The sequence below is a fragment of the Lentzea albida genome, from assembly GCF_900111005.1.
Classification (GTDB): domain Bacteria; phylum Actinomycetota; class Actinomycetes; order Mycobacteriales; family Pseudonocardiaceae; genus Lentzea; species Lentzea albida.
On the sequence record NZ_FOFV01000020.1, the window covers coordinates 57,672 to 114,084 of the forward strand.

56 protein-coding genes and 1 riboswitch (2 of these 57 only partly in view) are annotated in these 56,413 nt (G+C 69.4%); of the genes, 23 read left to right on the plus strand and 33 right to left on the minus strand.

What is annotated here, in order from left to right:
* The 4 genes in view from BMY74_RS36370 to BMY74_RS36385 are tightly spaced (at most 8 nt apart) and all read right to left on the minus strand, a layout consistent with a single transcriptional unit that may run on beyond the window.
* Positions 1–656, minus strand: the 5' portion of a protein-coding gene (locus BMY74_RS36370; RefSeq protein ID WP_089924052.1) for a 5-dehydro-4-deoxyglucarate dehydratase. It extends 247 nt beyond the left edge of the window; 656 of the gene's 903 nt are visible here — the first part of the coding sequence; its start codon is at positions 654–656; its stop codon lies beyond the left edge, outside the window.
* A gap of 8 nt (positions 657–664) precedes the next feature.
* The gene (locus tag BMY74_RS36375; protein ID WP_089924055.1) at positions 665–1,543 is read right to left on the minus strand and encodes a carbohydrate ABC transporter permease; all 879 of its coding nucleotides are present in this window, start codon (positions 1,541–1,543) and stop codon (positions 665–667) included.
* Positions 1,540–2,511, minus strand: coding sequence for a carbohydrate ABC transporter permease (locus tag BMY74_RS36380; protein ID WP_218159859.1), 972 nt, complete (start codon positions 2,509–2,511; stop codon positions 1,540–1,542). Before BMY74_RS36380 ends, BMY74_RS36375 begins: the two co-directional genes overlap by 4 nt.
* Positions 2,508–3,827: an ABC transporter substrate-binding protein gene (locus tag BMY74_RS36385; RefSeq protein ID WP_089924059.1), complete on the minus strand. Its 1,320-nt coding sequence runs from the start codon at positions 3,825–3,827 to the stop codon at positions 2,508–2,510. The genes BMY74_RS36380 and BMY74_RS36385 overlap by 4 nt, the downstream gene beginning before the upstream one ends.
* A 124-nt stretch (positions 3,828–3,951) precedes the next feature.
* Between BMY74_RS36385 and BMY74_RS36390 the strand changes: the two genes are divergently transcribed.
* Genes BMY74_RS36390 through BMY74_RS36400 form a run of 3 tightly spaced genes read left to right on the plus strand, consistent with a single transcriptional unit; the run spans position 3,952 to position 7,106 of the window.
* On the plus strand, positions 3,952–4,740 hold the full coding sequence (locus BMY74_RS36390) for an IclR family transcriptional regulator (protein WP_245786551.1): 789 nt from the start codon (positions 3,952–3,954) through the stop codon (positions 4,738–4,740).
* A gap of 42 nt (positions 4,741–4,782) precedes the next feature.
* The gene (locus BMY74_RS36395; protein WP_089924062.1) at positions 4,783–5,607 is read left to right on the plus strand and encodes an NAD-dependent epimerase/dehydratase family protein; all 825 of its coding nucleotides are present in this window, start codon (positions 4,783–4,785) and stop codon (positions 5,605–5,607) included.
* The gene (locus BMY74_RS36400; RefSeq protein WP_089924066.1) at positions 5,604–7,106 is read left to right on the plus strand and encodes an aldehyde dehydrogenase (NADP(+)); all 1,503 of its coding nucleotides are present in this window, start codon (positions 5,604–5,606) and stop codon (positions 7,104–7,106) included. Before BMY74_RS36395 ends, BMY74_RS36400 begins: the two co-directional genes overlap by 4 nt.
* 178 nt (positions 7,107–7,284) lie before the next feature.
* Here BMY74_RS36400 and cpt read toward each other — a convergent pair whose 3' ends face one another.
* Together cpt and BMY74_RS36410 are read right to left on the minus strand one after the other, a co-directional pair.
* The gene (gene cpt, locus BMY74_RS36405) at positions 7,285–7,830 is read right to left on the minus strand and encodes a chloramphenicol phosphotransferase CPT (protein ID WP_245786552.1); all 546 of its coding nucleotides are present in this window, start codon (positions 7,828–7,830) and stop codon (positions 7,285–7,287) included.
* Positions 7,820–9,148, minus strand: a complete 1,329-nt coding sequence (locus tag BMY74_RS36410) for a flavin-containing monooxygenase (RefSeq protein ID WP_089924072.1) — start codon at positions 9,146–9,148, stop codon at positions 7,820–7,822. The genes cpt and BMY74_RS36410 overlap by 11 nt, the downstream gene beginning before the upstream one ends.
* Before the next feature lie 144 nt (positions 9,149–9,292).
* On the opposite strand from BMY74_RS36410, the gene BMY74_RS36415 reads away from it, so the two are divergent.
* The 4 genes from BMY74_RS36415 to BMY74_RS36430 all read left to right on the plus strand — a co-directional run bounded on the left by BMY74_RS36415 (position 9,293) and on the right by BMY74_RS36430 (position 12,406).
* On the plus strand, positions 9,293–9,964 hold the full coding sequence (locus BMY74_RS36415) for a hypothetical protein (protein ID WP_177230093.1): 672 nt from the start codon (positions 9,293–9,295) through the stop codon (positions 9,962–9,964).
* Positions 9,965–9,974: 10 nt separating this feature from the next.
* A complete protein-coding gene (locus tag BMY74_RS36420) occupies positions 9,975–11,153 on the plus strand; it encodes an RtcB family protein (protein ID WP_089924390.1) in 1,179 nt (392 codons plus the stop codon).
* Positions 11,154–11,223: 70 nt separating this feature from the next.
* A complete protein-coding gene (locus BMY74_RS36425) occupies positions 11,224–11,808 on the plus strand; it encodes a hypothetical protein (RefSeq protein WP_089924076.1) in 585 nt (194 codons plus the stop codon).
* Positions 11,801–12,406, plus strand: a complete 606-nt coding sequence (locus BMY74_RS36430; protein WP_089924079.1) for a hypothetical protein — start codon at positions 11,801–11,803, stop codon at positions 12,404–12,406. Before BMY74_RS36425 ends, BMY74_RS36430 begins: the two co-directional genes overlap by 8 nt.
* A gap of 74 nt (positions 12,407–12,480) precedes the next feature.
* On the opposite strand, the gene BMY74_RS36435 is transcribed toward BMY74_RS36430, so the two are convergent.
* The 5 genes from BMY74_RS36435 to BMY74_RS36455 form a co-directional block, all read right to left on the minus strand.
* Positions 12,481–12,822: a hypothetical protein gene (locus BMY74_RS36435; protein WP_089924082.1), complete on the minus strand. Its 342-nt coding sequence runs from the start codon at positions 12,820–12,822 to the stop codon at positions 12,481–12,483.
* A 302-nt stretch (positions 12,823–13,124) separates the two neighbouring features.
* The gene (locus BMY74_RS36440; protein WP_089924085.1) at positions 13,125–13,892 is read right to left on the minus strand and encodes a GntR family transcriptional regulator; all 768 of its coding nucleotides are present in this window, start codon (positions 13,890–13,892) and stop codon (positions 13,125–13,127) included.
* 31 nt (positions 13,893–13,923) lie between these two features.
* Positions 13,924–14,757, minus strand: a complete 834-nt coding sequence (locus BMY74_RS36445) for a glutamate ABC transporter substrate-binding protein (RefSeq protein WP_177230094.1) — start codon at positions 14,755–14,757, stop codon at positions 13,924–13,926.
* 179 nt (positions 14,758–14,936) lie between these two features.
* On the minus strand, positions 14,937–17,630 hold the full coding sequence (locus tag BMY74_RS36450; RefSeq protein ID WP_089924088.1) for a bifunctional acetate--CoA ligase family protein/GNAT family N-acetyltransferase: 2,694 nt from the start codon (positions 17,628–17,630) through the stop codon (positions 14,937–14,939).
* 5 nt (positions 17,631–17,635) lie between these two features.
* The gene (locus BMY74_RS36455; protein ID WP_089924091.1) at positions 17,636–18,808 is read right to left on the minus strand and encodes an acetoin utilization protein AcuC; all 1,173 of its coding nucleotides are present in this window, start codon (positions 18,806–18,808) and stop codon (positions 17,636–17,638) included.
* A 74-nt stretch (positions 18,809–18,882) separates the two neighbouring features.
* On the opposite strand from BMY74_RS36455, the gene BMY74_RS36460 reads away from it, so the two are divergent.
* Positions 18,883–19,488: a hypothetical protein gene (locus tag BMY74_RS36460; RefSeq protein WP_089924094.1), complete on the plus strand. Its 606-nt coding sequence runs from the start codon at positions 18,883–18,885 to the stop codon at positions 19,486–19,488.
* A 34-nt stretch (positions 19,489–19,522) separates the two neighbouring features.
* Here the strand turns inward: BMY74_RS36460 and BMY74_RS36465 are convergent, their stop codons facing one another.
* Complete coding sequence (locus BMY74_RS36465; protein ID WP_089924097.1) at positions 19,523–20,386, minus strand: sulfurtransferase; 864 nt, start codon at positions 20,384–20,386, stop codon at positions 19,523–19,525.
* Positions 20,387–20,464: 78 nt separating this feature from the next.
* On the opposite strand from BMY74_RS36465, the gene BMY74_RS36470 reads away from it, so the two are divergent.
* The 4 genes from BMY74_RS36470 to BMY74_RS36485 are packed head-to-tail and all read left to right on the plus strand — an operon-like array spanning position 20,465 to position 25,341.
* Positions 20,465–21,160 (plus strand): iron-dependent transcriptional repressor DtxR, encoded by a 696-nt coding sequence (locus BMY74_RS36470; protein WP_089924101.1) that lies wholly within the window; start codon positions 20,465–20,467, stop codon positions 21,158–21,160.
* Positions 21,157–22,332: a galactokinase gene (gene galK / locus BMY74_RS36475; protein ID WP_089924105.1), complete on the plus strand. Its 1,176-nt coding sequence runs from the start codon at positions 21,157–21,159 to the stop codon at positions 22,330–22,332. Before BMY74_RS36470 ends, galK begins: the two co-directional genes overlap by 4 nt.
* A 36-nt stretch (positions 22,333–22,368) precedes the next feature.
* Positions 22,369–23,331: a UDP-glucose 4-epimerase GalE gene (gene galE, locus BMY74_RS36480; protein ID WP_089924398.1), complete on the plus strand. Its 963-nt coding sequence runs from the start codon at positions 22,369–22,371 to the stop codon at positions 23,329–23,331.
* Between the two features lie 6 nt (positions 23,332–23,337).
* Positions 23,338–25,341, plus strand: a complete 2,004-nt coding sequence (locus BMY74_RS36485) for a S9 family peptidase (protein ID WP_089924110.1) — start codon at positions 23,338–23,340, stop codon at positions 25,339–25,341.
* Here the strand turns inward: BMY74_RS36485 and BMY74_RS36490 are convergent.
* Both BMY74_RS36490 and BMY74_RS36495 read right to left on the minus strand, forming a co-directional pair.
* Positions 25,311–26,351: a DUF4192 domain-containing protein gene (locus tag BMY74_RS36490; RefSeq protein ID WP_089924114.1), complete on the minus strand. Its 1,041-nt coding sequence runs from the start codon at positions 26,349–26,351 to the stop codon at positions 25,311–25,313. The genes BMY74_RS36485 and BMY74_RS36490 overlap by 31 nt on opposite strands.
* Before the next feature lie 172 nt (positions 26,352–26,523).
* Positions 26,524–28,323, minus strand: coding sequence for a Xaa-Pro dipeptidyl-peptidase (locus BMY74_RS36495; RefSeq protein ID WP_089924117.1), 1,800 nt, complete (start codon positions 28,321–28,323; stop codon positions 26,524–26,526).
* A 107-nt stretch (positions 28,324–28,430) separates the two neighbouring features.
* Here BMY74_RS36495 and add point away from each other — a divergent pair, with 107 nt between their 5' ends.
* Both add and cutA read left to right on the plus strand, forming a co-directional pair.
* Positions 28,431–29,432: an adenosine deaminase gene (gene add, locus BMY74_RS36500; protein WP_245786553.1), complete on the plus strand. Its 1,002-nt coding sequence runs from the start codon at positions 28,431–28,433 to the stop codon at positions 29,430–29,432.
* Positions 29,429–29,743, plus strand: a complete 315-nt coding sequence (gene cutA, locus BMY74_RS36505; RefSeq protein ID WP_245786554.1) for a divalent-cation tolerance protein CutA — start codon at positions 29,429–29,431, stop codon at positions 29,741–29,743. Before add ends, cutA begins: the two co-directional genes overlap by 4 nt.
* Here the strand turns inward: cutA and BMY74_RS36510 are convergent.
* Positions 29,726–31,750, minus strand: a complete 2,025-nt coding sequence (locus BMY74_RS36510; protein WP_342718387.1) for a helicase domain-containing protein — start codon at positions 31,748–31,750, stop codon at positions 29,726–29,728. The two genes, cutA and BMY74_RS36510, sit on opposite strands and share 18 nt — an antisense overlap.
* A gap of 347 nt (positions 31,751–32,097) precedes the next feature.
* On the opposite strand from BMY74_RS36510, the gene BMY74_RS36515 reads away from it, so the two are divergent.
* Genes BMY74_RS36515 through lspA form a run of 3 tightly spaced genes read left to right on the plus strand, consistent with a single transcriptional unit; the run spans position 32,098 to position 34,403 of the window.
* Positions 32,098–33,396 carry a 6-phospho-beta-glucosidase gene (locus tag BMY74_RS36515; protein WP_089924124.1) on the plus strand — a complete coding sequence of 433 codons (1,299 nt, stop codon included), beginning with the start codon at positions 32,098–32,100 and terminating at the stop codon, positions 33,394–33,396.
* A 4-nt stretch (positions 33,397–33,400) separates the two neighbouring features.
* Positions 33,401–33,868 (plus strand): YybH family protein, encoded by a 468-nt coding sequence (locus tag BMY74_RS36520; protein ID WP_177230096.1) that lies wholly within the window; start codon positions 33,401–33,403, stop codon positions 33,866–33,868.
* A 49-nt stretch (positions 33,869–33,917) separates the two neighbouring features.
* A complete protein-coding gene (lspA, locus tag BMY74_RS36525) occupies positions 33,918–34,403 on the plus strand; it encodes a signal peptidase II (RefSeq protein WP_089924132.1) in 486 nt (161 codons plus the stop codon).
* Here lspA and BMY74_RS36530 read toward each other — a convergent pair.
* From BMY74_RS36530 to BMY74_RS36540, 3 genes are read right to left on the minus strand one after another with little or no spacing between them, the layout of a single operon-like run.
* Complete coding sequence (locus BMY74_RS36530) at positions 34,375–35,040, minus strand: endonuclease V (protein ID WP_245786555.1); 666 nt, start codon at positions 35,038–35,040, stop codon at positions 34,375–34,377. The genes lspA and BMY74_RS36530 overlap by 29 nt on opposite strands.
* The gene (locus BMY74_RS36535) at positions 35,018–35,983 is read right to left on the minus strand and encodes a DUF3500 domain-containing protein (protein ID WP_089924134.1); all 966 of its coding nucleotides are present in this window, start codon (positions 35,981–35,983) and stop codon (positions 35,018–35,020) included. Before BMY74_RS36535 ends, BMY74_RS36530 begins: the two co-directional genes overlap by 23 nt.
* Positions 35,984–36,038: 55 nt before the next feature.
* The gene (locus BMY74_RS36540) at positions 36,039–36,458 is read right to left on the minus strand and encodes a hypothetical protein (protein WP_218159860.1); all 420 of its coding nucleotides are present in this window, start codon (positions 36,456–36,458) and stop codon (positions 36,039–36,041) included.
* 80 nt (positions 36,459–36,538) lie between these two features.
* On the opposite strand from BMY74_RS36540, the gene BMY74_RS36545 reads away from it, so the two are divergent.
* Entirely contained in the window at positions 36,539–36,886 is a 348-nt protein-coding gene (locus BMY74_RS36545; RefSeq protein ID WP_089924137.1) for an ArsR/SmtB family transcription factor, read from the plus strand.
* Positions 36,879–37,415, plus strand: coding sequence for an SRPBCC domain-containing protein (locus tag BMY74_RS36550; RefSeq protein WP_177230097.1), 537 nt, complete (start codon positions 36,879–36,881; stop codon positions 37,413–37,415). Before BMY74_RS36545 ends, BMY74_RS36550 begins: the two co-directional genes overlap by 8 nt.
* Positions 37,416–37,459: 44 nt before the next feature.
* Here BMY74_RS36550 and BMY74_RS36555 read toward each other — a convergent pair whose 3' ends face one another.
* The 4 genes from BMY74_RS36555 to BMY74_RS36565 all read right to left on the minus strand — a co-directional run bounded on the left by BMY74_RS36555 (position 37,460) and on the right by BMY74_RS36565 (position 40,327).
* On the minus strand, positions 37,460–38,401 hold the full coding sequence (locus BMY74_RS36555) for an MBL fold metallo-hydrolase (RefSeq protein WP_245786556.1): 942 nt from the start codon (positions 38,399–38,401) through the stop codon (positions 37,460–37,462).
* Between the two features lie 17 nt (positions 38,402–38,418).
* Positions 38,419–38,847 (minus strand): CBS domain-containing protein, encoded by a 429-nt coding sequence (locus BMY74_RS36560; RefSeq protein ID WP_089924144.1) that lies wholly within the window; start codon positions 38,845–38,847, stop codon positions 38,419–38,421.
* 144 nt (positions 38,848–38,991) lie between these two features.
* Positions 38,992–39,153 (minus strand): hypothetical protein, encoded by a 162-nt coding sequence (locus tag BMY74_RS45435; protein WP_177230098.1) that lies wholly within the window; start codon positions 39,151–39,153, stop codon positions 38,992–38,994.
* 211 nt (positions 39,154–39,364) lie between these two features.
* Entirely contained in the window at positions 39,365–40,327 is a 963-nt protein-coding gene (locus BMY74_RS36565) for a DUF6923 family protein (protein ID WP_143091851.1), read from the minus strand.
* Positions 40,328–40,642: 315 nt separating this feature from the next.
* Between BMY74_RS36565 and BMY74_RS36570 the strand changes: the two genes are divergently transcribed.
* A complete protein-coding gene (locus BMY74_RS36570; RefSeq protein WP_089924151.1) occupies positions 40,643–41,401 on the plus strand; it encodes a bestrophin-like domain in 759 nt (252 codons plus the stop codon).
* Here the strand turns inward: BMY74_RS36570 and BMY74_RS36575 are convergent.
* The 4 genes from BMY74_RS36575 to BMY74_RS36590 form a co-directional block, all read right to left on the minus strand.
* Positions 41,398–42,096: an EcsC family protein gene (locus BMY74_RS36575; RefSeq protein WP_245786557.1), complete on the minus strand. Its 699-nt coding sequence runs from the start codon at positions 42,094–42,096 to the stop codon at positions 41,398–41,400. The genes BMY74_RS36570 and BMY74_RS36575 overlap by 4 nt on opposite strands.
* Positions 42,065–42,892, minus strand: coding sequence for a bifunctional 5,10-methylenetetrahydrofolate dehydrogenase/5,10-methenyltetrahydrofolate cyclohydrolase (locus BMY74_RS36580; RefSeq protein WP_089924419.1), 828 nt, complete (start codon positions 42,890–42,892; stop codon positions 42,065–42,067). Before BMY74_RS36580 ends, BMY74_RS36575 begins: the two co-directional genes overlap by 32 nt.
* Positions 42,893–42,914: 22 nt before the next feature.
* Positions 42,915–43,002, minus strand: a riboswitch (ZMP/ZTP riboswitch).
* Positions 42,989–45,478 carry a PEP/pyruvate-binding domain-containing protein gene (locus tag BMY74_RS36585; protein ID WP_089924158.1) on the minus strand — a complete coding sequence of 830 codons (2,490 nt, stop codon included), beginning with the start codon at positions 45,476–45,478 and terminating at the stop codon, positions 42,989–42,991. (Overlaps the previous riboswitch by 14 nt.)
* A gap of 87 nt (positions 45,479–45,565) precedes the next feature.
* Positions 45,566–46,462 carry an ADP-ribosylglycohydrolase family protein gene (locus tag BMY74_RS36590; protein WP_089924423.1) on the minus strand — a complete coding sequence of 299 codons (897 nt, stop codon included), beginning with the start codon at positions 46,460–46,462 and terminating at the stop codon, positions 45,566–45,568.
* Between the two features lie 37 nt (positions 46,463–46,499).
* On the opposite strand from BMY74_RS36590, the gene BMY74_RS36595 reads away from it, so the two are divergent.
* Positions 46,500–47,288: a LysR family transcriptional regulator gene (locus tag BMY74_RS36595; RefSeq protein ID WP_089924161.1), complete on the plus strand. Its 789-nt coding sequence runs from the start codon at positions 46,500–46,502 to the stop codon at positions 47,286–47,288.
* On the opposite strand, the gene BMY74_RS36600 is transcribed toward BMY74_RS36595, so the two are convergent.
* Positions 47,263–47,814 (minus strand): hypothetical protein, encoded by a 552-nt coding sequence (locus BMY74_RS36600; protein WP_089924164.1) that lies wholly within the window; start codon positions 47,812–47,814, stop codon positions 47,263–47,265. The genes BMY74_RS36595 and BMY74_RS36600 overlap by 26 nt on opposite strands.
* 97 nt (positions 47,815–47,911) lie before the next feature.
* Between BMY74_RS36600 and BMY74_RS36605 the strand changes: the two genes are divergently transcribed.
* A complete protein-coding gene (locus tag BMY74_RS36605; RefSeq protein WP_089924168.1) occupies positions 47,912–48,433 on the plus strand; it encodes an HNH endonuclease in 522 nt (173 codons plus the stop codon).
* Between the two features lie 101 nt (positions 48,434–48,534).
* Here the strand turns inward: BMY74_RS36605 and BMY74_RS36610 are convergent, their stop codons facing one another.
* The 3 genes from BMY74_RS36610 to BMY74_RS36620 all read right to left on the minus strand — a co-directional run bounded on the left by BMY74_RS36610 (position 48,535) and on the right by BMY74_RS36620 (position 52,471).
* Positions 48,535–51,375, minus strand: a complete 2,841-nt coding sequence (locus BMY74_RS36610) for a vitamin B12-dependent ribonucleotide reductase (RefSeq protein ID WP_089924174.1) — start codon at positions 51,373–51,375, stop codon at positions 48,535–48,537.
* Positions 51,376–51,445: 70 nt separating this feature from the next.
* Complete coding sequence (gene nrdR / locus BMY74_RS36615) at positions 51,446–51,916, minus strand: transcriptional regulator NrdR (RefSeq protein WP_089924179.1); 471 nt, start codon at positions 51,914–51,916, stop codon at positions 51,446–51,448.
* Positions 51,917–52,177: 261 nt separating this feature from the next.
* On the minus strand, positions 52,178–52,471 hold the full coding sequence (locus BMY74_RS36620; protein WP_089924185.1) for a hypothetical protein: 294 nt from the start codon (positions 52,469–52,471) through the stop codon (positions 52,178–52,180).
* Positions 52,472–52,694: 223 nt separating this feature from the next.
* Between BMY74_RS36620 and lexA the strand changes: the two genes are divergently transcribed.
* Positions 52,695–53,372, plus strand: a complete 678-nt coding sequence (lexA, locus tag BMY74_RS36625; protein WP_177230106.1) for a transcriptional repressor LexA — start codon at positions 52,695–52,697, stop codon at positions 53,370–53,372.
* Between the two features lie 110 nt (positions 53,373–53,482).
* Here lexA and BMY74_RS36630 read toward each other — a convergent pair whose 3' ends face one another.
* The 3 genes in view from BMY74_RS36630 to BMY74_RS36640 are tightly spaced (at most 38 nt apart) and all read right to left on the minus strand, a layout consistent with a single transcriptional unit that may run on beyond the window.
* A complete protein-coding gene (locus BMY74_RS36630; protein ID WP_089924192.1) occupies positions 53,483–54,397 on the minus strand; it encodes an NHL repeat-containing protein in 915 nt (304 codons plus the stop codon).
* Between the two features lie 38 nt (positions 54,398–54,435).
* The gene (gene hflX, locus BMY74_RS36635) at positions 54,436–55,896 is read right to left on the minus strand and encodes a GTPase HflX (RefSeq protein WP_089924195.1); all 1,461 of its coding nucleotides are present in this window, start codon (positions 55,894–55,896) and stop codon (positions 54,436–54,438) included.
* A gap of 27 nt (positions 55,897–55,923) precedes the next feature.
* On the minus strand, positions 55,924–56,413 hold the 3' portion of the coding sequence (locus tag BMY74_RS36640) for an ArsR/SmtB family transcription factor (protein ID WP_281245032.1). The gene runs 11 nt beyond the window's last position; only the last 490 of its 501 coding nucleotides appear in the window; its start codon lies off the right edge, out of view — the gene reads right to left on this strand; its stop codon occupies positions 55,924–55,926.

A 56,413-nucleotide genomic window follows, 5' to 3' on the forward strand; every position in this document is an offset into this window, starting at 1 on the left:
ATCGAGATCTCGGGCGCGAAGCAGAACACCGCCGACGAGTAGAGCTCGACCCCGATGGCCCGGTACGCGAGCTGCGTCATCTCCGCGGTCGGCAGGCCGTTGAAGAACTGGAAGGGCTTGTCAACGTTGGCACGCACCGACAGCACGACCCGCTGCATCTGGTCGAGGTCGCCGAGGCCGTCCTTGAAGCCGACGACGTTCGGGATCCGGGCGACCTCGACGGCCGTCTCGGGCGTGAACACCGCGTTGTTGCGCTGGTACACGATGATCGGCAGTTCGGTGACGGCGGCGGTCTCGGCCACGTACCGCACGAGACCGGCGGCCGGGTTGCTCACGAGGTACGGCGGCAGCAGCAGGATGCCCTGCGCGCCGGCGCGTTCCGCCGCCTTCACGAACTGCTTGGTGGCCACGATCGAGCCGCCCGCGCCGGCGAACACCGGCACCTTGCCCGCCGTCGCCTCGACCGCGACGGCGACCGCGCGTTCGAACTCCTCCAGCCCCAGCGCGTGGAACTCGCCGGTGCCGCAGGCGGCGAACACGGCGCCCGGCCCGGCGGAGACACCGTGCTTGACGTGCTCGGCGAGCACGTCGTAGGCGATGTTCCCCTCGCCGTCGAACGGGGTCACCGGGAAGAACAGCACACCATCGAGTTGCATAACCAGACTCATCCCTTGATCGCTCCGGTGGTGATCCCACGCAGGAAGGACTTCTGCAGCGACAGGTACACGACCAGGCTCGGCACCAGCGCCAGCAACGCACCGGCCAGCACGATGCCCGTTCCGACCTGGTCGTCGGAGCGGAGCGCGAGCAGTGCGACCGTGAGCGTGTAATCGGAGGGGTCGGCGGCGACGATCAGGGGAAGCAGGTACTGCTCCCAAATCATGTTGAAGCCGAACACGGCGATGACGCCGAGCGCGGGTTTGCACAGCGGGAGGATGATCTGCGCGAAGAGGCGCAGCTCCCCTGCACCGTCCACTTTGGCCGCCTCCTCCAGCTCCGCAGGGATCTCCCGCATGAACTCCGTCATGACGAAGATGGAGAAACCCCACGCCCCCAGCGGGAGGATGACGCCGAGCAGGGTGCCCTTGAGGCTCACGTGCACCAGCGGCAGGTCTCCGATCACCAGCGACAGCGGGATCGCGATGACCTCCTCCGGCAACATCATCGTGGCGAGGATGACCAGCAGTGCGATGGCCTGACCGCGGAACTTCTTGCGCGCCAACGCGTAGGCGGCGAACACGCTCACCGACAGCTGCAACAGCAGCGCGCCACCGGCGATGACCAGCGAGTTCGTCAGGTAGTGCCAGATCCTGTTCTCCGCCGCGACCTGGAAGTTGATCAGCGACGGGCTGTCCGGGACCACCGACAGCTTGGTCGGGTCCGGGTTGTGGTCGAACGCGCCGGAGAAGATGACCAGCAGGGGGCCGCAGAAAAGGATTACAGCGACGGCGCTGAAGACGAACCGGATGCCCTTGCTGACCCACGCGTCCGGGCGGGTGGACCAGCCGATGGCGCTGTCGAAGCGACTCGAGTTGACGCTCATCGCGCCTCCTTCCACCGGCGGTACCACTGCACGCTGACCGTCAGGACCAAGGTAACCAGGAACAACAGCACCGAACCAGCCGAGGCGAGCCCGGCTTCGGACTGTTCGAACGCCGTGGTGTAGACGCGGGTCATCCAGACGTCGGTCGATCCCGCGGGCCCACCGCCGGTGAGCACGTACACCTCGGTGAAGACGCGCAGGCCGCGGATCGCCGCCAGGGTCAGCAGGATCGTGATGACCGGGCGCAAAGCGGGCAGTGTGACGTTCCAGATCCGTTGGGGCGTCGAGGCACCGTCGATCGCGGCGGCCTCGTACTGCTGGCGGTCGATGCCGGCGAGCCCGGCGAGGATCAGCACCATGTCGTACGGGGCGTGCTTCCAGATGCCCACGAACATGACCGACACCAGCGAGGTGTCCGTGCTGTGGATGTACTCCCAGGGCCCGAGACCGACCCACGAGATCAGCTCGTTGAGGAAGCCCTCGGGCGCCGGGTAGAAGAACAGCCGCCAGATCTCACCGATGACCGCGGTGGCCGCCACGACGGGCAGGAACACCGCGGACCGGACGAACCACAGCGACTTGGTGTGGCCCTCCAGCAGCAACGCCAGGAAGAACCCGATCACCATCGCGCCGACCGTCTGACCGCCGGCCAGCACGAGCGTGTGCCAGCTGGCGGTCAGGAACTTCTCGTCCTGCAGGATCGTCGCGTAGTTCCGGAACCCGACGAAGACGTCGCCGAGGAAGGGCCGGACCTCGAACAGCGAGAGCCGGATGCCCTCGGCCATCGGGATGAACTTGAAGACCAGGAAGATCAGCGCGGCGGGGAGCAGGAACAACCACGGGATGAAGGTGGCTCCCGTGAGGCGGCGCCGGCGGCGCCGCCTCACGGGGTGGGTGTCGACGGCACCGCCGCCACTAGCCGTCGAGCCCACGTCTCGGGTGTCGCCGAAGGACTGAACTGCCGTCACTTCGACGCCTTCTGGTTGTCGAGCTCCTTCTTCAGCGCGTCCGCCAGCGACTTCAGCTCGGCCGAGGAGTCGGCGGGGCACTTGGCGAAGATGGAGTTCAGGGTCTCCGAGGTCTTCTGCCGGAACGGCGCGAAGTTCGGGACGCTCGGGAACGGCCGCGCCTCGCTGGAGTACACGCCCGCGACGGTCGCCCAGCGCGGGTCGTTGTACGTCGCGTTGACGTCGACGGTCTTGTTGACGGGCAGGCGGACCACGGGCTGCGGGTCGCCCTTCATGCCGGCCTGCTGCGCTTCGGGCGTGATCAGGTACTCGGCGAGCTTCTTCTGCTCGGCGGTCTTCGCGGAACCCGCCATCTGGTAGATGTTCTCGCCCTCACCGAGCACCGTGGCACCGGCCGGTCCCTTCGGGGACGCGACGACCTCGTACCTGTCCTTGCCGAGCGACTTGTCGAAGCGGCCGATCATGTACGGGCCGGTGAGGTAGATGCCGCTCTTGCCCGACTCGAACAGCGGATGCGCGTCGTTCGTGCCCAGGGTCAGCGAACCGGGCTGGATGACCTTGTCGTCGCAGAAGAGCTTGCGCAGCCGTTCGACGGCCTTGGTCGACTCGGGCGAGTCGATGCCGACGCGGAACTTGCCGCCGCCCTCGTCCTTGAGGATGTCGCCGCCGCCCTGCCAGATGTAGCTAGACGCCCACCACGCGAGGTAGCCGCGGTCGGTCGTGCCGGGCACGAGCATGCCGTAGGTGTCGTTCTGTCCGTTGCCGTCGGGGTCGTCGCGGGTGAACGCCTTCGCGAGGTCGTCGAGCTCCTCCCACGTGGTGGGGATCGGCTTGCCGAGCTTCTCGCGCCAGTCCTTGCGGATCAGCGTGACCATCGCCTGGGTGGAGTACGGGATGGCGTAGTACTTGCCGTCCGCGCCCTTCCCGTTGTTCCAGGCGCGGTCGACGATGTCGCCGGCGCCCGCCACGTCGTCCTTGGCGACCTCGGTCGTCCAGCCCTGCTTGACGAAGTTGCCGAGCGAGCCGGTGTCGGTGATGACGACGTCCGGGAGGTCCTTGGACGCGGCGCGCTGCTGCACCTGCTTGTCGAAGTCGTTGAAGATCGGCTTGTAGTCGACCTGCACACCGGTCTTCTCGGTGAAGGACTTGAAGATCTTCTCGTAGACCTTCGCGGTCGCCTCCGTCGAGCGGGTCCACACCTCGAGGGGCTTGTTCGGGTCCTTGTTCGACGCGGCGGTGCTGCCACCGCTGCCGCATCCCGCGAGCAGCGCGGCCACGCCGAGCGTGGCGAGTGTGGTGGCAGTTCTACGGCGCATCGTCGGAGCCCTTCGTGTTCAGATACGTGAACCTGGGTCGTACTTGTGAACCTGGTGCAGGACTGTAAGAATCAGCACAGCAACGTGTCAAGGGCAAGTTGCTTAACTGTTTCGAGGAGGTCAGGTGGCGTCGCCGATCGACAAGGGCACAGCGCGTCCCGGGGCGGTGAAGTCCGCCGACCGCACGGTGGAGCTGCTCGAAGTGCTGTCCGCGTCAGACCGCAGGCTGACGCTCACCGAGCTGCACCGCGAGCTCAGCTACCCCAAGTCCAGCCTGTACATGCTGTTGCAGACGCTGGTGGCGCGCGGCTGGGTGGAGGTCGACTCGGACAGGGGCACCTACGGCATCGGCGTGCGCGCACTGCTCGTCGGTACGTCCTATTTGGACCACGACCCCGTTGTGCGGGCGGCGATCCGCGTGATGGAACAGGTTCGCCAGGACATCAACGAGACGGTCCACCTCGCCCGCCTGGACGGTGCGGACGTCGTCTACCTGGCGAGCCGCGAGTCCGAGCACCACCTGCGCGTCGTCTCGCGCGTCGGCCGCCGGCTGCCCGCGCACTCGACGTCCCTGGGCAAGGCCGTGCTCTCGACGCGCACGCCCGAGGAGGTCGACCAGATCCTCCCCGACGAACTGGCGCCGCTGACGCCCAACACCGTGACGGAGAGGGCCGCGCTGCACGAGCAGCTCGCCGGGTTCCGCAACGCGGGTTTCGCCCACGAGCGCGAGGAGAACACGCCCGGCCTGGGCTGTTTCGCGGTGGCACTGCCCTACCGCAACCCCGTGCTGGACGCGATGAGCTGCTCGGTGCCGCTGGGCAGGCTCACCCCGGAGCACGAGCGGCAGGTCATCTCGGCCCTGCTCGACGCCGCCCGCACGATCACCGAACTCCTCCGCCAGTTCGGTCGCTGATTTCCTGCCGATCCACCTGATCAAGACGGAGGGCTCCAACCCGTGACCGCACGCATCCTGATCACCGGCGCCGGCGGAGGGGTGGGCACGCTCATGCGCCCCCGCCTCGCCGCGGAGGGCCGCGTCCTGCGGCTGCTGGACATCGCGGAGCTGCCCGCGGCCGCCGACGGCGAGAACGTCGAGCTCGTCGAGGCGTCGGTGACCGACATGGCCGCCATGGAGGCGGCGCTGGAGGGCGTCGACGCGGTGATCCACCTCGGCGGCCACAGCCTCGAGGAGTCGTGGGACAAGATCCTGCGCGTCAACATCGACGGCACCCACACGGTCCTGGAAGCCGCACGGCGTGCCGGCGTCCGCCGGGTGGTCCTGGCGAGCTCCAACCACGCCGTGGGCTACGTCGAACAGGCCGACGGCGAGGCAGGCGACTACCTCTTCCCCCGCCCGGACACCTACTACGGCGTGTCCAAGGTGGCGATGGAGGCACTGGGGTCGCTGTACGCCGACCGCTACGGCCTGGACGTGATCGCGATCCGCATCGGCTCGTGCTTCGAGAAGCCGCGCGACGTGCGGATGCTGTCGACGTGGATGTCTCCGGACGACGCCGCGCGCCTGTTCGAGGCGTGCCTTTCCGCCCCCTCACCGGGTTTCCGCGTCGTGTGGGGCATCTCGGCCAACAAGCGCGCCTGGTTCTCGCTGGACGAGGCCCGCTCCCTGGGGTACGAACCGCAGGACGACTCCGAGGTGTACGCGGCCGAGGTTCTGGAGAAGCACGGGGAGCCGGATCCCTCGTCGCCCGCGGTGAAGTACCTGGGCGGCGTCTGGTGCGGCCCCGATTTCGACACGGCAGTCAAGGAGGCAGGGCGTTGAGCCACGGCGTGCAGGGATACAACCCGCGCACCGGTGAGCCGTACGGCGAACCGGTTGCGAAGACCCCCGACGGCGAGGTGGACCGCATCGCCTCGGCCGCGGCCACCGCGTTCCCGGCCTGGTCGGCCGTCGCGGCGGCGGACCGCGCCGTGGTGCTGGAGAAGGTCGCGGACGCGCTCGACGCCGAGTCGGCGTTGCTGATCGAGACGGCCGACAGCGAAACAGCTCTGGGCGTGCCGCGGCTGACGACCGAACTGAAGCGCACGACGAACCAGTTGCGGCTGTTCTCCGAGGTGCTGCGCGAGGGCAGCTACGTCGAGGCCACTTTGGACTCGGCGAACCCGGACATCATCCCGCCGCGGCCGGTGCTCCGTCGCGTTCTCCGTCCACTGGGGACGGTGGCGGTGTTCTCCGCGTCGAACTTCCCGTTCGCGTTCTCGGTGGCGGGCGGTGACACGGCCTCCGCGCTCGCGTCCGGCTGTTCCGTTGTGGTGAAGGCACATTCGGCGCACCCGTCGACGTCGCGCGAGACCGCGCGGGTCGTGGTCGACGCGCTGCGCGAGGCCGGTGCGCCCGAGGGCGTGTTCGGGATCGTGTACGGCACCGAGGCCGGTGTCGCGCTGGTGAAGCACCCGGCGGTGCGCGCGGTCGGCTTCACCGGCTCGACCGGCGGCGGCCGGGCGTTGTTCGACCTGGCGCAGGGCAGGCCGGACCCGATCCCGTTCTACGGCGAGCTGGGCAGCGTGAACCCGACGGTGATCCTGCCGGGCGCGGCCACGCCGGAGATCGCGGCCGGGTTCGCGCAGTCGCTGGTGATGGGCGTCGGGCAGTTCTGCACGAACCCCGGCCTGGTGTTCGCGCCGGAGTCGATCGTGCCCGCGCTGGGCGAGGCGGTCGCCGCGTCGTCCGGTGGCGCGATGCTGAACGAGCGCATGTGCGACTCCTACAAGTCGGGCACGGACGCGCTGGCCGCCTCGGACCTGGTCTCCGTGGTGTCGACCGGCACGCGGCCGGACGAGGCGTGGGCGGTGGCGCCGCTGCTGTTCAGCACGTCGGTGAAGGTGTTCGAGGAGAACCTCGAGAAGCTGACCGAGGAGCACTTCGGCCCGGCGGCGCTGGTCGTGACGTACTCGTCGCCGGACGAGCTGCACCCGGTGCTCGCGAAGCTGCCGGGCACGCTGACCGGCACGGTGCACGCCGCCGAGTCGGACCACGCCGAGGCCGGTGAGGTCGCCGAGGTCCTGCGCCGCGTGGCGGGCCGGATCATCTTCAACGCCTGGCCGACCGGTGTCGCGGTGGCGTGGGGCCAGCACCACGGCGGCCCGTGGCCCGCGACGACGAACCCGCTGCACACGTCGGTGGGCGCCACGTCGATCCGCCGCTGGATCGCCCCGGTGACGTACCAGTCGTGGCCGGACGCGCTGCTGCCCGCGGAGCTGCAGGACGCGAACCCGCTCGGCATCCCCCGCCGGGTGGACGGTGTGCTCGGCGTCCACTGAGTGGTGTCCCGCGAACGGGGCCGCTGACACGATGGTCAGCGGCTCCGTTCTCGTCGGGAGGACGTGCCGTGGTCGGTCGCCGGGCGTACGACTTCATGTACCGCACCTTCGCGCCGTGGAAGAGCGGGACCGGAACCCGTGCGCGGCAGCGGTTCGCGTGCTTCCTGATGACGCGCCGCTAGACCTTCGCGGCGATCACGCGCGCGCACTCGACCGCCTCGGCCTTCGCGGTGTCGACCTCGATGTCGTAGGTCATCCCCCGGTGCACGAGCTCGGCCTGCGCCTCGGCCATCCCGGCGACTCGGTCACCGCGGGCGAGCTCACGGCCGGCGGCGACCCCGGCGTCGCACCGCACCCCGACCCACAGCACTTCCAGCCCGTCCAACGCGGACTCCCACCGCCGCCGCGACTCGGCACCGCCGAGGAACACGTCGTCCACGATCACCCGCGCCCCGGCCCGCACCATCGCGGCGACGCCCGTCATCCACGCGTCCTCCAGCACCCGGAACTCGGCGCCGACGCTGACCTCGCCGCTGCCGTCGTCGTCCGGGAACCCGATGCCCTCCGACCCGAGCCGCAGCCGCGCGGGCATCACGTCGATCAGCGTGTCCACGCCGATCGCGAGCCACGCCTGCGGCAGCGCGGCCTGCAGGCAGCGCGCGATCCCGGACTTGCCGGAGCTGGACCCGCCGTTGAGAACGATCACCTGAGCACTAGACGACACGGTCCGACCGTACCCACGTCCGCCGTTCCCGGAGCAACTCACGCTGGTAGCCGAGGAAGTCGACCTCCAGCGTGTGCCGCTTCGACTTCACGTACTTGCGCCGCAGCCTCTCCCGGTAGGTGGTGATCTCGGCCTTCATCTCCGGTACCGGTGGCAGGGCGCCGCGGCCGGAGACCAGGTCGGCGACCCACTCGGCCTGGGCCTCGGCCAGCGGCATGATCGCCCCCAGCGGCTGGATCAGCCCGAGGAAGTACAGGCCGGGGTGCGCGGGGTCGACGACCCGCCGGTACAGCGACACCTCGTTGTCCGGCGACGAGACGGCCGTGAACTCCGTTGGATCCAGGAACGGGAATTCCACCCTGTAACCGGTGCAATAGACGATCACGTCGACGTCTTCCCGCGACCCGTCGGCGAACACGACGCCGGACCCGTCGAGCCGTTCGACGTTCGGCTTCACGGTGATGTCGCCGTGCCCGAGCCTGGTCAGCAGGTCGTCGGACACCGTCGGGTGCGCTCCGAGGATGCCGTGCGACGGCTCGGGCAGCCCGTAGTCGGAGACCTTGCCGCGCGCCAGCCGCAGCATCAGCCCCAGCGACAGCGCCTGCAGCCAGCCGGGGGCGAACCGGGCGAGCGGCGAGGTCGTCAGGTGGTCGGTCGGCATGCCGAAGAGGTACTTGGGCATGATGTGCGCTCCCCGGCGCATCGCGAGGAACGTCCGCGCGGAGACGCGGGAGGACTCGACCGCGATGTCGCACGCCGAGTTGCCGATGCCGAGCACGAGCACCTTCTTGCCCGCGAACCGTTCCGGCGTCTTGTAGAAGTGCGCGTGCATCTCCTCGCCGTCGAACGAGCCGGGGAAGGCCGGTTCGGGCATCCGCGGCGACCAGTGGTGCCCGTTCGCGACGATCACCGAACGGTAGGTGAGCGCGGTCTCGGCCCCGGTGTCGCGGTCGCGCGTCGTCACCAGGTAGCCGCCCGGCGCGACGGCCACCGACGTCACCTCGGTCCGGAAGCGGATGCGGTCGCGGAACCCGTGGTGCTTCACGAAGTCGTCGAAGTACTCGGCGATCTGGAAGTGCGAGGGGTACGCGGGCAGGTGCGAGGGCATCGGGAAGGACTTGAACTCCATCATCTGCCGCGAGGTGTTGATGTGGAGCGACCGGTACGCCGACGACATCCCGTTGTCGTTGAGGTAGCGCCAGTTGCCGCCGATCTCCGACCCGGTCTCGTAGCAGTCGAACTCGATGCCGCGGGCGCCGAGCACCTGACATGCGGCGATGCCGGACGATCCCGCCCCGATGACGCACACGCGATCCATGCGACCGAAGTATTTTCACGTTCGCGGCGGCTGTCAATGACCCGGACGCGGATAGACGGGAAGACCGGGGCATGTCGACCGCTCGCGTCGTCCGCCGAGTGGGACGGGGTGCGCTCGACGGGCTCGCGCAATACGTTGTGCGCCATGCGAAATCTTCTCGTGGCAGTCACGTCGGTACTGGCGTTCGCGGTCTCCACGGGCACGGCGGCGGGCGCGCCGCTGCCGTCCCCGGAGATCTTCGCGACGAACAACACCGCGATCATCACCGATCCCGCCGATCCGAGGCTCCAGGACCGACTGGTGCGGTTCGACCGTGAAGTCCGCGGGATCGTGCTCGCGAACGGCGGCCACACCACGCGGTCGACGTTGCTCGACGGCGTGTTCTGGTCGAGCGACCTGCAGCAGACGACGTTCGAGCGTTCGCGCAAGTTCGACGTCACCCTCGGCGAGGAGAGCCTGCGCCACACGGCTTCGGCGATCGCCAAGCAGTTCCGGCAGGAGTCGGTGCTCACGTTCCGGTTCCTGCCCGCGAACTCGCCCTCGGTCGACGCCGTCCAGGTCGAGGTCGACGGCCTCACCGCGCAGCAGGTCCGCACCGGTCTGCTCAACGACGCCGTCGCGCGCGAGAAGCTCGGCGGTGGCAGCGTCACCCTGCAGGGCAAGGCGATCCTCATCGCCTCCGTCGACGACCTGCCTGTCGTGCGGGCGTTCGTCACGAACATCGGCGGAGACCTCCGCAAGGCGAAGTTCCGCAAGGGCACGTGGGAGTTCGTCGGCGCGGAAACTCTTTTGTGGAACGGGCGAACCGCCGCCTAACCTCGTGGACATGGCAGCAACCCTGGTCCGCGGCCAGAACGTGGACATTCGCATGTGGACTCGACCGGACGAGGTCGAGGAGTTCGCCATGCGGCAGCTGCAGAACATCTCCTCGCTGCCGTGGGCTTTCAAGCACGTGGCCGTGATGCCCGACGTGCACTACGGCAAGGGCGCCACGGTGGGTTCGGTGATCGCGTTGCGCGACGCCGTCTCCCCCGCGGCCGTCGGCGTGGACATCGGCTGCGGCATGACCGCCGTGCGCACCTCGCTCACGGCGAGCGACCTGCCGGAGACGTTGCGTGGTCTGCGGTCCCGCATGGAGGCCGTGGTCCCCGTCGGTTTCGGCCAGCACAAGGCGACCGCGTTCACCGAGAGGGACGCGTCCGACTGGGGCACGTTCTGGAGGGGGTTCGACGACCTCACGCCCGCCGTGAAGGCGCGCGCCGACAAGGCGATGCACCAGATGGGCACGCTCGGGGGCGGCAACCACTTCCTCGAGATCTGCCTGGACGGCGACCAGCGGGTGTGGGTCATGCTGCACTCGGGTTCGCGCGGCATCGGCAACGAACTGGCGCAGCACCACATCGCGGTGGCGCGCACGCTCGCGCACAACTCCGAGCTGCCGGACCCGGACCTCGCCGTGTTCCTCGCGGGCACGCCCGAGATGGCGGCGTACCGGCACGACCTGTACTGGGCGCAGGACTACGCGCGCCGCAACCGCTCGGTCATGCTGCGCCTGGTGTGCGACGTGCTGCGCGCCGAGTTCCCGCAGGTAGTTTTCGAGGAGCCGATCTCCGCTCACCATAATTACGTCTCCGAGGAGAACCACTTCGGCGAGGACGTGCTGGTGACCCGCAAGGGCGCCATCCGCGCACGCCGTGGCGAGCTCGGCATCATCCCGGGGTCGATGGGCACCGGTTCGTACATCGTGCGCGGGCTCGGCAACCCCGACTCGTTCGAGTCGGCGTCGCACGGCGCCGGCCGCAGGATGTCCCGCAACAAGGCCCGCAAGACGTTCACGACGAAGGATCTCGCCGACCAGACAAGTGGTGTCGAGTGCCGCAAGGACTCCGGCGTCGTGGACGAGATCCCGGGCGCCTACAAGGACATCGACACCGTGATGGCGAACCAGTCCGACCTGGTCGAGGTGGTCGCGAAGCTCAAGCAGGTGGTTTGTATCAAGGGTTGATGTTTCCCTTGTGAGTGAACGGGAAAGCCTCCGGACAGCCAGATTTTCTGCCTGTCTTGGAGGTTTTTCCATGTCAACGGGCGCCATCATCGGCGTGGTGGTCGCGGTTCTCGTGGTGCTGGTGGTCCTCGCGTTCGTGCTGAGGCCCGCCATGCAGCGCAAGAAGTTGCGCGACCGCTTCGGCCCTGAGTACGACCGCGTGGTCGAGCACAGCGACAACAGATCGGCCGCGGAGAAGGAACTCGCCGAGCGGGAGCACCGCCACAGCGAGTTCGACCTGAAGCCGCTTTCCCCCACGGCACAGGAGAGTTACCGCCGGCACTGGGCGACCGTGCAGGCGAAGTTCGTCGACTCGCCGGAGAGTTCCATCGCCGACGCCGACCGCCTCGTGACCGATCTGATGGCCGAGCGCGGGTACCCCACCGAGGGGTATGAGGCGCAGCTGAGCGTCCTGTCCGTCGAGCACGCGCGGACGCTGGAGCACTACCGCAAGGCGCACGACATCTCGGAGCGCCAGGAGATCGGCGAGGCGAGCACCGAGGACCTGCGCACCGCGATGGTGCACTACCGCGAGCTGTTCACCGATCTGCTGGAACACGGCGCAGCGCCGCGCAAGGACCGGGAAGCCGTGCGGAAGGAGAAGACCGATGTCTGAGACCCCCACCCACGCCGCCGGCGTCCCCACCCCGGCCCGGCCGCAGCAGACCGAGCGCGCACCGCAGACGGAACGCGTGCCGCAGCAACGGCCTGACGCACAGCGCACTGACGCACAGCGGACCGAGGGCCAGCAGGCGGACGCCCACCGGGCGGAGGCGCAGCGGACCGACGTCCAGGCGACGCAGGCCCAGCGCGGTGACGGCCAGCGCACCGACGGTCAGCACACCGGTGGTCAGCGCGTTGAAACCCAGCAGCGCAACGACCACGAGCGCGGGGAGCAGCACCGCGCCGAGCAGTACCGCGCCGACCAGCGTCACGCGGACCAGCGGCACACCGAGCCGCAGCGCACGGACCAGCGTCCGGTCGGCAAGCTCGAAGACGAGTGGCAGGCGGTGCAGTACGAGTTCGTCGACGACCCGAAGGCGGCCGTCAGCAAGGCGGACGCGCTCGTGACGCGCGCACTCGAGGAGCTCACCTCCCGGCACCGCTCCCTCACGAAGCAGCTCGAGGGAAACAGTGATCCACAGACCGAGGACCTGCGACTGGCACTCCACCGCTATCGGGAACTGTTCAAGTCGCTGGTCGCCGTCAAATAAGTGCTGGAAGCCCCGGCGCCGTGGCCGTGACAGGTGGCGGCGCCGGCAGGCATGTCCGGACCAGACCCATCCCCTCAGCTGGGCAGCTCGCGGATCTCCATCTCGAGCACGTCGATCTCATCGCTGATCGCCTCGTCGAGCATGTCGTCCAGCAGCTTGCGGCACTCCGCCGATCCGCATCGCGGCAGTCCCGCGCCGAACCTCGGCACCTGCTCCCACCACACCGCGGGGTTGTTCCAGAACGAGCCGGAGCCCTGGTCGACGCCTTCGAGGCTGCGCAGCCTCTGGTCGACCTCCGGAAGGGCTCGCACGAACTCGATGAACAACGCGAGTGCGTCGGGGTTGCTGACCGGGACCGCGCCGTAGCCGCGCAGACAGTCCTCGAGTTCTGCGAGGAACTCCGCCTTGAAGGACACGGCACACCCCCGCTCCTCCGCACCGTTGCGGACACCTGAAGTTCTTCCCACCAACAGTACCTCCGCGACTTGAGCGGGGAACGAGTGCGAACGGGTCGTATCTTCCTGTGCCCGCACGGGATCGCGGTGACCCGCAGTCACTTCGAACGTCCGGAGGGGCCGCATTTCGCCACGATGCGTCCGGTCGTCAGCCGCCCGGACGCGCCCGGGAAGTAACACAAAGTGCGCGGCCCGCCTCGAGCCGTCTCCGTTGGGACCCAAAGGAGTGCGGTCGCGCTTGGTCCACTGTGGACTGTCGGTGTTCAGCGGTCGGCGTGCAGCCTCGCGACGAAGCTGAACCGATCGCCCCGGTACAGCGATCGGGCGCGTTCGATCGGGTGGCCCTCGACGTCGTAGGAGACGCGGTGCAGCAACAACATGGGCAGCGCCGGGTTCGTGCCGATCAGCAGCGCCTCGCGGGGCGTGGCGAGCACCGTCTCGACTCGTTCCTCGGCCTCGGCGAAACGCACCCCGAGCCGTTCGGTGAGGCACGCGTAGAGCGACCCGGCGGGGTCGAGCTTCTCCAGCAGGCCGGGGAAACGAGCGAGGCTCAGGTAGGTGGATTCGAGGCCGATGCGTTCGTCGTCGGCGAGCAGGACGCGTTCGAGGTGCACGACCGGGTCGCCGGGCTCGATCATCAGATCGCGGGCGAGGCCCTCGTCGGCACCGAGCTCCTCGACCGTGATGACGGTGCGGTTCGGCTCGACGCCCTGGCGGCGCATGCCCTCGGTGTAGCTGACCAGGGACAACGGCTGGACGAGTTTGGGCGGCGCGACGAACGTGCCGCTGCCCTGGCGGCGGATGAGCTTGCCCTCGAGCACGAGTTCGCTGACGGCCTGGCGGAGCGTGACGCGCGAGACGGAGAACCGTTCGGCGAGCTCGCGTTCGGACGGCAGGACGGTGCCTTCGCCGAGGTTCTCGACGAGGTCGAACAACTCGGCCTTGACCGCGTAGTAACGCGGGACTCGGCCGTGTTCTGGGATGCCCGCGCGAACAGGACGATCAGCGCGGTGCGGCGGGACGCGGTTCACGTGGCGTGAGCATACGTTACGCGCCGTGTGATCACGGGGCCAGCAGCGGCGGGTCCGGGATCTTGTAGCCGGAAGATCCGATGTTGGCCTCGAGCGACTTGCGCCAGGCACCCGTGTCGATCATCTTCTGCAAAGCGGCCTGGACCTTCGCCTTGCTGGCCGGGTCGTCGCGGTGCAGGCCGACGCCGTACTCCTCCTTGCTGAACGGGTCGCCGACGACCCGCAGGAGCTCGGGGTTCTGGGCGGCGTAGCCAGCGAGCAGCACGTCGTCGGTGGTGACGGCGTCGACGTTCTCCGCGAGCAGCGCGGTGACGCAGTCGCTGAACTTCGCGTACTCGACCATCTTCACGTCCTTCGCGAACTGGTCGCGGACGTACTCGGCAGAGGTCGACCCGGCCGTGGAGCACAGGCGCAGGCTCGAGTTCAGCGACTTCGGGCCGTCGATGCGGTTCTCGTTCATGCGCACGAGCAGGTCCTGGCCCGCGACGAAGTACGGGCCGACGAAGTCGACGATCTGCTTGCGCTTGTCCGTGATCGAGTAGGTGGAGACGACCATGTCGGCCTCACCGCTGGTCAGGAGCGTCTCGCGGTTGCCCGGCTGCGCTTCCTTCCAGGTGATGTTCTGCTCCGAGACGCCCAGCTCGTTCGCGATGTACTTGGCGACGTCGACGTCGAACCCGCGGTAGCTGCCGTCGAGCCTGCGCACCGACAGTCCCGGCTGGTCGTACGACACGGCGATGACCATGCGGTCGTCCGAGCTGACCTTGGCGGCCATCCCGGAGCCGCCACCGCCCGCGCACGAGGCGAGCAGGAGCACGGCAGCACCCATGGTCGCCAGCAGGCGGAGAAGTGCTCTCGGCGTCATTCGTCCCTCTACAGCTTCAACTTCAGCGATATTCCACGGGCATGCGCCTGCGCACCTGGGTCGGTGCTGCTCGGCGATGCGGGAAACCTAAGCGGCGGCGGGACGCATGTCCATACCTTGGTACGAATGGAAACAACGGAATCGGTGCCGTAACAGTTCAGTCCAGCGCCGGCCGGTGGTCAGCGCAGCCGGCGCGGACCCGCGTCGTGCAGGGACGGAGGAGGGCCGATGACGATGCGGGCGCTGCTCACGAAAGCCCCTGCGGCAGAAGCAAGAACGGGTTCGAGCTTCAGCGACCGCACCTCCGGCAGGTCCTCCGCCAGTGCCGCCAAACGGAGTACCAGATCCTGAAGTGCTTTCAGGTCCGCGGGTTCGTCGCCGCGGTACCCGGTGAGCAGGGGCGCTGCTTTCGGCGCGGCAACGAGTTCCGCCGCGTCGGTGTCGGTGAGGGGTACCGCCCGGTAGGCCCGGTCGCCGAGCAGATCGCTGACCAGTCCCGACAGTCCGAACCAGACCAGCGTGCCGAAGCTCGGGTCGTCCTGCAGGCCGAGGACGCAGCTCACTCCCTTGGGCGCCATGCGTTGCACGTAGACGTCCGGCTTCCCGGAGAGCGTGGCGAGGTCGTGGTAGGCGGCTTCGACGGACTCCCGCTGGGCGACGTCGAGCCGGACGCCGACGAGGTCGGTGCGGTGCCGCAGCCGTTCGCTGGTCGCCTTCATCGCGACGGGGTACCCGAGTTCTTCCGCCGCCGCGGCGGCTTCCTCCGCGCTGTGGGCGATGCGGAACGGTACGACGTCGATGCCGTAGCACTCCAGCAGTTCCACGGCCTGCAGGTCGTCGAGGCGAAGCTCGGCCTCCGGACTGTCCACAATGGACCTAGCGCGGTCGAGGTCGATGCCTTCGGGGCGCACGAAGGTGCCCTGCGGCGCGGCGCGCCAGCGGGCGTAGCGGACGGCGCGGGCGAGGGCGAGCACAGCCCGTTCGGGACTGGAATAGCTGGGAATCGAGCCCCTGCCGGGCATCTTGAGCTCGTCCGGGATGCCCTCGACCGCGAGGAACGTGCTGACGATCGGTTTCGTGCGGTGCGCGGCTTCCTTGAGCGCGCGGGCGTAGGCGGCGCCGGGGACCGCGATCGGGGGCACGAACACGACGACGAGCGCGTCGGTGTCGGAGCGGTCCAGGGCCTCTTCGACGGCCTTCGCGAACTCCTCCGGCGTGGCCTGTGCGCCGACGTCGACGGGGTCGCCCGCGAGGTCCAGGCCCTGGGCCAGCAGCGTGTCGGCGGCGAGCAGGCCGATGGCGGTGGAGTTGCCGACGACGGCGACGCGCTTGCCGCCGGGCAGCGGCTGGTGGGCCAGCAGGAGCGCGGTGTCGAAGAGCTGGGCCAGCGAGTCGACCCTGATCACGCCGGCCTGCTCGAACAGGGCCTGGACGCTCGCCTCGTCGACGTTGGCGGCGGTCGCGGCGAGGCCGGGGACGACGGCGTGCCGGCCGGACTTCACCGCGACGATGGGCTTCGTGCGGCCGAGCCGGCGGGCGAGCCTCGCGAACTTGCGCGGGTTGCCGAACGACTCGAGGTAGAGCAGCACGACGTCGGTCGACGGGTCGGTCTCCCAGTACTGCAGCAGGTCGTTGCCGGAGACGTCGGCGCGGTTGCCCGCCGAGACGAACGTGGACAGGCCGAGGCCCCAGCCCGCGGCGTTGGCGAGGATGGCCGTGCCGAGGGCGCCGGACTGGCAGAAGAAGCCCGCGCGGCCGCGTGACGGCAGTTTGGGGGCGAGGCTCGCGTTGAGGCGGACCTTCGGGTCGAGGTTGAGCACACCCAGGGCGTTCGGGCCGACGACGCGCATGCCGTGCGCTCTCGCCTCCGCCGCCAGCCGCCGTTCGGCCGACAGACCGTCCGGTCCCGTCTCGCCGTAGCCCGAACTGACGACGACGAGCGCCTTCACGCCTTTGGCGAGACAGCCGTCCATGACCTCGTCGACGCTGGCCGCGGGCACGGCGACGATGGCGAGGTCGACGTCGTCGGGGATGTCGAGCACGGTCGGGTAGGCCCGGACTCCCCTGACGGCGCGGTGCTCGGCGTTGACCGGGTAGACGGGCCCGTTGAAGTCGGCTTCGAGCAGGTTCTTGAGGACCGCGTGCCCGATCTTGGTCGGGTCGGTGGACGCGCCGATGACGGCGACGCTGCGCGGGTGCAGCAGGTTGTGCACGCTGCGGGCCTCGGCGGCCTGCTCACGGGCCCTGGCGACGGCGACGGACTCGTCGGTGGGGTCGATCGCGAACTCGAGGTGCAGCACGCCCTCCTCGAACGCCCTGCTGACCTGGTAGCCGGCGTCGCGGAACACCCGGACCATCTGCCCGTTCTCGGCGAGCACCTCGGCCTCGAACCGCGCGAGCCCGACCTCCCTGGCCGCCGCGGCGAGGTGTTCGAGCAGGATGCTGCCCAGCCCGCGCCCCTGGTGCCCGTCCTCGACGACGAACGCGACCTCGGCGCTGTTCCCGTCCTTGGTCCCGTCCTTGGCCCCGTCCCTGGCGACCCCGCCGTTCTGGTGGCCGTGCAGCCGGTCGAACCGGCCGACGGCGACGATGTCGTCGCCGAGCAGCGCGATGAGCGCCACCCGGTCGTGGTGGTCGACGGTGCTGAACCGCTCCAGGTCGCGCTGCGGGATCCGCGGGTACGGCCCGAAGTAGCGGAAATACCGCGTCCGCTCCGACAGCCGCCCGTGGAACTCCCGCAGCTTCTCGGCGTCGTCGGGCGTGATGGGCCGCAGGTGGACGGTTCCGCCGTCGCTGAGGACGACGTCCGCCTCCCACCGCCGCGGGAAGTCGAACGGATCTCTCGCGCTCGGGTCTGCAACGCTGTCCGGCACCGGTGTCAGTCCCTGGGGTCGTCGGGATCAAGTCCGTGCAAGGGGAACACAGCCCGGCGCGTCTCGCGGATCGCCTTGTCCACCGGCTCCTCCACGTCCCCGCCCCACGGCTGGTGCCCAGCGTCGCACCCATCGGTCATCGACGCAGGCAAAGGCCACTCAGGTGCGATGCGCGTCGCATGGGCCACCCAGTCCGCCGGCAACGGCCGGTTCGGGTCGACGTCGCGGTCCAGCACGGTCGCCAGCAGGTGCGTCCACGACCGCGGCACGACCCTGAGCAGCTCGTACCCACCGCCCCCGAGCGCGAGCCACTTGTACCCGTGCTCGTTCACCAGGTCCCGGAACGCCTGGTAGATCGCCCGGTGCCCGTCCACGCTCAGCGACAGGTCGGCGAGCGGGTCCTCCTTGTGCGTGTCGACACCGCACTGCGTGACCAGCACCTGCGGCCGGAACGCCCGCAACAGCGCCGGCACGGTCGCGTGGAACGCCCGCATCCACCCGCCGTCCCGCGTCCCGGCGGGCAACGGCACGTTGACCGCGCTCCCCTCGGCCCCGGCGCCACCGACCTCACCGGCCCACCCGGTACCCGGCCACAGGCTCATCGGGTGCTGGTGCAACGAGATCGTCAGCACCCGCGGGTCATCCCAGAACGCCGTCTGCACCCCGTCCCCGTGATGGACGTCGACATCGACGTACGCGACCCGCTCCACCCCGCTGCGCAGCAACCACTCGATGGCCACCGCGCAGTCGTTGTAGACGCAGAACCCGGCCGCGCTGTCCGGCATGGCGTGGTGCAGCCCACCGGCGATGTTGACCGCCCGGTCCACCTCACCCGACGCGATGGCCCGAGCCGCCACGAGCGACCCGCCGACCACCAGTGCTGAAGCCTCGTGCATCCGCTCGAACACGGGGTTGTCCGCCGTCCCGAGCCCGTGCCCGACGTCCCACCCGGCGGTGGGCGCCGCCTGCACAGCGCTCAGGTACCCGGGCTTGTGCACCAGCTCGATCTCTTCGTCGCTGGCCGCCACCGGCTCCCGCAACCCGACACCGTCCAGCACCCCGAGCGCCGTGGCGAGCCGCACCGTCAGGTCGAGCCGGACCGGATTCAGCGGATGGTCGCCACCGAGGTCGTACCCGAGGAAGGACCTGTCCCAGACAACAGCGGCTGGCTTACCCATGCCCTGCAACCTACAGTCGCCAACGCCGAACCGATCCGCGGAACCGATCTCACCGAACAGGGGTCAGAGGCGACATGCACCTGAGACCAGCGGCCCTACTCCTCGCACTCGGCCTGACCCTCGCCGCCGTCACGGGCTGCGCCGAGCAGGTCAAGGGCAACGCGACGGCCGGCACCAACGCGGTCCAAGAGCCGGCCGACCCGACCACGACCTCGAAGAAGGCACCCGCCAGCACCCCCGCCTCGAAGCCGGCGAGCCCCACCACCGCCCAGAAGCAGGGCGACGTGAAGATCACCACCAGGAAGAAGGCCACCGGCCTCGAGACCTGCGGCGTCCTCAAGACGGCCGACATCGAAGCCGCCACCGGCGGCAAATCCACGGCGGACGGCGGCTGCATCCACACCACCACCAACCCGTCCACCGTGATCACCCAGATGGTCACGGTCCCGGACGTGGCGGACCAGGAAGGCGACAAGAAGCAGATCGAGATCGGCGGCAACACCGCCTGGCAGGTCAACGCCTCCAAGGAGGACTGCCAGGTCACCGTCATGCTGACCGACGACCCGGACGTCATCACCCCGGCCTTCTCGGTGAGCGTCCTGGCGATCGACGACGTGGACACCTGCGCCACGGCCCTGAAGCTCGCCACCGAGGGCTTCAACCGCATCCCCAACGCCTGAGGCGCCACGCCCACGCCGCACTCCTCCGGCGGCCTCAGCCACCGGTGGCGACCTCCCGGTCCAGCGCACACCAGTTGGACCACGACCCGGCGTAGAGGGCCGCCGGCTTCTCTGCCGACGTGATCCCCGCGACCTCCAGCGCGAGCACGACGGACGAGGCCGTCACACCCGACCCGCAGTACGCGCCCACAGCCACCCCACCGGACACCCCGAGGCCGGCGAACCGCGCGGCCAGCTCCTCCGCCGGCAGCCACCGCCCGTCCGCCCCGACGTGCCCGGTGGACGGCGCGTTGAGGGCACCGGGGATGTGCCCGGCCTTGGGATCGACCGGCTCGGTCTCCCCGCGGTACCGCGCGGCCGCCCGAGCGTCGAGCAGCACACCCTCCCGCGCGAGCGCCGCCGCCTCGTCCGCGTCCAGCACCGGCATCCGCCCCGGCCGCACCACCACGTTCCCGACCGCCTGACCGGCCGCGTCATCGGCCGGGGCCGCCGGCACGTCCGCGGTCACCGGCAGCCCGGCGGCCTCCCACGCGGCGAACCCGCCGTCCAGCACCGCGACCTCACCGAACCCGGCCCACCGCAGCAGCCACCACACCCGAGCGGCGACCGACCCGTCCCCCGCGTCGTAAGCCACGACCCGGCCACCCTCGCGCACGCCCGCGGCGCGCAGCACCGCCTGCAACCGCTCCGGATCCGGCAGCGGATGACGGCCCCCGGCACCGGGCGGAGCGGACAGCTCGGTGTCCAGATCCACGTACACCGCGCCGGGCACGTGGCTGACCTCGTAGTCTTGGCGTCCGGGTGGTCCGCCGAGACGCCACCGGACGTCCAGCACGACGGTGGCGGAGCGCGCACTCAGCGCGTCGGCGAGGGCCTCAGGGGTGATCAAGGGATGCACGGCTCACATCCTGCACCCGCGCGGACACCTGTGTCCCCCGGCACGACTACCATTGACACCATACGAAGGGGAGCGGGTGTGAACGACCTCATCGACACCACGGAGATGTATCTCCGCACGATCTACGAGCTCGAGGAAGAGGGCGTGGTGCCACTGCGCGCCCGCATCGCCGAGCGCCTCGGCCAAAGTGGACCGACGGTGAGTCAGACCGTCGGCCGCATGGAGCGCGACGGCCTGGTGGTCGTGGCGGAGGACCGCCACCTGGAGCTCACCGAGCAGGGCCGCAACCTCGCGATCGCCGTCATGCGCAAGCACCGGCTCGCCGAGCGCCTCCTCGTGGACATCATCGGGCTCGAGTGGGAGCACGTGCACAGCGAGGCGTGCCGCTGGGAGCACGTGATGAGCGAGGCCGTCGAACGCAAGCTCATCAAGCTGCTCGGCAACCCCACCACCTCGCCCTACGGCAACCCGATCCCCGGCCTCGACAAGCTGGGCGACGGCGAGCCGGCCCCGCCCGCCGAGGCGGACCTGGTGCGCGTGGACGAGGTGGCCCGCCGCGGTGGTGGCCGCGTCGAGATCCGCCGCATCGCCGAGCACGTCCAGCTCGACCCGGACCTCATGGCCGAACTGAAGGACGCCGGCGTGGTGCCGGGCGGCACCGTGGAGGTCGAGGCGCTCGGTGGCGCCAAGGTCATCCACGTGCGCGGCGGCAACGGTCACATGGCAGAACTCGACCCCGCGGTCGCCCACGCCGTCCTGGTGCTCGCCCGGTGACCCAGGCGACGACTCCAGCGGCGAAGGCGGCAGAGGCGTTCGAGCGCCTCCACGGACGCGCTCCGGAGGGGGTCTGGTCGGCTCCTGGCCGCGTCAACCTCATCGGCGAGCACACCGACTACAACGACGGCTACGTGCTGCCGTTCGCGTTGCCCCACCGCATCGCGGTCGCGGCGTCGCCCCGTACCGACGGTGTCATGACCGTCAGCACGATGGGCGACGACGGCGGGTTGCAGGAAGCGGACCCGGTCGTGATCGCCGACCTACTCCCCGGCACCGTCAAGGGGTGGGCCGCGTACCCCGGTGGCGTCGCCTGGGCCCTGCGTGAGCAGGGGATCGCCGTCACCGGCGGGGCGGACCTCGTCATCGCGGGCGACGTTCCCGCCGGGGCCGGTCTCTCCTCCTCGCACGCTCTGGAGTGCGCCGTCGCGCTCGCGCTGCTCGGTCTCGCCGGCGTCGACGCCGAGCGGCCGGACATCGCGCGCTGGGTGCAGCGGTCCGAGAACGACTTCGTGGGCGCGCCGACCGGCATCCTGGACCAGACTGCATCGCTGTGCTGCGTCGAAGCGCACGCCCTGTTTTACGACGTGCGCTCCGGCAAGCCCGAGCAGGTCGCGTTCGACGCGGCTGCCAGCGGGCTCGAGGTGCTCGTGATCGACACGCGTGCCAGCCACGCCCTCGTCGACGGCGGCTACGGCGCCCGGCGGGCGGGGTGCGAGCGCGCGGCCGGGATCCTCGGTGTTCCCGCGCTGCGCGACGTCGACATCGCCGAGCTCGACCAGGTGCTCGTCCGGCTGCCCGAAGACCTGCGTCCGCTGGTGCGGCACGTCGTGACCGAGAACGACAGGGTCCTGCAGACCGTCGAGCTGCTCCGCGAGGGCAGGCTCGCCGAGGTCGGGCCCCTCCTCTCCGGCTCCCACGCGAGCCTGCGGGACGACTACCGCGTCTCGTGCCTCGAGCTCGACGTCGCCGTCGACTCCGCGATGGCGGCCGGTGCCCTGGGCGCCCGGATGGTCGGTGGCGGTTTCGGCGGCTCGGCCATCGCCCTCGTGCCCGTCGAACGGCACGACGAGGTCGAGCGGTCCGTGCTCGCCGGCTTCGCTTCGCGCTCGCTCACGCGGCCGAGGCTCTTCACGGCGGTTCCGTCCGCGGGTGCGGGCAGGGACCGGTAGCCAAGAACGATCTTGACCAGGATTGCGAGGACTGTGGTGAAGCTGCTCGTCACGGGCGGGGCCGGATACGTCGGCAGCGTGTGCGCTGCCAGGCTGCTCGAAGCCGGGCACGAGGTGGTCGTCCTCGACGACCTCTCGACCGGGCACGAGGACGCCGTCCCTGCGGGAGCGCGCTTCATCCAGGGCGACATCGCCGAGGTGATCGGCGATGTCCTCGCAGAAGGGTTCGACGGCGTTCTGCACTTCGCGGCGAAGTCCCTCGTGGGCGAGTCCATGCAGGACCCCGGCAAGTACTGGACGGGTAACGTCCTGACGGCGATTCGCCTGCTCGACGCGATGAAGGATCACGGCACGCCGAAGCTCGTCTTCTCCTCGACTGCCGCGACGTACGGCGAGCCGCGGGAGGTGCCGATCCCCGAGACCGCCCCGACCGCGCCGACCAACACCTACGGCGCCACCAAGCTGGCCATCGACCACGCGATCACGTCGTACGCCGCCGCGCACGGCCTGGCGGCGACGAGCCTGCGGTACTTCAACGTCGCCGGCGCCTACGGCAGCATCGGTGAGCGGCACGCCACCGAGACCCATCTCATCCCGCTCGTGCTGCAGGTCGCGCTCGGTCAGCGCGAGCACATCTCGATCTACGGCGAGGACTGGCCCACCGAGGACGGCACCTGCGTCCGCGACTACATCCACGTCCTGGACCTCGCCGACGCCCACCTCCTCGCGCTGGAGAACGCCACCGCCGGCGAGCACCGGATCTACAACCTCGGCAACGGCACCGGCTTCTCGGTCAAGCAGGTCATCGACACCTGCCGCGAGGTCACCGGCCACCCGATCCCCGCCGTCGTCGCCCCCCGGCGCGCCGGCGACCCGGCCGTCCTCGTCGCCTCCGCCGAGCGCGCCCGCGCCGACCTCGGCTGGAAGCCCGAGCGCGCCGACATCACCGGCATCGTCCGCGACGCGTGGGAGTTCACCCGCGCCCGGCACGGAGCCTGAGCCGGGATGACCGACTTCGCCTCCTTCGAGAGCTACAACGCCACCCCGCGGCTCGCGTCGCTCGCGCTGTCCCCGGACGGCACCCGGCTCGTCACGGTCGTGTCCACGCTCGCCCCGGACGGCAAGACGTGGCAGGGCGCGCTCTGGGAGGTCGACCCCACCGGGGAACGGGAGGCCGTCCGGCTCACCCGCTCCGGCAAGGGCGACTCCTCCCCCGTGTTCGCGCCGGACGGGTCGCTGCTGTTCCTGTCGGCCCGCCCGGACCCGCTCGCGAAGCCGGGCGAGTCCCAGGACAAGAAGGCGCTGTGGCGGCTTCCGGTCCGCGGTGAGGCCGGCGAGGTGCTCCGGCCCGGTGGCGGAGTCGGTCAGGTCCGTGCCGCCGGCGACACGGTGCTGTTCACGTCGTCGGCGCACCGCTTCACGGAGTTCGGTGACGACGACAACGCCAAGCGCAAGGCCCGTGAGGACGCCGGCGTGACAGCGATCCTGCACGAGTCGTACCCGATCAGGTACTGGGACGCGGACCTCGGTCCCGCCTACCCGCGCCTGTTCGCGGCTCCTCTCGCGGACGTCGCTACCGAGACCGTCACCGCTCTCACCGAAGACTCCGAAAGCAGGCTCAGCGACGAGGACGTTGAGCTGAGCCCAGACGGGAAGTGGGCTGTCCACGGCCACTCCGTGGACGTCAGCGCCGCCTACGGCCGCCGGACCGAACTGCGGGTCGTGGCGACGGGCGGCGGCGCGGCGCGCACCGTCGCCTCCCAGGAGGGTTTCTCCTTCCACGGCGCCACGTTCACGCCCGACTCCTCCGCACTGGTCGCTGTCCGCCACCGCGAGTCCACTCCGGACTCCCCACACCGGCGCGAGCTGGTGCGCGTCGACCTGGCGGACGGCTCGATCACGCCATTGGCGCCCGGCTTCCAGGAGGAACCGGACCACCCGGTGGTGAGCCCGGACGGCACGGCGGTCTTCTTCACCGCGAGCCACCTCGGGCACCAGCCGGTGTGGCGGCTCGACCTGGCGACCGGCGAGATCACGAAGCTGACGGTCTCCGGCTACTACAGCGACCTGGTCGTGAGCCCGGACGGCGAAACGCTGTACGCGCTGCGCAACTCCGTCGACCACCCGCCGCAGCCAGTGCGGTTCGCGGCCACCGGCGCCGACCAGGACCCGGAACGGCTGCGCGCGCCCGGTGCCCTCGACTCGGTGCCCGGCACGCTCACCGAGATCTCCACGGTCGTCGCCGACGGCAGGACCGTGCGCTCCTGGCTGGTGCTGCCCGAAGGTGCCTCCGCCGACTCCCCCGCGCCGCTCGTCCTCTGGGTCCACGGCGGTCCCGTCATGAGCTGGAACGGCTGGACCTGGCGCTGGAACCCGTGGCTGATGGCCGCTCGCGGCTACGCCGTCCTGCTGCCCGACCCCGCTCTGTCCACCGGCTACGGGCCCGACTTCATCAAGGCCGGTTGGGGTCGCTGGGGTGCCGAGCCCTACACCGACCTCATGGCCATCACGGACGTCGCCGTCGAGCGGGCCGACATCGACGCCTCGCGGACCGCCGCGATGGGCGGGTCGTTCGGTGGTTACATGGCCAACTGGATCGCCACCCAGACCGACCGGTTCCGCGCGATCGTCACGCACGCGTCCCTGTGGCACCTCGACGCCTTCTCCGGCGGCACCGACAGCTCCTACTTCTGGATGCGGGAGATGGGCGACCCGCTCACCCAGCCGGAGCGGATCCTCGCCAACTCCCCGCACCTTCGGGTCGCGGACATCAAGACCCCGATGCTCGTCATCCACGGCGACAAGGACTACCGGGTTCCGATCGGTGAGGGGCATCGCCTCTACTTCGACCTCGTCCGACACGGGGTCGATGCGAAATACCTTTACTTCCCAACCGAAAACCACTGGATCCTCACCCCCGGGAACTCTCGGGTCTGGTACGAGACGGTGTGGGCGTTCCTGGCCGAGCACGTCCTGGATCAGGACTGGGAGCGCCCCGAGCTCCTCTGAGCGCCGGCGAGCAGCTCACGGGCGCTGGCCAGGTACTTCACGGCCAGCGCCCGCATTTCCGACGGCGGGAACGCGGCGCTGACGGCGGAGCGGATGAGCTTGCTCAGCGAGTGGCCGGGACAGGCTTCCTCGGCGGCGTCGAGCGCGATGGACGCGATCCCGCCGTCGCCGCGCTGGTAGGCGTAGAATGCGAGCAGGCACGCAGGCTCGGCTCGTTCCGGTGCGGGGCAGGCCCTCGTGAGCTCGAGCCACAGGCGTTCGGCGTGCCGGGACCTCGCCTGCGCCGCGAACCCCATGCTCGCGTCGCGCACCTCGGGCACCGCCAACGCCCTCGCCAAGGCGACGACGTCCTTGTCCGGCAACGATCCCTTGCGGTGTTCCACCGCGTCGACCGCGTCGCTCACCCGCCGCAGTTCGGTGCGCGGATCGGGCTCTTCCGTGGTCGTCATGAGTTCGTCGAGCAACGCGGATCTGCGTTCGAGCGCTTCCGGCGGGTCCAGGGCGGCGATCGCGGCCATGGCGGCGCGCGACTCGAACGTCACGTTGCCCTCGTGCGCCGACGCCGCGGCGACAGCGGACAGCTGGGGATCCGGCAACGTGCCGTGGCAGTCGATGTCGAGGTAGCAGAGCCACTGCGCGTCCTTCTGGCACGACGGCAGCCACACGGCTTCGACGACGTCGATGCCCACACCGCCCAGCCGGAGGTCGAGCGTGGTGACCAGCGGCTCGTGCGGTAGCTCTTCGGGCATGTGCTCGGTCGGCGCGCACACCACCACGAGGATCACCTCTGTCGCGCCTTGTTCGAGCAGCGGCCCTTCCAATTGGGCCGCGAGGAAGCCTCTATGTCGCGGGCGTGGCAGATCGACGCGCATGGTCATGCTGACCAGGTTGTCTTTCAGCACCAGCACGACGAGCGAGTCGGCCGGGTGGAACCCCATGAGGTGCGGGATCGCGGCGTAGAGATCGCCGGCGTCCCGGACCCGGATCGGCTTCGAGAGGGTTGAGGGCATGGGCCCACTGTGGAGGGTGGGCGCGGTGGTGGGGCGGGGGTGTCGCGAGGTTGTGGACAACTTTGCGGGTGTGGACAGGTTGAGATCTTGGGGTGCTCGGGAGCGGTGTTCTGTCGGGGGTGGGTGCTAGGTTGCCGTGCTCCGGCCCGTCGGACCGGAGCACGGCACCACCTCAGAACGACTGGAGCACGGTGCGCCAGCCGCCGACGACCGGCAGTTCCACCGACGTCCGGGTGAGGTCCAGGGACAGGCCGACACCCGGCTGCGGGCGCAGGGTGTAGTCGTAGTCGCTGGAGATCACGACGAACTCGAGCCGGTGACCGGTCTGCAGGACGTAGTCGTCCGGCACGATAGGCACCTCGACGTCGTAGAACTTGCCCGGCTTGATCGGCGACGTCCGGTCGGGGCGCTCCCGGTTCTGCGGGTCGGTCGAGCCGCGCGTGATGACGTGCGACCTGCCGTCCGGCGCGCGGTCGACGAGCAACGTCGTCACGTTGGCCGCGGGCCGGTCGAACGCGATCCGCAGATTCGCCGTCGACTTGCCGGACAGCCGCAGCGGCTTCTTCGCCGGCTCCGAGCTGTAGGAGAGGCGGTTCGGCGAGGAGGCCTGGTCGATGAGCGACTCAGCGGTCTTCGTCGCGTCGTCGGTCAGCTTCTCCACACCGCGACCGGGCAGGATGCCGAGGCCTCCCTTGGCGGGTCCGCCGGCGGACGGCCGCAGCCGCACGTCGGAGGTGCCGGGGGCCGGCCAGTCCTTCTCGTCGACCCACGTCTTGTCCTCGCGCTGGATCGTCGCCTTCGGCTCCTTGTCGACGCCGTTGCGGTGACCCCACAGGTACTGCGTGAACCAGCGGTTCAGCGTGCGCCGCCACTCGACCGAACGCAGCGTGTCGGCGTCCGTGTGACCGGACTGGTGCAGCCAGATCTTGTGCGGCGCGCCGACCTTCTTCAACGCCGAGTACCACTGCTCGACGTGCGTCATCTTGACGTTCCAGTCGTTGAGGCCGTGCACCGCGAGCACGGCCGCGCGAACCTTGCGGACGTCGTTGAGGTAGTTGCGCTTGTCCCAGAACCGGCTGTAGTCACCGGTGACGCGGTCCTGATCCCTCGCGATCTCGGCGAGGATCGGCTTGCAGATCTCCCTGTCCGCGCGCGTGTAGACGTACTCGGCCAGCACGTCGGCGTCCTCACCCTGGAACGTGCCAGGTGCGACGACGGCGCCGTCCGCGCGGTAGTAGTCGTACCAGCTGGAGATCGCGGCGATCGGCACGATGGCCTCGAGGCCGCGCACGCCAGTGGAAGCGACGGCGTTGGGCAGCGTGCCGTTGTACGAGACGCCCATCATCCCGGTCTTGCCGGTGGACCAGGTCGCCTTGATGGTCTCGCCCGTGGCGGTGCGTGCGGTCGCACGGCCGTTAAGCCAGTCGACGACGACACGTGCGCCGATCGTCTCGTTGACGTCACCCGTCGTCGGGCACCCCGTCGACTTACCTGTCCCGAGCGACTCGGCGTAGACGACGGCGTATCCGCGGGCGATGAAGTAGGCCTCGTAACGGCCCGAGGTGATCGGGTTCGGGCCGAGGGCGGCGGTGATGCGTTCGTCCGAGTTGGACTTCAGCAGACGCCCGTTGCGCTTGTCGGGCACGTAAAGCTCGACGTCGACGTTGTGGTTGGCGACGTCGTTGCCGCCCGAGAAGTACGGGCTGACCATGTAGACGACGGGGACTTTGAGACCGCGTTCGGTGGCGCGCGGCCGGACGACCTCGGTGTAGACCTCGTCGTCCTTGCCGTCGCGGTCGCTGTCGACCGGTGCCCGGACCCAGAGGCTCTCCTTCACCACGTCCTTCGGATCGAAGACGGGTTGCGCCTCGCCGTCGGAGAACACCGGCCCTTCGGCGGCCTGGGCGGTCGCGGGCAGGAATGGCAGAACCAGCACCGCTGTCAGCAGTGCAACTCTTCGTGCGCCCCTCACGAGGCACCCCCAATGCGGAAGCCAGAGACAGGGATTCGCCTGCACCCTCTCCTTTGACTGCAAGACATGTCACCCGTCGAATGGCCCTTGACCTGAGAGCATGGACCGTGCACATTTCCGACTTCGTCCACGCGCTGCCGAAGGCCGAGCTGCACGTCCACCTCGTGGGCGCGGCCTCGGTCGAGACGGTTCTCGCGCTCGCCCGCAACCACCCCGGCGGGCGAGTGCCGACCGACGAGGCCGCGCTGCGGAAGTTTTACGAGTTCAGGGACTTCCGGCACTTCATCAACGTCTACGGCATCGTCAACGACCTGGTCACCACCGGCGAGGACGTCCGCACGCTCGTCGTCGGATACGCGCGTGACGCCGCACGGACCAACGTCCGCTATGCGGAACTGACGATCAGCGCGACCAGCCACCTGCGTGCCGGCATCGAGCCCGACGAGCTCGTCGAGGCGTTGCGGGCGGGGCGGGACGAGGCGCTCGCCGTGCACGGCGTGACGCTGCAGTGGATCTTCGACGTTCCCGGTGTGTGGGACCGCGACTGGGGCATGACGAGTGCGCGGTTCGCGACGGAGTACCGGCCCGAGGGACTGGTCGGGTTCGGGCTAGGCGGGTTCGAGTCGGACTCGCCCAGGTCGAACTTCCGCGAGGCGTTCGCGCTGGCCCGCGACGCGGGGCTGCACATGGTGCCGCACGCCGGTGAGACGACGCCGCCGAGCGAGATCTGGGCCGCAGTGCGGGACCTTCGTGCCGAACGGATCGGGCACGGCGTCAGCGCGGTGCAGGACCCCGACCTCGTGCGGTGTCTCGCCGACGAGGGCGTCGTCGTGGAGGTGTGCCCGACGTCGAACATCCGCACGGGCGCGGTGCGGTCGCTGGACGAGCACCCCCTGCCGCGGCTCGTGGAGGCCGGGGTGCCGGTGACGATCAGCACCGACGACCCCGGCATGTTCCACACCGACCTCGATCGCGAGTACCTGCTGTGCCACGAGCGGTTCGGGTTCGGCCGCGACGACCTCGCCGGACTCGCGCGAGCGGCGGTGCGGGCGTCGTACGCGCCGGTCGAGTTGAAGGACCGACTGATGAAGGAGATCGACGCGCTGTGAGTGGTGCGAGTGTGGTGACGACGACGGTCGACTCCCCCGAGGCCGCGGAGTCGTTGGCGAAGGGCATCGTCGAGGCCCGGTTGGGCGCGTGCGTGCAGATCGTGCCGATCCGCAGCGTCTACCGGTGGGAGGGCGAGGTCCGCGTCGACGCGGAATGGCAGTGCGTCGTGAAGACGTCCGCCATCCGCGTCGACGAACTCGTCGCGCACATCAAGGCGCAGCACAGCTACGACGTGCCCGAGGTCGTCGTCACCCCCGTGACCGGAGGCAACGACGACTACCTCGCATGGGTCTCAGAGGAGACCTCGTAGGTGGCGCGGCAGCGGTTCGGTGTGCAGGACGCCGAGCCGCTGTGTCGCCCTCGTCAACGCCACGTAGAGCTCGCTGGGTGCCATGCTTTGCGGTTCGACGACGAGGACGACGTCGAACTCCAGGCCCTTCGACGCGCGCGGTGACATCCAGCCTTCGCCGATGACGGCGATCGTGCGGTCGCTGCGTGTACCGGCGTGCGCGTCGAGTTCTTCGCGTACCGCTGCCGACACGTCGGTCACGCGGCGAGCCCAGGGGCGAACGCCGGCGTTGCGCACCGAGACCGGTGCTGACGCGTCGGGGTCGACGAGCTTCAGGACCGGGGTGGCGACGGCCATGATCTCGCCGGGGGTGCGGTAGTTGACCTCGAGCCGGCGGTAGGTGAACCGCTCGAACACCGAGCCCCAGCTCCGGACGCCTCCCGCCGCCTGGCGCTGGGCGAGGTCGCCGACGACCGTCATCGACTTGTTCGGGCATCGGCGCAGCAGGACTCGCCAGTCCATCGCGGACAGTTCCTGTGCTTCGTCCACGACCACGTGACCGTAGGTCCACGTGCGGTCGTCGGCGGCCCGTTCGGCGAGAGTGCGCCGGTCGCGAACCTCGTGCCTGGCCGCCAGCACCTCGGCGTTGACGAAGTCCGTGACGATGTACTCGTCGGAGTCCGCGCGCTTGTCGATCGACAGGACGTCCATGACGCCGCGCGCGTATTCGAGCTGTTCCTCCTCCTCTCGTCTCGCCGCGCGTTCCGCGGAGCCGTCGGAGCCGAGCAGGTCGGCGAGCTCGTCCAGCAGCGGCACGTCGGACACCGTCCACGCCGCGCCGTCGGGCCGGTAGAGCTCCGGGGCGCCGATCCGGAAGCAGCGGCCTTCGTAGAGGTCGGCGAGCAGTTGCTGTGGTGTGAGCAGCGGCCACAGCCTGTCGACGGCGGCGAGCAACTCCGAGCTGTGGCGGAGTTCGTGGCGGACGTCCTCCTCGATCTCCGGCCAGTCGACGCCGATCAGCCGCATCGCCGGCGCGACGAGTTCCTCGGCGAGCGCGAGGAAGAAGTACTTGCGGGCGGCGTTGTGCGGCAGTCCGTAGTAGCGCGTCTTCTCCCGTGCGACGGCGGCGATGTGCGCGTCGAGCGGGACGACGACGTCCTCCAGCTCGATCTCGACGGGCTCGTCGGGGAGTTCCTGCCGGTCGGCGACGGCGACGGCGAGCAGGTCGAGAACCGATATGTCCCCCTTCAGGCGTTGCAGCGACGGAGTGTCCTCCACGTCCGTCGCGACGCCGGGATACAGCTCGCCAGGGGTCGCGAAGACGACGTCGGTCTCGCCCAGCGACGGCAGGACGTCGCCGACGTAGTGGAGGAAGCCGGTGTTCGGGCCGACGATCAGGACACCGTGCCGCGAGAGGCGTTCACGACGCGTATACAACAGGTATGCCACTCGGTGCAGCGCCACGGCGGTCTTGCCGGTGCCCGGTCCACCCTCGATCACCAGCACACCGGGGCCCGAGTAGCGGATGATCTCGTCCTGTTCGGCCTGGATGGTCGAGACGATGTCGCGCATGGTCGCGGTCCGCGGCGCGTTGAGGGCGTCGAGCAGTGCGGTGGCGTCGGTGAGCAGTTCGTCGTCGTGGAAGTCGCACAGCTCCCGATCGCGTACGCGGAAGTGCCGCCGCAGCACGACGCCCTCCGGATTCGCTGCGGTCGCCGTGTAGAACGGCCGTGCCGCCGGTGCACGCCAGTCCAGCAGCAATGGTTCGAAGTCGTCGTCGAACAGGCCGACCCGTCCGATGTAGGTGCGGTCGCCGTTCTCCGAGTCGATGCGGCCGAAGCACAGCCCTTCCTCCGCCGCGCGGTACTTCCCGACTTGCCTGGTCAGCACCTCGACGGAGGCCTCGCGGTCCAGGCGCCGGGTGGTCGTGTCCCGCAGCACGGCCGCCAGGTCGGCGGCCGCTTTGTTCCGTTCTTCGTCGAGCTTTTCATACAGAGAGGTGATCCGTGCCTGTTCGCTCGCCAACACCTTGCCCCCTGTGATACAATAATTCTGTCTTCCGGAAAATTCATTCCGAAAATGCAAAGCCATTCTTTCTATCACGTTCCAGTCGCGCGCGGAACCCTTTGAGAGATCCCGCGACTGACCGGTTCCAGCACCATCGAAGGCAAGCTGAGCTGCCGCGATGAGACCGGCGCGACAGCGACGTCGGACTCGTGCAGGGCTGCATGCCCCTCGGCCAGTCATTCCGCGCCGCTGACCTGCGAGCTGTCACGAGGTCACCCCTGGCAATTCGCTGTTCACCGCAGCTGGAAATGTAGGATCGGCGGAGCGGTTAGCACTGCGGAAGAGGCCCGAATGGACGTGGTCGAGGCATGAAGCTGGTCATCCTGGGCGGGGGCGGCTTCCGCGTGCCGCTCGTCTACCGGGCATTGCTCGCCGATCGCTCGCCCGGCCGCGTGACCGAGGTCGTGCTCCACGACCTCGACGCCGCCAGGCTCGCCGCGATCGGGGGTGTGCTCGCCGAACTCGCGACCGATGTGCCGGACGCGCCGGCCGTGTCGGCGTCGACCGACCTCGACGAGGCGCTGCGTGGAGCGGACTTCGTGTTCTCCGCGATTCGCGTCGGCGGGCTCGAGGGGCGCGCGGCCGACGAGAGCGTCGCGGCGGGGTGTGGCGTGCTCGGCCAGGAGACCGTCGGCGCCGGCGGCGTTGCATACGGGTTGCGTACCGTGCCCGTCGCGCTCGACATCGCGCGCCGCATATCTGTGCACGCGCCGGACGCCTGGGTCATCAACTTCACGAACCCCGCGGGCATGGTCACCGAGGCGATGTCGGCGCACCTCGGCGAGCGCGTCATCGGGATCTGCGACTCCCCCGTCGGGCTCGGCAAGCGGGTCGTCCGGGCCGTGGGGGCGACCCTGGAAGACGCCTGGCTCGACTACGCCGGCCTCAACCACCTCGGCTGGTTGCGCGGTGTTCACGTACGGGGGCGGGACGTGCTGCCGGATCTGCTCGCCGACGCCGGGCGGCTCGAGTCGTTCGAGGAGGGCAAGCTCTTCGGGGCGGAGTGGCTGCGGACGTTGGGCGCCATTCCGAACGAGTACCTGCACTACTACTACTTCACGCGTGAGGCGGTCGCGTCCGGCGCGTCGCGTGGGGCGTTCCTGCTCGAGCAGCAGAAGCGGTTCTACGCGGCGCCATCGTGGGAGAGCTGGGAACGGACCCGTCTCGAACGGGAGCAGACCTACATGGCGGAGACCCGCGACGACGAACGCGACGCCGACGACCTCGACGGCGGAGGCTACGAACGGGTCGCGCTCGACCTGATGCACGCGATCGCGTCGGACAAGCGGGCCACGCTGATCCTCAACGTGCCGAACGGGACGACGTTGTCGTGCCTCGACTCCGACGCGGTCGTCGAGGTGCCGAGCCTCGTCGACGCGAACGGGGCGCGGCCGGTCTCGGTCAGCCAGGTGCCGGACGAGGGCGTCGGACTCGTCACGGCGCTGAAGGCGGTCGAGCGCGCGACGATCAAGGCGGCCGTCAGCGGCGAGCGGGCGCACGCCGTGAAGGCGCTGGCGTTGCATCCTCTGGTCGACTCCGTCAGCGTCGCCCGCCAGATCGTCGATGCTCATCCGCTCTTGTCGGGAGTCTTCCGCGCTACCTTCTGAGGTCGTGGACACCGACCTGGTGCGGCAGCTCAACGACGACGTCTGGCACCCGTTCGCGGTCGCCTACGCGCGGCTCGACGCCCCGGCGTTCCTGGCTCTGCACGCGCCGGAGCTGATCCGCGCCGGTGGGCCCGCGAAGCAGGTGATCGGGTTCGCGGAGTACGCGGACCAGATCGGGAAGTGGTTCGCCGAACTCGCCGGCCGCGGTAGTTCGGTGAGCATCTCGCTCCGGTTCGTCGAGCGCATCGTGGCGAACGACGTCGCGAGCGAGCGTGGCGTCTTCCGGCTCGTGTCGACACGTGCGGATGGTGACGGGCGCACGTTCTACGGCCGCTTCCACACATATTCGCGGCGCACGGACGGACGGTGGCGCATCTGCGTCGACTACGACACGGACGAACGGTCGGCGACGCTGGAGGAGGAGTTCCTCGCCGCGTTCGACGTCGACGACGTCGACGCGTTCAAGGAGTGACGAGGGTCTGATGCCGAGTGGTGGTGTTCTTAACTACGCTCGACCGCAAATGGACACCACCACCTCTCGCCGCGTGCCACTCGTCATGGGCATCGCCGTGCTCGTGCTGCTGCTGGACCAGGCCACGAAGTTCTGGGCCGAGAGCGCGCTGACCGGCCGCGCGCCCATTCCCGTGCTCGGGGAGTTCCTGCAGCTCAGGCTCCTCTACAACCCCGGTGCCGCGTTCTCGATCGGCGCGGGGTCGACGTGGATCTTCACCATCGTCGCGGCCGTCGCGGTCGTCCTGCTCGCCCGGTACGGCATGCAGCCGCAGACGAGGCTGCGCGCGGCCGCGCTCGCGTTGATGCTGGGCGGCGCGACGACGCACCTGCTCGACCGGCTGTTCCGGCAGCCGGGGTTCGCGCGCGGTCACGTCGTCGACTTCATCGACTACAACGGCTGGTTCGTCGGCAACGTCGCGGACATCGCGCTCGTCGGCGGCGCCATCCTGCTCGTGCTGATGAGCTTCACCCCGACGAAGCAACCCGCCGAGTGAGCGTGTCGGCGCGGCGGGTCGTCTCGGGCAGCCGGTAGCGCGGAGCCAGGCGCAGCACTTCGGCGCACGCGCGGTCGAGGTCGATCCGGTGGCCGACCGACACGAAGACGGGCTTCACGCCGTCCTGCGTCCGCAGTGCCCTGCCGACGACCTCGTCGCCGTGGTCGTCGTCCATGACGAGGTCGCTCATCGCCCCTCGCGCGTGACCGGGCTGCTCGAACCTGCCCATCGCGTTCTTGGCGACGCCAACGCTCGGGATGCCGGTGTGCACGCCGAGGTGGCACGCGAGGCCGAACCGGCGCGGGTGTGCGAGGCCTTGGCCGTCCGCGACCAGCAGGTCCGGCACGACGGTCAGGCGTTCGAGGGCGCGCAGCAGGACGGGCATCTCGCGGAACGCGAAGAGGCCGGGGATGTAGGGGAAGTCCGTGGTGTCCTCGACAACGACCTCGTCGAGGACGACCAGCGATTTCGCGTCGAACACCACGCAGACGCCCACCACCGCGTCATCACCGCGGTAGCCGACGTCGAGGCCTGCGACGGTGTCTATGCGCAGGTCAGGAGCACTCGTCGTGATCACCTGGGTGCGCAGGCGCTCCTGCAACGCGACGGCGTCGTCAACCGTTCTGGGCCACTCCACGGCCGACAGTGTGCCGTGACGTGTCGTAGTGGGCGGCGAGCAGGTCGTCGCCGAAGTCGCCCGAATGACGACGCCACACCGTGTGGACGTGGTTGGCCTCGTTGGCCGTGTTGTCGTACTCGATGAGCAGTTCCGGGCCTTGGACGCGGTAGTAGTGGCCTTCGCCCCGGCGGAGGGAGCCCTCCCACGAGAAGTGCAGGCGGTCCGGGTCGATCTGGGCGAACTCCTCGTCGGCGAGCTCGTAGGCGAGCCGGTCGAGGTAGAAGCGGACGATGTCGACGAGCAACTCCGCGGCGGGCTTGCCGAGTTGGGCCGGCGTGACGCCGACCGGTTCGGACGGGCTGACGCGGGGCGCGTTGCCGGTGCGGATGTCGTGCGGCGCGGTGTCGGCGACAACGGCCAGGCGGCGCGCCGTCGGACCCATGCGGTCGAGGAGTTCGCGGGCGAGTTCCTCCTCCAGGCGCAGCGGCTGGCCGACGACGCGGCCGCGGTAGGTGACGCGGGCCGGGTTCGCACCGAGGAAGAACGGTGTCGCCGAGACGCGGCCGTCGGCCACGACGACGTTCACCGACAGGTGGTGTCCCTCGACGCGCCATCCCCACGGTTCGTCGCCGCCGGGCGTGCCGAAGAGCACGGTCCAGTAGTCGTTGTTGTGCCGGTCGCGGTGTCCGCCTTCGCGGTGGTCGAGCACGTCCTCCAACGCCATCACCGCTGCCGCCTGCGCGTAGGCGTGCGGGCTGAGGACGGTCGCGAGCATGCCGTGCACCGCCTTGCGCTGATCCCGGCGGAGCTCGCCGAGCGCAAGTCCGGGGCGTGTACCGGGTGTGTACGCCCAGCGGTGGCGCAGGTCGTCGTCGGTGACCGCGCGAATCGCGTGTTCGCGCTGGTCACCGGCGAGCGAATCAATGTAGTGGTGCGTGGCGTCGGCGACGTCGTGCAGCATCTCTCGAACTTATAGGCGTTGTGGCGGTGCAGCAGGGCTCATCGGGCAGCAGGGCTCATAGGGCAGCCGCGGCAACCGGGACCTTCCGCGTCAGCAGCAGCAACGCCAGTGGGATGAGGACGACGGCGGTCAACGAGACGACGTTGCCGACCTGGTCGGCGAACGGCATGTGCGACAGGTGGTTCAGGTGGAAGACCAGGTGCGGGACGGCGAACACCAGGTAGCCGGCCAGCGCCGCCTGGACGAGCCTGCGTTCCATGGTCACCGCGGCGAACACGAACACCGCGCACAACGCGAGGTTGAGCGCGCCGAAGTCCCGGAGCAGGTGCTCGTTGAACGGCGGGAAGTAGGCGACCCACGGGTTCGACGGCAACGGGAAGTTGTCGTAGAAGCCCTGGGGCGCGAACAACGGCCAGCCACCCTGCACGGCCTGGACCAGGGCGAGGAACACGAGACCTCCGCGAAGAATGCTCATGTCGATACGGACGAGGTACGGCGCCGACTTGTGACCCGGCCCTCGACAGCCGGGCCGACAGGTGTTAAAAACCTTACGTAATGAAGTTGCCACATGATGACGACGCCGTCTGGCGCGCCCTCGCGAACCCGCTGCGGCGCGCGATCCTCGACGTCCTGCGCAAGGGCCCGTGCACCACGGGCGAGCTGGTCGAGGCGTTGGAGACCGGCCGGCACGTCGTCATGCAGCACCTCGGTGTGCTCCGCGAGGCCGATCTCGTGGTCGTGGAGCCGCGGGGCCGGAAACGGGTCAACCACCTGAACCCCGTGCCCATCCAGCAGATCCACCAGCGGTGGGTCGCGCAGTACGAGGAGAACTGGGCAGCGGCGCTGGTCGGCCTGAAGCTCACGGTCGAGAGCGCCGAACAGGAGGATGAGGACGTTGGCTGAACCCGGTACCGAGCTGGTGCACAGCATCGTGATCGCCGCGCCCATCGAGAAGGTGTGGGCGGAGATCACCAAACTCGACGGCAGGCAGCGCGCCATGATGGACGCGGTTCTCGACTCCTCCCTCGAACCGGGCGCGCCGCTGTACTACCGGTCGGCCGACGGCAAGCGCGTCTTCGTCGTCGGCCGCGTCGTCGAGGTCGATCCGCCGCGGCTGCTCTCCCACACGCAGCGGCTCACCATGCGCGACGACCCGTGGACCGTCGTCTCGTGGGAGCTCGAAGAGGTCGACGGCGGCACGCGCGTCACGTTGCGCAACTCCGGATGGCCCGAGGGCGTCGAGCGGCTCGACAAGGTCGACTCGACCTGGAAGGGCATCCTCGCCGCGCTCAAGCAGGTCGTGGAGTCCGGTGACGTCGGCACCGGCCTGAAGTTCCAGTACGCGATGATGCGCGCCTTCATGTGGGCGATGCCGTCGGGCACCAGGACGGAGAACGTCCCCGAGCCGCCCGGCCTCGACCAGTCCGTCTGAGACGTGCGCCCTCGTCGGACCGGTCGAGGCAACTGATATATCGGTTAGGCGTGGCAGGCGATCGGGCCGCCGTGGAGTTCCGTCATGTCCGTCCAGACGGCGAGGAGTTCCAGGCGTTCGGAGAGCGGTTTGCCGTCGAGCTCGTGGTAGGCGCGATGGAGGTTGCCGACCAGGCGTTCGGACTCCTGCCACGACGAGAACCGCGTCTCCCCCGCCTCGCGGACGACCTCCATCGGGGTCTTGGCGGCGGCGTGGCCGGACGCGGCCAGTTCGGCGAGGTAGGTCGTGTACGCGACGAGGTCGTCCAGGACGCGGTTGATCTCGGGACCTCGTAGCAGCGGTCCGTGACCGGGGACGACGACGTCGGCGTCGAACGCGCGCAGGAACTCCAGCGCGGACAGGTAGCCGGTGATGCTGCCTTCCGCGAGGAACGGCTGCCCGCCCGCGAAGACCAGGTCGCCGGTGAACAGGACGCGCTCGGCCGGCAGCCACACCACGGTGTCGCCGCGGGTGTGCGCCGGGCCGGGGTGGCGCAGTTCGACCACGCGCGTGCCGAGGTGCAGCGTCAGCGACGTGCTGTAGGTGAGCGACGGCGGGCGGACCTCGATGTGGCCGTAGTCCGGGCCGGTCAGGACGTGTGCGGCCAGCAGGCCGGCGGCGAGGACCTCCTCGCGGCACGCCTCGTGGCCGACGATCACCGTCGACGGCGGCATGAGCCAGTTGCCGAACGTGTGGTCGCCGTGGTGGTGCGTGTTGACCACGTAGGTGGGGTCCGCAGGAGACACCGACGCCACCGAGGCGAGCAACGCGCGGTTGCGCGCCTCGGTGGACGTGGTGTCGACGAGCAGCAGCGTGTCGTCGGTGCCGACGACGACGCCGGTGTTGTTGATCATCCAGGACCCGTCGGGCTGGACGTAGGCGTAGATCCCTGGTGCGACCTGCACCAGTTCTGGGGCGAGATCGGGCCGGCCGGGAGAAGATTTCACCCGGTCGAGCGTAGTGATCAGCCCTGGGCGATGTAGGCCTGCAACTGGTCCTGCGACTGTTCGAGCTGGCCGATGCGGCTCTTCACCACGTCGCCGATGCTGACGATGCCGACCAGCCGCCCGTCGGACAGCACGGGCACGTGGCGGAAGCGCCGTTCGGTCATCACGACGGTGAGGCTGTCGACCGTGTCCGACGGGGTGCAGGTGAACACGTCGGCCGTCATGATCGCCGACACGGGGGAGGACAGCAGGCCGACACCCGTTTCGTGCAGCCGCCGCACCACGTCGCGCTCGGACACGATCCCCTCGACGCCCGAAGACCCGACGACGACGATGGCGCCGACGTTGTGTTCGGCGAGCGCTCTGAGCAGTTCGGACACGGGTACGTCCGGGGCGATCGTCGCGACCGCCGATCCCTTGGTCCGCAACACGTCAGCGATCCTCATCAGGCGCCTCCGATCCTGTCGGTCCGGTAGCACCTCAGGCTAGATCGGATCCGGACAGAACGGGAGATCAGGCCCACGAAGAGAGCAGGGGACGTGGTCGAAAGACCACGTCCCCCGCTGGTGTCGCGCCCCGTTCGGCGTCGGCTACGCGGATCCTCCGCGGCGACGCATCGCGAACTGGCGCGGCTGGACCACCGGCACTCGCTGCTGCGGCAGCGCGAAGTGCGTGTTCTGGTCCTGCTTGCCCCGCTTCCGCGCACGACGCGCGGCGCGGTTCCCCTGTTCGGGCTGGGTGGTGTCAGGCATGCGAAAGCCTCCTCGCGAAGAGGTCGTGCAGAAGGCACGGCGATAGGACGGCCGTGAGAGATGGACCCGCTCCTGGGTCACCGGAGAACAGCGCGACATCGAGGTCGCGAGGGCGGCGTCGAGAGCGCCGCGGGGCTTCATCAGATGAAGAACATGCCCGCAACGCTAGCGACGCCGCCACCTCGTGCCAACCGAATTAATCCGGCGCGAACTACCCCCGTGCGCGCGCTGCCGCCGCACCGGCGCCGAGCATCACCATGATGATGGTGACCATCGCCCACTTGCGGGACTTGGTCATCGGCGTGGTCTCGGGGTCGAGCGCGAGATCTTGGCGCGCTTGGGTTTTCTGGCGTGCGGTGCGCACCGGCGCGGGTTGCGGCGTCGCCGCGGGTGACGTGGGCGTGGCGGCCGGAGGCTGCCGCACGACGGGAACCGCGCCCGGCGCGGGAGGGGCGGGGGCCTGCACGGGTGGAGCGGGAGGCACGAGCGAGACCTCCGGACGCGGCTCGGGAGGTTCGACGCGGGGCGGCATCGGGTTCGGCAGGCACCCCGCCGCGTCGATCAGGCCCATCTGCGGGCCGGTCGACAACTCGACCGCCGCGGTGCCCGTGGTGCTGTAGAGACGACTACGGCCCTGATAGCCGTTGTTGATGGCGTGCACGGTGCCGGCCGCGTCGATCACCACGGCGCCGTAGGTGGACCTGCCGGGCAGCCCGGCGATCTCGGTCCTGCTCAGCACCCGTCCGGTCACCGGGTCGAACGACACCACCTCACCCGGCCCCCAGCCCGCCGCCGACACCCCCGTCAGCCTTCCGGTCAGCGGGTCGGGGGTGAAGTCGTCGAGCGTGAGCGCGGGCCAGTCCAGCACGGCGGTCCGCACGATCCTGAGGTACGACGGGCTGGCGGGGTCGATGTCGATCGCGTGCAGGCGGGCGTGGTCGCGCACGTAGAACGTGGTCCCCACGACGGCTCCCGCGGACACGTCGTCGGTGCGGAACCAGTGCGCGTCAACGGGTCCGAGGTCGTTGACCGCGCCCTTGGTGTCGATCAGCACGACGTGGGAGGGGTTCTTCCACCAGTGGTGTCCCTTCGACGTGATGCCGACCAGACGCCCCAGGGCGGACGAGTACCCCAGTGCATTCACCGCGTAGTCCAGGCGAGCTACTTCTGTCACTCCACCGGATGAAACGTCCACTTTCGTGAACATCGAGAGTTCTCCACGATGGGATGAACGCACTTGATAAGCGTCACAGTTCGGCGCCGCAGCCTGGGCAACGGCGCTGGTGAACGGCGCGGAAAGCGCGAGAAGGGACGCGACCCCACCCAGTGCGAGCGTATTCCGCCGCAACCGGAATGGAGCAGCCCAATACGACAACCGGGTATTACTGCTGTGGCCCCGCATTCCCACCTGACCATTGCTCGTCAACCAGACCGTGCTGTACCGGTCACAGTAGACCGTGGTCTAATCCCACACCAGAAAGGAGCCGAATTGAGCATTTACCTCAGCGGCGCGCTCTGGGTTCTCGGCGCCGCCGTCATCTCCGCCGTTCTCGTCGTCGTCACCCGCCGGTTCGGCTCGGAGGAAGTGGGCGAGAAGAACCTCGGCGCGGGCGGATCGGTGTTCAGCATCGTCGCCGGCCTGCACGCGGTGCTCGCCGCGTTCATCCTGATCTCCCTGTTCGACGCGGCCAACGGCGCGGAGGAGCAGGTGCAGAAGGAGGCCAACGCGCTGGTCGCGGTCGACTGGGCGTCGGATTCGCTGCCCGAGCCCGCGAAGTCCACCGTCGACGAGCTGATCCGCGACTACGTGTCGACCGTCGTGCAGGACGAGTGGCCCCGCATGCGGGAGGGCGAGAACGTCGACAACCAGGGCTGGCTCACGCTCAACCGGCTCAGGGACACGATCTCGGCCGCGGCACCGGACGGCGACTGGCAGGAGGACCGCAAGGCCGAGGCCGCGAACCAGCTCTGGAACGTGTACCAGGCCAGGCAGGAGCGGCTGGACGCGGCGGACAACGGCGTCAACCCGGTCGTGTGGCTCGCGCTGCTGATCGGCACGGGGCTGTCGCTGCTGTTCCCGTACCTGTTCGGCGGACCGACGCTCACGTCGCAGTTGCTCATCACCGTCACGCTGAGCTCGGCGCTGGTCCTGCTGCTGTTCGCGATATACCAGTTGCAGAACCCGTTCGACGGCGGCGTGCTCATCCCGTCGGACGCGTTCAGCTCCGCACTGGACAGGCTGAGTTAGCGCGAATCGGTCGTTCCGTCCGATTCCTCGATCTCCACGGACAACACCTCGCCGTCGATGACCTTCGGCAACGGGTTCGCCTGGGCGAAGTAGCGATTTGCGAATGAGCCGACCGCTCTGGTAGAGGCGGCGTCGACGCCACCGCCGATGACGCCGCCCAGCAGGGGAACGCCCTTCGCCGCGATCGTGCCGAGTTTCTTCGTGCCGTATTTCGTGATGAGCGCCGACGCGGCTTTCTTGGTGAACTGCTTGATGCCGACCTTTTTGAACAGTTCGGTTCCCGCGTTGCCGAGCAGGCACAGCAGGATGGCCATCTGAACTTCGTCGCTATCGACGTCGTGGCCACGCAACGACGCGATGGACGCGATGAGGTGCGTCTGGATGACGTAGGTGGCCGCGACGTTGGACGGCAGCGAGACCGGCAGGGTGATCAGGCCGCCGAGGTTCGTGACGAAGCCCTGGGCACCCGCCAGCGCGACGTGCGTGCGGATGAGGTGCCGGATCGCGGCGGCCTCGTCGCCCTTCTTGACCAGCGCGTCGGACGCGGACTCACGGGCGCTCTTGAACGGTCCGAAGCCGTCCACGCCGGCGCGCAGCAGGTAGTCGGCGATGCCCTGCTGGACCTTGTTCAGCTCACCTTTGGACTCAGCCACGATCCCGACATTACGCGTCCGGCTGCCGCGTCGCGGCGTCAACGGTCTGTTCCAGCAGAACGGCGATCGTCGTCGGTCCCACGCCTCCCGGAACGGGCGTGATCAGGCCCGCGTGGGCCGCAGCCTCGAAGTCGACGTCACCGACGTTGCCCTCGTTGTACCCGGCGTCGACCACGACCGCGCCGGGCTTGATCCAGCCGCCCCGCACGAGCCGCGGCCTACCCACGGCCGCGACGATGATGTCCGCCGTGCGCACGATCTCGGCGAGGCCCGCGGTCTTCGAGTGGCAGATCGTGACGGTGGCGTCGCGAGCGAGGAGGAGCATCGCGGCGGGTTTGCCGAGGATCGGGCTGCGGCCGATCACGACGGCGTGCTTGCCGGCGATCTCGACGTCGTACGCGTCGAGCAGGCGCACGATCCCGCCCGGCGTGCAGGACACGAACTCGTTGTGCCCGAAGGACATCGCGGCGAACGAGTGCGTCGTGACGCCATCGACGTCCTTGTGCGGGACGATCGCCTCGAACGCCGACCGCTCGTCGATGTGGCCTGGTACCGGGTGCTGCAACAGGATGCCGTGCACGGCCGGGTCGTCCGACAGCGCGCGGATCCGCGCGACGAGCTCCTCCGTCGTCGTGCTCGCCGGCAACGCCACGTGCACGGAGTCGAGTCCTGCCTTGCGGCAGCGGTTCTGCTTCATCCGCACGTACGTGACGGAAGCGGGATCGTCGCCGACGATCACGGTGGCCAAGCAGGGTTTGCGGCCGGTGCGCGACGTGTACTCGGCGGCCTTCTCAGACGCTCGCTGAACGATGTCGCGCGCGAGCTCGGTTCCGGACATCAGCACGGGCGGCCTCCACAGGTGGATTCGCCCAGGCGCGCGGCTCAGCTCGGTCCGGGGTCGCTTCCCGGTGGTGCTCCACCTCGATTGCGCCAGTCACGCCCCGTCGTCCAGTGCAGTGACCGCGCCGGTGCTGCCGTCCACGGTGATCCGCTCCCCCGTCCTGATCCTGGACACGGCCTCCCGCACGCCCACGACCGCCGGGATGCCGTACTCCCGCGCCACCACCGCGCCGTGCGAGTTCGCGCCGCCCATCTCCATCACCAGGCCGCCCGCCGTCAGGAACAGCGGGGTCCAGCCGGGGTCCGTCGACGGTGCCACGAGGATCTCGCCGGGTTCGAGGTGTGCGCCGACCGGGTCCATGACGACGCGCGCGACACCGGTGATCGTGCCCGCCGACGCCGGCGTGCCGACCAGGTCGCCCTCCACCGGTGTGCCGTGGTGGACGGCTTCGGGTTCCGTACCGTCGGACAGCAGCACGCGCGGGATGTGCCTGCGCCGCATCTCGCGGTCGTGGACCTCGCGGCGCGCGGCCACCAGCGGGCGCAGATCCCCTTGCGAGGAGCGCATTTCCTCGAAGTCCAGGAAGAACACGTCGTCCGCGGTGTCGAGGCGGCCGTCCGCGACGAGCTGTGCGCCGAACTCGGCGATGCGCTTCCGCAGCGCCCCGAACAAGGTGATGATCAGGTACTTCGGGTACTCGCGCAGACCGGCGAGCAGTCTGGTGCGGCGCAACGCGAAGCGCACGAACCAGCCGCGTCCCCTGGCGCGCCGGGCGAGCGTCTCGATCATCGCCTCGGCCTCGGCGGCGCCTCGTGCGAACACCGCGTCCGGGTGGGCCTGGCCGTCCTCCAGGAGCAGGAAGTTCCTCACGACGCCGATGACGTGCGCGGGGTCGTCCGACCACCTCGGCAGGCCCAGGTCGATCTCGGCGACGGCGCGGTGGCCCCACCGCGAGAGGAAGCGGTCGAGTGCCGCGGGGCGTTCCCCGTCCTGGAACTGCCGCAGCGCGACGGGGTCGTGCCGGATCTCCTGCGCCAGGTCCCACATCGCCATGTCCATCTCGGTGGTGATGTTGTTCGGCAGTCCGCGCAGCACGGTCTGCAGCTCCCCCGGCTTCGTCTTCACGACCTTGCCGACCAGGCCGAGCATCGCGAACCCCATCAGCGCGGTGGGGGCGAGCCCGGGCAGCACCGGCACGGTGCACTGCCGCAACGCCTGCTCGATCGAGAGGTTCGCGGACTTCTCCAGGACCTCGCGTTCCATCAGCAACGCGGTGCGCACGGCCTTCTCGGGGTCCACCAACGCCTTCACCGCCGTCACGGGCACGCGGAACCGGCGGGCGAGCCTGAAGACGCGCTTGAGCGCGGGCGTCGGCGAGGAGTTCCTGATCGCGAACCTCGGATCGTCGAACAGGCTCTTCAACACCTCGGACGAACGCGCCTCCATCACACCGAGCAGGCGCGTGACGAACTCCCGGCCGACCTTGCTCTGCAACACCTTGGTGACGTCGAAGAAGATGCGTTCACCGGCCTCCACATAGGACTGACTCGCCGGGTCGCCGATCACGATCTCGAACGCGGACTGGGCGATCTCGCGGAACGCCGCACGTCCCATCGGCGTGATCGGGCGTTCGAGCCCCTGGGCGAGGCTGAAGCAGAAGTAGGCGTGAGCACCACCGTCCGGGTTGTCCGGCAACGGGAACAGCGTCGTGATCGGACGCGCCTGGGTCAGGTGCAGCTCGCCGTCGTCGTCGATGGCCCACTCGGTGTCCTGCGGTGATCCGTAGTGCGCCTGCACCTTGCGGCCGAGGACGGCGAGCGCGTGGACCTGCCCGTCGGTGAGGCACTGGTCGCCGCTCTCCCCTACCTCGACGTGCTCGGTGCCGCCGCCGGGCAGCGAGCGGATGACGAACTTCTTGTCGCCCAAACGCTTCTCGACGATCTCGTCGCCGTCGACGACGAAGTGGTCGGGGTTGACCGCGCCGGACACCACCGCCTCGCCGAGGCCGGGACTGGCGTCGATGACGATCTGGTCGCGCGTGCCCGTGACGGGGTTCGCCGTGAACATCACGCCGGACACCGCGGACTGCACCATCCGTTGCACGACAACGGCGAGGTACGTCGTGGTGTGGTCGATGCCGTTCGTCTCGCGGTAGCTGACCGCGCGATCGGTCCACAGCGAGGCCCAGCACCGGCGCACGGCGTCGACCACCGCGTCCTCGCCGACGACGTTGAGGAACGTGTCCTGCTGGCCCGCGAAGCTCGCGAACGGCAGGTCCTCGGCCGTGGCGCTGGACCGCACGGCGACCGGCACGGCGTCGCCGAGCTCGCGGTACCCGGCGACGACCGCGTCCCGGATCTTCTGCGGCACAGGGGTTTCGAGCACCGTCCTGCGGGCGTTGTCCGGGGTCGTGCCCGCCAGGTCGCCGGCCTGCACGACGGCGCGGTAGGCGTCCGTGGTGACGCAGAAGCCCTGCGGCACCGGAAGGCCGGCCCTGGTGAGCTCGCCGAGGTTCGCGGCCTTGCCGCCCACGGTGGCGAGCATCGAGCCGTCGATGGACTTGAAGCCGATCGTGAGCGCCATGGTGTCCCCTCCAGGTTCGCCTGAAGAGGAGGTTACGAGCGTTCGGCCAAAAACTCAACAAGCGATGAATAAATCACCCCGCCGGGGTCACCGCTCCTGATCAGAGCGGCTCACCCAGTCCGGAAGGGGTTCACGGGCCTGCCGCCAGTCCTCCGGCGGGCCCGTGACGACGCCTCCGACGATCGCGGCGGTGGTGTCGACGTCTCCCCCGGCCCGGACGCACGCCGTGATGGCGGCGCGGTAGTCGTCGAGGTGGTGGGCGGCGACCCAGAGCGTGAACGGCACGGTGTCCTGCGCCGTGACGCGCGAGCCGTTGCCCAGCACGTAGGCCGCCTCCTCGGCGTCGCCGATCTTGCGCGCCCTGTCGATCCCCTTGCGCACGACCGAGTCCTCGAGGTGGTCGAGGACGGTGCCGAGCAGGTCGCGCGGCGGTGTGCCCGTCAGCCGGGCCCTGGCCGCGACCGCCGCCGCGTGGGCGACCGCGACACCACCCATGACACCCTCCGGGTGCTGGTGCGTCACCTCGCTGGCACGGATCGCCTGCGCCGTGACGGTTGCCGGGTCGTCGGCGAAGTAGGCGCCCAGCGGTGCGATCCGCATCGCCGCTCCGTTGCCGCACGAGCCCTGACCGCCGAACGCGCTGGAGGCCGCCTCCTTCCACGGCGTGCCCTGCCGGATCTTGCGCAGGATCGTGAAAGCCCCAGCGCCGTAACCGCGGTAGGGCTCGCAGCGGTCGGCGAACGTCGCCGCGAGCCGGGTCTGGTCGACGGCGCCGTGGTCGCGGAGTTCGGCGACGAGGTTGCAGGCCATTTCGGTGTCGTCGGTCCACTCCCACGGGCCCCGTGGCGGCGTGCCGGCCACGAGGTCGGGCAACGAGCGGCCGACCATGAAGAACTGAGCGCCCAGAGCGTCGCCGACGGAGAGCCCGTCGAGCGAGGCGTATGCGAGGTCCAGGCGCGCACGAGTGTGCAGAACTATGCGCATCACCTGCGATTTTATCGTTCTGACCTACGCTGGTCGCATGGATTTGGACCTGCGGAAGCTGCGGTACTTCGTGGCGGTCGCGGAGCACCTGAACTTCGGCCGCGCCGCCGAGGCCCTGCACATCGCGCAGCCGGTGCTGTCACGGCAGATCCGCGCGCTGGAGGCAGAGCTGAAGGTCCAGCTGTTCGACCGTTCCTCCAAGGGGACCGTCCTGACGCCGTCCGGGGAGCAGCTGCTGGCCGACGCGCGGCCGTTGCTCGCGCAGGCTTCGGCCCTGCTGCGACGCGTGGGCGCGGCCGGCACGTTCTCGGTCGGGTTCATGCCCGGCCTGATCATCACGCCCGCGGTGCGGCTGCTGGCGTCACGGCATCCCGGGCTGCGGGTCGACGTGGTGCGCACGACGTGGACGGACCAGGTCGACGTGATCCACGACGGCCGCGTCGACGTCGGGTACGTGCGGCTGCCGGTGCCGGTGGACGGGCTGGGGATCGCGCCGCTCTCCACCGAACCGTGCGTGGCCGTGCTCCCGGCGACGCATCGGCTGGCGGGCAAGGAGAGCGTGCGGCAAGCGGACCTGGCCGGCGAGCGGATCGTGCACCACGACAGCACGCCGGGGATCCGGTCCGTCGAGGAGAAGCTGGAGCACGTCGCGCTGCACGGCGGAGTGACGATCCTGCCGTTGTCGACGGCGGTGTTCTACTCGCGCGAGGACCTGGTGCACGTGCCGGTGGAGGACATCGCGCCGAACGAGGTCGCGCTGGCGTGGGCCGCCCACCGGCACACGCCGCTGATCGACGACTTCATCTCGATAGCCCGGCAGGTGTGAAGACGAAGCTGTCGCGGAAGCCGCCGTCGCCGCGCCTCGTCGCCATGAGCCGCATCTCGGGCATGAAGTGGAAGAACACGAGCGCCCCCGACCTGTCCGGGTAGCCGAGCGTCTTCGAGTACTTGGGGTTCGTGCCGCCCAGCCACAACGGCGGCTCGCCGTACTCGGCGATCACGTCGTCGAGCAGGCAGTCGTGCTCGCCGAGCACACCGGGGATGCGGCTGTCCGCGTCGAGGCTGAGCCAGCCCTGCCGGTGCGCGAGGTCCGCGTACACCGACGCCATGACGTCCTCGCTGCGGTGGCCGAGCACCTCGTGCACCGCTCCGCTGACCATGGCCGCGTTCGCCGCGCCGCGCTTGACCAACGACTCGAGCTCGTTCTGCCACCGGTCCGTGCGGTCGTCGGCGAACGCCAGCGCGTCGAGCAAGGTGAGGATCACCGCCTCACCGCCGTACATGCCGGGACGCCGGACAGCGGCGTTGAGCTGTCCGAGCAGGTAACGGCGTAAGTCGTCGAACGAAGGCATCTATCCCCCTTAATGCGAGATGTTCTATCAGTTGCGAGTGGGCGAAACGGAATCGCCTTCACGACCGACAGGGGAGGCAAGAACTGGGGAGGACCACTTGGGCATCACCAACCGGCAGGTCGTCGCGTACTGGGTCGAGCACGAGGTCGACCTCGTCATCGACTGGAGCACGGCCCACGAACGCTGCTGGCGCTGCGGTTACAGGTCCTCACTGGAGCAACACCTCGTCGTGCCGCCGTCCATGGGCGGCGTCCGCACCACGGACAACGTCGTGCTGCTGTGCGGCCGGTGCGTCAGCGAGTCGCCGAGCCACCAGGACCCGCAGTACCTGTGGCGCTGGCTGCGCGCGACGTCCGTGGCGGTCAACGACACCTACTGGACGCTGCGGGGCTGGGAGGAGTTCGAGGTCATCTTCGGCCGCAAGCCCCTGGAGTGCTTCAAGGAGGCGGGGGTCGACCACCGCTCGCTGAACGCCGAGTGCCGGGCGCTGGCGGCCGACGAGTTCGCGAAGACCGTTGTCCGCTTCGGGGAGGGACGGCTCAACCCGTCGACGATCGCGTGCGTGATCGCGGAGGTCGAGAAGAAGCTGGCGGACCGTCACGGCATCAAGCTGCCGTGACGGTCCGCAACTCCGGTTGCAGCGTCTAACAGGCGGGGCCTCGAACGCGTGACGCGTCGAGGCCCCGACCGCTGTTCGGCTACAGCGTCCAGCTACCGCTGTCAGCTGCAGCCGGAGGTGCTGCCGCAGCCCTCGCACAGGTAGCACGAGCCGGCCGGGCGCATCTTCGTGCCGCAGGTCATGCACAGCGGCGCGTCGGCGGCCTTGCCGAGGTGCAGCTCCAGCAGCTCGGTGGAGCTGCCGACGTGCTTCGGCGTCTCGACGACGGTCTCGACCTGCTTCGGCGCGGCCTCGACCGCTTCCACCGACTGGCGCAGACCCTCGAGGTCCACGTCGGACGTCACCGGGCCGCCGTACTCGCCCGCGACCTGCGCCGAACGCTCGTCGGCGGTGAAGATGCCGAGCTGCGCGCGCTTGTCGTAGGGCAGGTAGTCGAGGGCCAGGCGGCGGAACAGGTAGTCGAGCACCGACGTCGCGATGCGGACGTCCGGGTCGTCGGTCATGCCCGCCGGCTCGAAGCGCAGGTTCTGGAACTTCGAGACGTAGAACTCGAGCGGGATGCCGTACTGCAGGCCCACGGAGATGGACATCGAGAACGCGTCCATCACGCCGGCCAGGGTGGAGCCCTGCTTGCCGAGCTTGACGAAGACCTCGCCGAGGCCGTTGTCCGGGTACGAGCCGGCCGTCAGGTAGCCCTCGGCGCCACCGACCGTGAACGACACGGTCTGCGACGGGCGCTTCTTCGGCAGGCGCTTGCGGACCGGGCGGTACTCGACGACGGTCTCGCTGGCGGCCTTCTTCTCCTCGGTCGCCTTCGCGCCCTTGCCGGCGGACAGCGGCTGGCCGACCTTGCAGTTGTCGCGGTAGATCGCGAGCGCCTTCAGGCCGAGCTTCCAGCCCTGGTAGTAGATCTCCTCGACGTCCGCGACCGTCGCCGTCTCCGGCATGTTGACGGTCTTGGAGATCGCGCCGGACAGGAACGGCTGCGTGGCCGCCATCATCCGCACGTGGCCCATGGGCGCGATGGAGCGCTCGCCCATGGCGCAGTCGAAGACCTCGTAGTGCTCGCGGCGCAGGCCCGGCGCGTCGACGACGTGGCCGTGCTCGCCGATGAACTCGACGATCGCCTCGATCTGCTCGTCGAGGTAGCCGAGGGCCTTCAGGGCGCGCGGCACCGTCTGGTTGACGATCTGCATCGAGCCGCCGCCGACGAGCTTCTTGAACTTGACCAGGGCCAGGTCCGGCTCGATACCGGTGGTGTCGCAGTCCATCATCAGGCCGATGGTGCCGGTGGGGGCCAGCACGGACGCCTGGGCGTTGCGCCAGCCGTTCTTCGCGCCGACCTCGAGGGCCTGCTGCCAGGCCTCGGTCGCGACCTTGTGCACCGCCGAGTCGTTCGCGTGGTAGGTGCGGATCAGGTCGTTCGCGGCGGCGTGCTTGCGCATGACGCGCTGGTGCGCGGTGGCGTTGCGCTTGTAGCCGTCGTAGGCGCCGACGATGCCCGCGAGCTCCGCGGAACGGCGGTACGAGACACCCGTCATCAGCGAGGTGATGGTCGCGGCGAGCGCGCGGCCGCCCTCGGAGTCGTACGCGTGGCCGGTCGCCATCAGCAGGGCGCCGAGGTTGGCGTAGCCGATGCCGAGCTGGCGGAACTTGCGGGTGGTGTCCGCGATCGGCTCGGTCGGGAAGTCCGCGAAGCAGATCGAGATGTCCATCGCGGTGATGATCAGCTCGACGGCCTTGGCGAACGTGACGGCGTCGAAGCGGCCGTCGTCGCCGAGGAACTTCATCAGGTTCAGCGACGCGAGGTTGCAGCTCGAGTTGTCGAGGTGCATGTACTCGGAACACGGGTTGGACGCGGTGATGCGGCCCGACTCGGGGCAGGTGTGCCAGTCGTTGATCGTGTCGTCGTACTGGATGCCGGGGTCGGCGCACTCCCACGCGGCCTTGGCGAGCTTGCCGAACAGCTCCTTGGCGTCGACGCGCTCGATGACCTCGCCGGTCTGGCGGCCGCGCAGGCCGAAGTCGTTGCCGGCCTCGTAGGCGTGCATGAACTCGTCCGACACGCGGATCGAGTTGTTCGCGTTCTGGTACTGCACGGACACGATGTCCGCGCCGCCCAGGTCCATGTCGAACCCGGCGTCGCGCAGCGCGCGGATCTTGTCCTCTTCGCGGGCCTTGGTCTCGATGAACTCGACGACGTCCGGGTGGTCGACGTCGAGGACGACCATCTTGGCCGCGCGGCGGGTGGCACCACCGGACTTGATGGTGCCCGCGGACGCGTCGGCGCCGCGCATGAACGACACGGGGCCGGACGCGGTGCCGCCGGAGGACAGCAGCTCCTTCGAGGAACGGATGCGCGAGAGGTTCAGGCCGGCGCCGGAGCCGCCCTTGAAGATCAGGCCCTCCTCGCGGTACCAGTTGAGGATCGACTCCATCGTGTCGTCGACCGCGAGGATGAAGCACGCGCTGACCTGCTGCGGCGAGCTGGTGCCGACGTTGAACCACACCGGCGAGTTGAAGCTGAACACCTGGTGCAGCAGCATGTAGGTGAGCTCGTGCTCGAAGATCTCGGCGTCCTGCTCGCCCGTGAAGTAGCCGTGCTCCTTGCCGGCGCCCACGTAGGTCTTCACGACGCGGTCGATCAGCTGGCGCAGCGACTGCTCGCGCTTCTCGCTGCCGACGGCACCGCGGAAGTACTTGCTGGTGACGATGTTCGTGGCGTTCACCGACCAGGACTCGGGGAACTCGACACCGCGCTGCTCGAAGTTCACCGAGCCGTCGCGCCAGTTCGTCATGACGACGTCGCGGCGCTCCCACGTGACCTCGTCATAGGGGTGGCGGCCTTCGGTGGTGTAGACGCGCTGGACCTTCAGCGCGGCAGGCTTGGCAGCCGCCCGTGCGGCTGTCTTCTTGGCTGAGCCGCCGACGGTCTCGGTCACGGTGGATCTCCCTCGTACTGGTGCTTCAGGAAAAAAGATGGCTTGCCTCGCGCGCTTCACCGCGCGCGGATCACTGCTCGGCCGGTGCTTCCTCGGCTCTCGCAGTGCGAAGATCAAGGATTTCCTTCTCGAAGTCCTCGACGGACGAGAAGGACCTGTAAACGCTCGCGAAGCGCAGATACGCGACCTCGTCGAGTTCACGCAGGGGGCCGAGAATGGCGAGTCCCACCTCGTGGCTCGCGATTTCCGCGCACCCCGTCGACCGGATCGACTCTTCCACCTGCTGCGCGAGCACCTGGAACGCGTCCTCGTCGACCGGGCGGCCCTGGCACGCCCTGCGCACGCCGACGACGACCTTGTCGCGGCTGAAAGGCTCCGTCACGCCGGAGCGCTTGACCACGGCGAGAACCGCTTCTTCGACCGTGGTGAACCTTCGGCTGCAGCTGTTGCAGGAGCGGCGACGACGGATCACCTGACCCTCGTCCACCTCGCGGGAGTCGACCACCCGCGAGTCCGAATGGCGGCAGAACGGACACCGCACGCCACCTCACCCCTTCCCCCGCGCAGCAACCATCGCAGCAGCCTCACTGGTCGGGTTACCCACAACCTGTGGACTACTTACAACGGTGCAACCACTAGATGTAGGGGTAGAACCTAGATCGCAACCGACGCCGACGCAACTCGACACACCACTCGAACGGGGGAACGTTGCGCCGATCAGCGGCGATTACGCAAAAAAGCCCGCCGGTGACGGAGCGTTCACGTCACGGCGGGCGCCAGAACACAAGATGTGGGGGTGGAGCTACGGGGTGACCCCCGCCTGCTGTAGGTAGAGCACGCCGAGCGCGACCACCGTGAGTGCGCTCAAGACGCCGACCGCGATCAGTTCGAACAACGACTCGCGCTGCGGCCGGACCTCGCACGAGCTCGACTCGCGCTTGGCCGGGACGACGACGGGATGCGGCCTCGTCGCCGGACGGCGCGGCATGACCCGGGGACCCGAACGGAGGGGACGTCCCGCCGCGACGGCAGCGACGTCACTGCCCTCGCCACCCGGCAACCGCTTCTCGACGAGCACCGCCATCACGACCTCCATCGCAGGTCAACCACCTTGATCGAACAGGGGTTCGATCGAACGTCCGTGCGAATTTCTACCAGACCCGCTCTCCGAACGCCACAACACGCGGCCAAATACCTCGAACAGGTGTTTGATCTGTGCAGCAAACACGACTACCGTCGACCACGAAGATCGACGGAGTGCCGGAATCCCATTCGAACTGGGGGCGGCGAGGAGGACAGCGACCGTGGCAGGCAAGACGATCGACCCGGATCCCGCTCTTGTGGAGACACAGGTGAACGAGATCGCGGGAAACGCCGGCCTGACTCTGCGTCAGCGCAAGGTGCTCGACGTGATCCGCGATTGGGTCGACCGTTTCGGCTACCCGCCGAGCGTGCGCGAGATCGGCGAGGCCGTGGGCCTGACGTCGACCTCGTCGGTCGCGTACCAGTTGCGCGCGCTGGAGCGGAAGGGCTTCCTGCGCCGCGACCCGAACCGCCCGCGCGCGGTCGGGATGCTGCCCACCGAGATCGACCCCGGTCTCGACCCGATGTCCAAGCCGACGCCCGCGTACGTGCCGATGGTCGGCCGGATCGCGGCCGGTGGCCCGATCCTGGCCGAGGAGTCGATCGAGGACGTGTTCCCGCTGCCGCGCGAGATCGTCGGCGAGGGTGAGCTGTTCCTGCTGCGCGTCGTCGGCGACTCGATGATCGACGCCGCGATCACCGACGGCGACTGGGTCGTGATCCGCAAGCAGCCCACGGCCGACCAGGGCGAGATCGTCGCCGCCATGATCGACGGCGAGGCGACGGTGAAGACGTTCAAGCGCAAGGACGGCCACGTGTGGCTGATGCCGCACAACCCGGCCTACCAGCCGATCAACGGCGACGAGGCCACCATCCTCGGCAAGGTCGTGACGGTGCTGCGGCGCCTTCCGTAGTTCTCGACGGACTCAGAGCCCAGAACTGATATATCGGTTCCGGGCTCAGGCGTGTCTGCTGTTGTGACGCCGGAATCCTTGGCCGTCCGCCACTGCTCTCCGGGCGGCGGTCAGGCTCGGCGGCGGAAGCGCAGGCCGATGACGAGGGCGACGACAAGCACCAGCCCGCCCAGGCTGAGAGCCAGGGGCCAGTTCTGCCACGAGCCGTTCGACGAGTCCGCGGGTGCGGCCTGCTGCTCGTCGGCCGGTGGCGGTGGCGTCGTGGTCGTCGGCGCGGGTGGCTGGGCCAGGGCCGCGGCGCCCGCCACGGCGCGGATCGGGGTGCCGGCGCCCTCGGACGCCGAGAGCAGGGTGCCGTCCGGGTCGAAGGCGATGGCCTCGCCCTGGGGTTCGTTCGGCAGCGGGACTCGGACCGGGTCGCCGGACAGCGCCTTGACGACGTCGCCGTCGGGGACCGGGTAGAGGTACGCGTCGGTGTAGGTGCGCAGGGCGATGACGGAGCCGTCGGCCGTGGAGGCCGCTCCGGTCACCAGGCGCGAGTCGAGGGTGCCCTCCAGGGGGCCGCCCGGGGTGTCGGTCGACGACAGCGACACGCGGCCGACCTGCTCCAACGGCACCGATATATCAGTTCGCAGCGGGGCTGTGGGGCGGTAGACCAGCGCGGAGCCGAGGGGTTCCTTGGTGATGATGTACGGCGTTCCGGACTTGTCGACGAGCAACGCCTCGGCGTCGTGCTTGCCGTCCGGGTAGGTGACGCGGAACCGCTCCACGGCGCCCGAGGGCGAGACCTTGTGCAGGGCGACCGTGGAGCGGGACTTGTTGTTGTCGCCGGTATCGGACGCCCAAAGGGTGCCGTCCGGCGTCATCGCCAGGTCCTCGACGTCGTACGGGTCGACGGGCGCGGTGATCGTGCGCTTCACGACGCAGTCGCGGCCCATGACCTGGATGCGCAGCGTGCCGTTGTCGCTGTCGCTGACGGCGAAGAACTCTGAGCCGTTGGACGTGAGCCCGGAGAGCTCCTGCATGGCTACCGGGCACACGTCCACCGGTGGAGGCGGGAGGATCAAGCAGGCGTCCCGTTCGTCGCGAACTCCTCCAGGACGCCGGCCAGGTCCGGGCGCACCCGAGCGCTGATCAGCGTGCCCGACTCCGTGTGCTTCTCGGACAGCATCTCGCCGTCGCGGTGCACGCGGGCGACGACCTCGCCGCGCGCGTACGGCACGAGTGCCTCGACCACGACCTCGGGACGTGGCATCAGGTCGGCGATGCGGACCCGCAGCTCCTCGATGCCGGTTCCCGAGTGCGCCGACACGAACGACGCGTCCGGGAACAGGTGCCGCAGCCGGGCCATGCCCAGGTCGCCCACCGCGTCGATCTTGTTCACGACGAGCAGCTCGCGCGGCATGGGCGCGTCGGCCTTCTCGTTGATCTCGGCGAGGACCTGGCGCACGGCCTTGACCTGCTGTTCCGGCATGGCGTCGGAGCCGTCGACCACGTGCACGAGCAGGTCGGACTGGCCGACCTCCTCGAGCGTGGAGCGGAACGCCTCGACCAGCTGGTGCGGCAGGTGCCGGACGAAGCCGACCGTGTCGGTCAGCGTGTACGGCAGGCCTTCGGGCGTCAGCGCGCGGCGCGTCGTCGGGTCGAGGGTGGCGAACAGCGCGTCCTCCACCAGGACACCGGCGCCCGTCAGCGCGTTGAGCAGCGACGACTTGCCCGCGTTCGTGTAGCCCGCGATGGCGACGCTCGGGATCTCGTTCGCCGTGCGGCGGCCCCGCTTGGTCTCGCGGATGACGCCGATCGCGGCGATCTCGCGGCGCAGCTTGGCGATGCGCGCGCGGATCCGGCGGCGGTCGGTCTCGATCTTGGTTTCACCGGGACCGCGCAGACCCACACCGCCGTTGCCGCCGCCGGCACGACCACCGGCCTGCCGCGACAACGTCTCACCCCAGCCGCGCAGGCGCGGCATCAGGTACTGCAGCTGGGCCAGCTCGACCTGCGCCTTGCCCTCCTTGGACCGCGCGTGCTGCGCGAAGATGTCCAGGATGAGGGCGGTGCGGTCGATGACCTTGACCTTGAGCTTCTCCTCCAGCTGACGCAGCTGGCCCGGCGAGAGCTCGCCGTCGCAGATCACCGTGTCGGCGCCGGTCGACTGCACGACGTCGCGCAGCTCGGAGACCTTGCCGGACCCGATGTACGTCGCCGCGTCGGGCTTGTCCCGCCGCTGCACGACGCCTTCGAGGACCTCGGAACCCGCGGTCTCGGCGAGGCGCGCGAGCTCGGCCATGGAGGCGTCGGAGTCGGCTGCCGTGCCCTCGGTCCACACCCCGACGAGCACGACCCGCTCCAGGCGAAGCTGCCGGTACTCGACCTCGGTGATGTCCTCGAGCTCGGTGGACAGCCCCGCGACACGGCGCAATGCGGCGCGTTCGGCGAGTTCGTAGTCACCCGTCGAGAAGTCGTCTTCCCACGACTCGTCGTCGAACTGGGGGTCGAACTCTGTGCTCTGGATGTTTTCCGTCATTTGCCCTTCATCGTCCCACGGACCTGTTCAGTCCCCCGGATACACCGCGAGGTAGATCGCCACACGGGGAACATCCGGCTTGACCGGTTGCGCGGCCAACTCCTCCATCAACGCTTCGAGCCGCTGCTTTAGTTCCTCCGGGTCGACGGTCACGACCAGGCGGCTCTGATCCACGTCTCCGAGCCCGATGTCGGCGACCTCGCCGAGGAAAGCGTGCAACATCGCCTCGCCGACGGCGACCGCATTTTCGCTGTTGTCGAGTTCCCAGGACAGCTTCGTGGACCGGTAGGGGATCTCCTTGGCGCCCCGGTTGCCCGCGCGGGGCGGCATCGCCTCCAGGAATCCGGCGGCCACGAGTTTGCGCACGTGGTGCAGGGTCGTGGCCGGGTCCTTGCCGAGGCGCCGCGCCAGCTCCTTGTTGGTGAGGGGGCGGTCGAACGTCATGCGGATCATCCGCAACCGCAGGTCGGAGCTCAGGGCGGCGGCTTCCTCGCTCGTCGCGGGCCGGCGTCTCCTC

Bases quoted from the DNA above. Each gene is read 5' to 3' on its own strand.
- BMY74_RS36375 (WP_089924055.1), bottom strand. From the start codon at position 1,543: ATGAGCGTCAACTCGAGTCGCTTCGACAGCGCCATCGGCTGGTCCACC.
- BMY74_RS36385 (WP_089924059.1), bottom strand. From the start codon at position 3,827: ATGCGCCGTAGAACTGCCACCACACTCGCCACGCTCGGCGTGGCCGCG.
- BMY74_RS36410 (WP_089924072.1), bottom strand. From the start codon at position 9,148: ATGGATCGCGTGTGCGTCATCGGGGCGGGATCGTCCGGCATCGCCGCA.
- BMY74_RS36415 (WP_177230093.1), top strand. From the start codon at position 9,293: ATGCGAAATCTTCTCGTGGCAGTCACGTCGGTACTGGCGTTCGCGGTC.
- BMY74_RS36420 (WP_089924390.1), top strand. From the start codon at position 9,975: ATGGCAGCAACCCTGGTCCGCGGCCAGAACGTGGACATTCGCATGTGG.
- BMY74_RS36425 (WP_089924076.1), top strand. From the start codon at position 11,224: ATGTCAACGGGCGCCATCATCGGCGTGGTGGTCGCGGTTCTCGTGGTG.
- BMY74_RS36430 (WP_089924079.1), top strand. From the start codon at position 11,801: ATGTCTGAGACCCCCACCCACGCCGCCGGCGTCCCCACCCCGGCCCGG.
- BMY74_RS36445 (WP_177230094.1), bottom strand. From the start codon at position 14,757: ATGACGCCGAGAGCACTTCTCCGCCTGCTGGCGACCATGGGTGCTGCC.
- BMY74_RS36455 (WP_089924091.1), bottom strand. From the start codon at position 18,808: ATGGGTAAGCCAGCCGCTGTTGTCTGGGACAGGTCCTTCCTCGGGTAC.
- BMY74_RS36460 (WP_089924094.1), top strand. From the start codon at position 18,883: ATGCACCTGAGACCAGCGGCCCTACTCCTCGCACTCGGCCTGACCCTC.
- BMY74_RS36485 (WP_089924110.1), top strand. From the start codon at position 23,338: ATGACCGACTTCGCCTCCTTCGAGAGCTACAACGCCACCCCGCGGCTC.
- BMY74_RS36490 (WP_089924114.1), bottom strand. From the start codon at position 26,351: ATGCCCTCAACCCTCTCGAAGCCGATCCGGGTCCGGGACGCCGGCGAT.
- BMY74_RS36515 (WP_089924124.1), top strand. From the start codon at position 32,098: ATGAAGCTGGTCATCCTGGGCGGGGGCGGCTTCCGCGTGCCGCTCGTC.
- lspA (WP_089924132.1), top strand. From the start codon at position 33,918: ATGGACACCACCACCTCTCGCCGCGTGCCACTCGTCATGGGCATCGCC.
- BMY74_RS36535 (WP_089924134.1), bottom strand. From the start codon at position 35,983: ATGCTGCACGACGTCGCCGACGCCACGCACCACTACATTGATTCGCTC.
- BMY74_RS36540 (WP_218159860.1), bottom strand. From the start codon at position 36,458: ATGAGCATTCTTCGCGGAGGTCTCGTGTTCCTCGCCCTGGTCCAGGCC.
- BMY74_RS36545 (WP_089924137.1), top strand. From the start codon at position 36,539: ATGAAGTTGCCACATGATGACGACGCCGTCTGGCGCGCCCTCGCGAAC.
- BMY74_RS36560 (WP_089924144.1), bottom strand. From the start codon at position 38,847: ATGAGGATCGCTGACGTGTTGCGGACCAAGGGATCGGCGGTCGCGACG.
- BMY74_RS45435 (WP_177230098.1), bottom strand. From the start codon at position 39,153: ATGCCTGACACCACCCAGCCCGAACAGGGGAACCGCGCCGCGCGTCGT.
- BMY74_RS36580 (WP_089924419.1), bottom strand. From the start codon at position 42,892: ATGTCCGGAACCGAGCTCGCGCGCGACATCGTTCAGCGAGCGTCTGAG.
- BMY74_RS36585 (WP_089924158.1), bottom strand. From the start codon at position 45,478: ATGGCGCTCACGATCGGCTTCAAGTCCATCGACGGCTCGATGCTCGCC.
- BMY74_RS36590 (WP_089924423.1), bottom strand. From the start codon at position 46,462: ATGCGCATAGTTCTGCACACTCGTGCGCGCCTGGACCTCGCATACGCC.
- BMY74_RS36595 (WP_089924161.1), top strand. From the start codon at position 46,500: ATGGATTTGGACCTGCGGAAGCTGCGGTACTTCGTGGCGGTCGCGGAG.
- BMY74_RS36600 (WP_089924164.1), bottom strand. From the start codon at position 47,814: ATGCCTTCGTTCGACGACTTACGCCGTTACCTGCTCGGACAGCTCAAC.
- BMY74_RS36620 (WP_089924185.1), bottom strand. From the start codon at position 52,471: ATGGAGGTCGTGATGGCGGTGCTCGTCGAGAAGCGGTTGCCGGGTGGC.
- BMY74_RS36630 (WP_089924192.1), bottom strand. From the start codon at position 54,397: ATGCAGGAGCTCTCCGGGCTCACGTCCAACGGCTCAGAGTTCTTCGCC.
- hflX (WP_089924195.1), bottom strand. From the start codon at position 55,896: ATGACGGAAAACATCCAGAGCACAGAGTTCGACCCCCAGTTCGACGAC.